This is a genomic window from Pedobacter alpinus (assembly GCF_042684645.1).
GTDB classification, from domain to species: domain Bacteria; phylum Bacteroidota; class Bacteroidia; order Sphingobacteriales; family Sphingobacteriaceae; genus Pseudopedobacter; species Pseudopedobacter alpinus.
Map to the genome: position 1 here is coordinate 1 of NZ_JBHULV010000024.1, position 57,671 is coordinate 57,671.

The 57,671-nt window shown below is 33.8% G+C and carries 47 protein-coding genes (1 of these 47 running past the window's edge); 25 read left to right on the forward strand and 22 right to left on the reverse strand.

Translation table 11 applies throughout. The features are described from left to right. Nucleotides 1–146 precede the first annotated feature (146 nt). Both ACFSSE_RS07805 and ACFSSE_RS07810 read left to right on the forward strand, forming a co-directional pair. Nucleotides 147–2,822, forward strand: coding sequence for a PAS domain S-box protein (locus tag ACFSSE_RS07805; protein ID WP_379045511.1), 2,676 nt, complete (start codon nt 147–149; stop codon nt 2,820–2,822). Next, on the forward strand, nt 2,809–3,210 hold the full coding sequence (locus ACFSSE_RS07810; protein WP_379045514.1) for a response regulator: 402 nt from the start codon (nt 2,809–2,811) through the stop codon (nt 3,208–3,210). Before ACFSSE_RS07805 ends, ACFSSE_RS07810 begins: the two co-directional genes overlap by 14 nt. A gap of 3 nt (nt 3,211–3,213) precedes the next feature. Here the strand turns inward: ACFSSE_RS07810 and ACFSSE_RS07815 are convergent, their stop codons facing one another. The 14 genes from ACFSSE_RS07815 to ACFSSE_RS07880 form a co-directional block, all read right to left on the reverse strand. After that, the gene (locus ACFSSE_RS07815) at nt 3,214–4,641 is read right to left on the reverse strand and encodes a carbon starvation CstA family protein (RefSeq protein WP_379045517.1); all 1,428 of its coding nucleotides are present in this window, start codon (nt 4,639–4,641) and stop codon (nt 3,214–3,216) included. Between the two features lie 275 nt (nt 4,642–4,916). Continuing rightward, nucleotides 4,917–5,366, reverse strand: coding sequence for a hypothetical protein (locus tag ACFSSE_RS07820; protein WP_379045520.1), 450 nt, complete (start codon nt 5,364–5,366; stop codon nt 4,917–4,919). A 131-nt stretch (nt 5,367–5,497) separates the two neighbouring features. Then, nucleotides 5,498–5,941, reverse strand: coding sequence for a GNAT family N-acetyltransferase (locus tag ACFSSE_RS07825; RefSeq protein ID WP_379045523.1), 444 nt, complete (start codon nt 5,939–5,941; stop codon nt 5,498–5,500). Between the two features lie 25 nt (nt 5,942–5,966). Then, on the reverse strand, nt 5,967–6,971 hold the full coding sequence (locus ACFSSE_RS07830; RefSeq protein WP_379045527.1) for a patatin-like phospholipase family protein: 1,005 nt from the start codon (nt 6,969–6,971) through the stop codon (nt 5,967–5,969). A gap of 148 nt (nt 6,972–7,119) precedes the next feature. Further along, nucleotides 7,120–7,464, reverse strand: a complete 345-nt coding sequence (locus ACFSSE_RS07835; RefSeq protein ID WP_379045530.1) for a cupin — start codon at nt 7,462–7,464, stop codon at nt 7,120–7,122. 37 nt (nt 7,465–7,501) lie between these two features. Further along, the gene (locus ACFSSE_RS07840; RefSeq protein ID WP_379045533.1) at nt 7,502–8,212 is read right to left on the reverse strand and encodes a hypothetical protein; all 711 of its coding nucleotides are present in this window, start codon (nt 8,210–8,212) and stop codon (nt 7,502–7,504) included. Nucleotides 8,213–8,478: 266 nt separating this feature from the next. After that, nucleotides 8,479–9,663 (reverse strand): M20 metallopeptidase family protein, encoded by a 1,185-nt coding sequence (locus ACFSSE_RS07845; RefSeq protein WP_379045536.1) that lies wholly within the window; start codon nt 9,661–9,663, stop codon nt 8,479–8,481. Next, on the reverse strand, nt 9,650–10,087 hold the full coding sequence (locus tag ACFSSE_RS07850; protein WP_379045539.1) for an SPOR domain-containing protein: 438 nt from the start codon (nt 10,085–10,087) through the stop codon (nt 9,650–9,652). Before ACFSSE_RS07850 ends, ACFSSE_RS07845 begins: the two co-directional genes overlap by 14 nt. After that, nucleotides 10,088–13,393 carry a preprotein translocase subunit SecA gene (secA, locus tag ACFSSE_RS07855; protein ID WP_379045542.1) on the reverse strand — a complete coding sequence of 1,102 codons (3,306 nt, stop codon included), beginning with the start codon at nt 13,391–13,393 and terminating at the stop codon, nt 10,088–10,090. Nucleotides 13,394–13,871: 478 nt separating this feature from the next. Beyond that, nucleotides 13,872–14,273: a response regulator gene (locus tag ACFSSE_RS07860; protein WP_379045545.1), complete on the reverse strand. Its 402-nt coding sequence runs from the start codon at nt 14,271–14,273 to the stop codon at nt 13,872–13,874. Between the two features lie 74 nt (nt 14,274–14,347). Next, on the reverse strand, nt 14,348–16,228 hold the full coding sequence (locus tag ACFSSE_RS07865; RefSeq protein WP_379045548.1) for a PAS domain-containing protein: 1,881 nt from the start codon (nt 16,226–16,228) through the stop codon (nt 14,348–14,350). A 388-nt stretch (nt 16,229–16,616) separates the two neighbouring features. Beyond that, nucleotides 16,617–17,534, reverse strand: coding sequence for a helix-turn-helix domain-containing protein (locus ACFSSE_RS07870; protein ID WP_379045551.1), 918 nt, complete (start codon nt 17,532–17,534; stop codon nt 16,617–16,619). Between the two features lie 77 nt (nt 17,535–17,611). Continuing rightward, nucleotides 17,612–17,980 carry a DoxX family protein gene (locus tag ACFSSE_RS07875; RefSeq protein ID WP_379045554.1) on the reverse strand — a complete coding sequence of 123 codons (369 nt, stop codon included), beginning with the start codon at nt 17,978–17,980 and terminating at the stop codon, nt 17,612–17,614. Between the two features lies 1 nt (nt 17,981). Beyond that, nucleotides 17,982–18,905: an oxidoreductase gene (locus ACFSSE_RS07880; RefSeq protein ID WP_379045556.1), complete on the reverse strand. Its 924-nt coding sequence runs from the start codon at nt 18,903–18,905 to the stop codon at nt 17,982–17,984. 361 nt (nt 18,906–19,266) lie between these two features. Between ACFSSE_RS07880 and thrA the strand changes: the two genes are divergently transcribed. The 10 genes from thrA (at nt 19,267) to ACFSSE_RS07930 (ending at nt 35,347) form a co-directional block, all read left to right on the forward strand. Further along, nucleotides 19,267–21,723 carry a bifunctional aspartate kinase/homoserine dehydrogenase I gene (gene thrA / locus ACFSSE_RS07885; RefSeq protein WP_379045559.1) on the forward strand — a complete coding sequence of 819 codons (2,457 nt, stop codon included), beginning with the start codon at nt 19,267–19,269 and terminating at the stop codon, nt 21,721–21,723. A 482-nt stretch (nt 21,724–22,205) separates the two neighbouring features. After that, nucleotides 22,206–23,138 carry a homoserine kinase gene (locus ACFSSE_RS07890; protein ID WP_379045562.1) on the forward strand — a complete coding sequence of 311 codons (933 nt, stop codon included), beginning with the start codon at nt 22,206–22,208 and terminating at the stop codon, nt 23,136–23,138. 61 nt (nt 23,139–23,199) lie between these two features. Next, a complete protein-coding gene (gene thrC / locus ACFSSE_RS07895; protein ID WP_379045565.1) occupies nt 23,200–24,501 on the forward strand; it encodes a threonine synthase in 1,302 nt (433 codons plus the stop codon). Between the two features lie 136 nt (nt 24,502–24,637). Continuing rightward, the gene (miaE, locus tag ACFSSE_RS07900) at nt 24,638–25,246 is read left to right on the forward strand and encodes a tRNA-(ms[2]io[6]A)-hydroxylase (protein ID WP_379045568.1); all 609 of its coding nucleotides are present in this window, start codon (nt 24,638–24,640) and stop codon (nt 25,244–25,246) included. Beyond that, the gene (locus ACFSSE_RS07905) at nt 25,239–25,442 is read left to right on the forward strand and encodes a DUF5808 domain-containing protein (RefSeq protein ID WP_379045570.1); all 204 of its coding nucleotides are present in this window, start codon (nt 25,239–25,241) and stop codon (nt 25,440–25,442) included. Before miaE ends, ACFSSE_RS07905 begins: the two co-directional genes overlap by 8 nt. An 84-nt stretch (nt 25,443–25,526) precedes the next feature. Further along, nucleotides 25,527–26,054, forward strand: a complete 528-nt coding sequence (locus ACFSSE_RS07910; protein WP_379045573.1) for a T9SS type A sorting domain-containing protein — start codon at nt 25,527–25,529, stop codon at nt 26,052–26,054. 21 nt (nt 26,055–26,075) lie between these two features. Next, nucleotides 26,076–30,581 carry a beta strand repeat-containing protein gene (locus ACFSSE_RS07915; protein ID WP_379045576.1) on the forward strand — a complete coding sequence of 1,502 codons (4,506 nt, stop codon included), beginning with the start codon at nt 26,076–26,078 and terminating at the stop codon, nt 30,579–30,581. A gap of 9 nt (nt 30,582–30,590) precedes the next feature. After that, entirely contained in the window at nt 30,591–33,671 is a 3,081-nt protein-coding gene (locus ACFSSE_RS07920) for a fibrinogen-like YCDxxxxGGGW domain-containing protein (protein ID WP_379045579.1), read from the forward strand. 585 nt (nt 33,672–34,256) lie between these two features. Further along, nucleotides 34,257–34,616: a hypothetical protein gene (locus tag ACFSSE_RS07925; protein WP_379045583.1), complete on the forward strand. Its 360-nt coding sequence runs from the start codon at nt 34,257–34,259 to the stop codon at nt 34,614–34,616. Continuing rightward, nucleotides 34,610–35,347: a hypothetical protein gene (locus tag ACFSSE_RS07930; RefSeq protein ID WP_379045586.1), complete on the forward strand. Its 738-nt coding sequence runs from the start codon at nt 34,610–34,612 to the stop codon at nt 35,345–35,347. Before ACFSSE_RS07925 ends, ACFSSE_RS07930 begins: the two co-directional genes overlap by 7 nt. Before the next feature lie 200 nt (nt 35,348–35,547). Here ACFSSE_RS07930 and xylA read toward each other — a convergent pair whose 3' ends face one another. Then, nucleotides 35,548–36,861 carry a xylose isomerase gene (xylA, locus tag ACFSSE_RS07935; RefSeq protein WP_379045588.1) on the reverse strand — a complete coding sequence of 438 codons (1,314 nt, stop codon included), beginning with the start codon at nt 36,859–36,861 and terminating at the stop codon, nt 35,548–35,550. Nucleotides 36,862–36,919: 58 nt separating this feature from the next. Continuing rightward, nucleotides 36,920–38,392: a xylulokinase gene (locus tag ACFSSE_RS07940; RefSeq protein ID WP_379045591.1), complete on the reverse strand. Its 1,473-nt coding sequence runs from the start codon at nt 38,390–38,392 to the stop codon at nt 36,920–36,922. Between the two features lie 102 nt (nt 38,393–38,494). On the opposite strand from ACFSSE_RS07940, the gene ACFSSE_RS07945 reads away from it, so the two are divergent. The 4 genes from ACFSSE_RS07945 (at nt 38,495) to ACFSSE_RS07960 (ending at nt 44,219) form a co-directional block, all read left to right on the forward strand. Next, on the forward strand, nt 38,495–39,526 hold the full coding sequence (locus tag ACFSSE_RS07945; protein ID WP_379045594.1) for a LacI family DNA-binding transcriptional regulator: 1,032 nt from the start codon (nt 38,495–38,497) through the stop codon (nt 39,524–39,526). 421 nt (nt 39,527–39,947) lie between these two features. Next, a complete protein-coding gene (locus ACFSSE_RS07950) occupies nt 39,948–43,256 on the forward strand; it encodes a vitamin B12-dependent ribonucleotide reductase (RefSeq protein ID WP_379045597.1) in 3,309 nt (1,102 codons plus the stop codon). A 180-nt stretch (nt 43,257–43,436) separates the two neighbouring features. Then, nucleotides 43,437–43,898, forward strand: coding sequence for a nucleotidyltransferase substrate binding protein (locus tag ACFSSE_RS07955; RefSeq protein WP_379045600.1), 462 nt, complete (start codon nt 43,437–43,439; stop codon nt 43,896–43,898). Between the two features lie 15 nt (nt 43,899–43,913). Further along, nucleotides 43,914–44,219, forward strand: a complete 306-nt coding sequence (locus tag ACFSSE_RS07960) for a nucleotidyltransferase domain-containing protein (RefSeq protein ID WP_379045603.1) — start codon at nt 43,914–43,916, stop codon at nt 44,217–44,219. A 78-nt stretch (nt 44,220–44,297) separates the two neighbouring features. Here ACFSSE_RS07960 and nadD read toward each other — a convergent pair whose 3' ends face one another. The 4 genes from nadD to ACFSSE_RS07980 all read right to left on the reverse strand — a co-directional run bounded on the left by nadD (nt 44,298) and on the right by ACFSSE_RS07980 (nt 48,887). After that, nucleotides 44,298–44,870, reverse strand: coding sequence for a nicotinate (nicotinamide) nucleotide adenylyltransferase (nadD, locus tag ACFSSE_RS07965; protein WP_379045606.1), 573 nt, complete (start codon nt 44,868–44,870; stop codon nt 44,298–44,300). Further along, nucleotides 44,867–47,326: a mechanosensitive ion channel family protein gene (locus ACFSSE_RS07970; RefSeq protein ID WP_379045609.1), complete on the reverse strand. Its 2,460-nt coding sequence runs from the start codon at nt 47,324–47,326 to the stop codon at nt 44,867–44,869. Before ACFSSE_RS07970 ends, nadD begins: the two co-directional genes overlap by 4 nt. Before the next feature lie 43 nt (nt 47,327–47,369). Continuing rightward, on the reverse strand, nt 47,370–47,939 hold the full coding sequence (gene gmk, locus ACFSSE_RS07975) for a guanylate kinase (protein ID WP_379045612.1): 570 nt from the start codon (nt 47,937–47,939) through the stop codon (nt 47,370–47,372). Between the two features lie 72 nt (nt 47,940–48,011). Next, a complete protein-coding gene (locus tag ACFSSE_RS07980) occupies nt 48,012–48,887 on the reverse strand; it encodes a YicC/YloC family endoribonuclease (RefSeq protein WP_379045615.1) in 876 nt (291 codons plus the stop codon). 121 nt (nt 48,888–49,008) lie between these two features. Here ACFSSE_RS07980 and ACFSSE_RS07985 point away from each other — a divergent pair, with 121 nt between their 5' ends. After that, nucleotides 49,009–49,716 (forward strand): carboxypeptidase-like regulatory domain-containing protein, encoded by a 708-nt coding sequence (locus tag ACFSSE_RS07985; protein ID WP_379045618.1) that lies wholly within the window; start codon nt 49,009–49,011, stop codon nt 49,714–49,716. 27 nt (nt 49,717–49,743) lie between these two features. On the opposite strand, the gene ACFSSE_RS07990 is transcribed toward ACFSSE_RS07985, so the two are convergent. Further along, nucleotides 49,744–50,388 (reverse strand): DUF1801 domain-containing protein, encoded by a 645-nt coding sequence (locus ACFSSE_RS07990; protein ID WP_379045621.1) that lies wholly within the window; start codon nt 50,386–50,388, stop codon nt 49,744–49,746. A gap of 208 nt (nt 50,389–50,596) precedes the next feature. On the opposite strand from ACFSSE_RS07990, the gene rimM reads away from it, so the two are divergent. The 6 genes from rimM to ACFSSE_RS08020 all read left to right on the forward strand — a co-directional run bounded on the left by rimM (nt 50,597) and on the right by ACFSSE_RS08020 (nt 54,961). Next, on the forward strand, nt 50,597–51,124 hold the full coding sequence (rimM, locus tag ACFSSE_RS07995; protein WP_379045624.1) for a ribosome maturation factor RimM: 528 nt from the start codon (nt 50,597–50,599) through the stop codon (nt 51,122–51,124). A gap of 252 nt (nt 51,125–51,376) precedes the next feature. Next, nucleotides 51,377–52,051 (forward strand): tRNA (guanosine(37)-N1)-methyltransferase TrmD, encoded by a 675-nt coding sequence (trmD, locus tag ACFSSE_RS08000; protein ID WP_379045825.1) that lies wholly within the window; start codon nt 51,377–51,379, stop codon nt 52,049–52,051. 63 nt (nt 52,052–52,114) lie between these two features. After that, complete coding sequence (locus tag ACFSSE_RS08005; protein WP_379100845.1) at nt 52,115–52,828, forward strand: glycosyltransferase family 2 protein; 714 nt, start codon at nt 52,115–52,117, stop codon at nt 52,826–52,828. A gap of 3 nt (nt 52,829–52,831) precedes the next feature. Next, on the forward strand, nt 52,832–53,194 hold the full coding sequence (locus tag ACFSSE_RS08010) for a DUF2304 domain-containing protein (protein WP_379045630.1): 363 nt from the start codon (nt 52,832–52,834) through the stop codon (nt 53,192–53,194). 189 nt (nt 53,195–53,383) lie between these two features. Beyond that, a complete protein-coding gene (gene rplS, locus ACFSSE_RS08015; RefSeq protein ID WP_379045633.1) occupies nt 53,384–53,731 on the forward strand; it encodes a 50S ribosomal protein L19 in 348 nt (115 codons plus the stop codon). An 87-nt stretch (nt 53,732–53,818) separates the two neighbouring features. After that, nucleotides 53,819–54,961 carry a mechanosensitive ion channel family protein gene (locus ACFSSE_RS08020; protein ID WP_379045636.1) on the forward strand — a complete coding sequence of 381 codons (1,143 nt, stop codon included), beginning with the start codon at nt 53,819–53,821 and terminating at the stop codon, nt 54,959–54,961. A 2-nt stretch (nt 54,962–54,963) separates the two neighbouring features. Here the strand turns inward: ACFSSE_RS08020 and ACFSSE_RS08025 are convergent, their stop codons facing one another. Then, nucleotides 54,964–55,824, reverse strand: coding sequence for a phosphodiester glycosidase family protein (locus tag ACFSSE_RS08025; protein ID WP_379045639.1), 861 nt, complete (start codon nt 55,822–55,824; stop codon nt 54,964–54,966). Between the two features lie 118 nt (nt 55,825–55,942). On the opposite strand from ACFSSE_RS08025, the gene ACFSSE_RS08030 reads away from it, so the two are divergent. Beyond that, nucleotides 55,943–56,641 (forward strand): DUF421 domain-containing protein, encoded by a 699-nt coding sequence (locus ACFSSE_RS08030; protein WP_379045642.1) that lies wholly within the window; start codon nt 55,943–55,945, stop codon nt 56,639–56,641. Nucleotides 56,642–56,881: 240 nt separating this feature from the next. Continuing rightward, a protein-coding gene (locus ACFSSE_RS08035) for an MBOAT family O-acyltransferase (RefSeq protein WP_379045645.1) crosses the window boundary here: on the forward strand, nt 56,882–57,671 show its 5' portion. The gene runs 524 nt beyond the window's last position; the window shows 790 of its 1,314 coding nt (coding positions 1–790); it begins with the start codon at nt 56,882–56,884; its stop codon lies off the right edge, out of view.

A 57,671-nucleotide genomic window follows, 5' to 3' on the forward strand; every position in this document is an offset into this window, starting at 1 on the left:
TTTCGCAACTCAAAATTAGAATTATACAGGCCTTTTTTGTATATTATTTGTTCGGACAGTTATGAATTCATTTTAAGTACTGGTTGATTTGTTACGAAATACCTTGCGTTTTTTTATATTTGTTTCTATATTTAATAATTCTCAATATGGCTACCGAACCTAAAGATAATATTCAAACTTTCTTTGAAATTAATAATCTTGGATTGTTAGTTGCAAACCATGCTCAGGCTATGTTGGCATATTGGGACAAAAATCAGTTATGCCGGTTTGCAAATCATTCCTATCTAAAGTGGTTTGGTAAAACCAGAGAGGAGATGGTAGATAAAATGAGCATGTTAGACTTATTAGGTCCTGCACTTTACCAAGAAAATCTACCCTATATCACTGAGGTGTTAAAAGGAAATCCACAGCAGTTTGAAAGGGTGATTAAAACACCATCAGGAGAAACAATAAACTCTATTGCCAATTATTATCCAGATATTTTTGAAGGAAAGGTTAGAGGCTTCTTTGTTCATGTTGCAGATATTACCCAAGTGAAAGCACTGGAGAAAGACATTGCAATTTCAGAAGCTAAATTTCGAGGAATATTAGAAAACGCACCAGATGCAACTTTGATTGTTAATCAAGCCGGCGTAATTCAATTAATTAACAGTCAAGCAGAAAACCTCTTTGGATATTTAGGTGCGGAACTGCTTAAAAACTCATTTTTCATGCTGTTGCCTAATCGTCATCGAGACGAAATAAAGTCCTCATGGTCAGAATTTGTTGAAAATATCATTTCAAATACCGGCAATACTTTGCTTAACATTAAGGGGTTAAGAAAGAATGGAGAAGAATTCCCAATTGAAATCAATGTCGCTAAGATTCAAACAGAAGATGAAATAAACATCTGTGCATCAATTAGGGATATTTCTGACCGTATGAAATCGGAGTCAGAAGTTAAAAGAAATAACGAAAGAAACAAAATATTTATAGAACAGGCACCTAATGCAATTGCGATGTTTGACCTACAAATGTGCTATCTGGCTGCTTCCGAAAGATGGATTGCTGACTATCAGTTGAAGGGGAAAGAAATAATTGGACGCTCACATTATGAGATATTTCCAGAAATTGGTGATGATTGGAAAGCAATTCATAAAGCCTGTTTAAATGGCGAAATTAATAAATGTGATGAAGCATCATTTGAGCGTAGCGATGGCTCTCTACAGTGGATAACTTGGGATGTGAGACCATGGTATATTTCGGAAGGAAATATTGGTGGAATACTAATGTACACCGCTGATATCACTAACTTAAAAGAAAAGGACCAAGAGAAAAGAAGAATTGAAGAAATACTGGATAGAACAAATGAAGTTGCCAGGATTGGCACTTGGGAGGTTGATTTAGTAAGGAATAAAGTTTCTTGGAGTAGGATAACCAAAGAAATCCATGAAGTTGACCCTGAATTTGAACCTCAACTAGAAACGGCAATTAATTTTTATAAAGAAGGAACGAGCAGAGACACCATTAATCTTGCAATTTCAGAAGCAATAGCCAATGGAACTTATTTTGATGAGGAAGTTGAACTGGTTACACGTAAAGGAAACTTATATTGGACCCGGGCCATAGGACAGGCTGAGTTTAAAAATCAAAAATGTGTAAGGTTGTATGGTGTTTTCCAAGATATTGACAATAAAAAAAGAGCTGAAGAAGCATTGCATCTATTAAATGAAGAACTACATACTATTTTTAATGCGGGTTATGTTTCAATAATAGGTACTGATTTACAAGGAAACATCACGCATTTTAATAAAGGTGCAGAGCATCTTTTGCAATACTCTGCCAAAGAGATGATTGGAATTAAAACACTGGAAATCATACATCTTAAAGAAGAGGTTTTAAAAAGAGGGGAAGAATTATCTGAATTGTTTAACCAAAAAATAGAAGAGTTCAATGTTTTTGTACAAGTACCCAAAATAGACGGGGTTGAGTCAAGAGAATGGACCTATGTAAGAAAAGACGGTACTTTTTTTCCTGTTCAACTTGTGATTACCGCCATTAAAAATTCTAAAGGTGAGGTAGTAGGTTTTCTTGGGGTAGGTACAGATATCAGCGATATAAAGAAAGCTGAAAATGAACTTAAATCAATTTTAGAGATTACCACAGATCAAAATGAGAGACTAAAAAACTTTGCTCATATTGTATCCCATAATTTACGGTCACATACCGGTAATCTTGAGATGGTTATAGACTTGTATGTTGAAGAAAACCAAGAAGTTGTTGAAAATGAGTACATTATTCTTTTACAAACGGCCCTTAAAAATCTTAAAGAAACTATATCTAATCTAAATGAGGTTGTTTTGATGAATAACTCAACCGAAAATTTGGAACCCTTAAACTTATACAAAATCATTGAATCTGCCTCTAAAAGTGTAGGCCAGATAGCCAGTTCAGCCTTAGTGGAAATTAAAAACAACGTTGATAGCGAAATGTCAATAATGGGCATTTCGGCTTATACAGAAAGTATTATTCTTAACTTTATTACCAATGGGATTAAGTACAGATCAAATGACAGACCCTCTTTTGTCTCTTTTTCAGCAGTTCAATTAAAGGAATATGTTTTGCTTACGATAGAGGATAATGGGATAGGCATTGATTTAAAAAGAAATAGAGCGAAGTTATTTGGCATGTATAAAACTTTTAATGGAAACCCAGATGCCAGAGGTATCGGACTATTTATAACGAAGAATCAAATTGAAGCAATGGGTGGGAAAATTGAAGTGGAAAGTGAACTTAATAAAGGAACAATATTTAAAGTATATCTGAAACATGAAAAAAATTGAACTAGCTTGTATTATAGATGACGACCCAATCTATGTGTTTTGCACAAAGCGAATTATGGTTTTGGCCGACTTTTGTGAAAGTTTTTTGATCTTCCACAATGGCAAAGAGGCTTTGGACAGATTATCAGTTATCATTCAAAATGATGAGCATCTACCCGAAGTGATACTACTGGATTTGAACATGCCAGTTATGGATGGATGGGAGTTTCTAGAGGAGTTCACTAAAATACCGGTGGCTAAACAAATAACAATTTACATTGTCACCTCATCTATAGATCCGGAGGATGTAGAAAAAGCAAAGCAATATGATAATATCAATAACTATATTGTAAAACCAGTTACTGTTGAGATGCTTAAAGAAATATTACTAAATTTTGGGAAAAACTAATAATTATAATTGCTTAGTTAATTTTTGGCTTATAAAAAAATATACTACGGAGCCTATAGCAACCGCTAATCCAACTAAATAAGATATATTGTTAGGTAAATTAAATCCTTCGGGTGCTATCAGTAAATAGGATGTAACAACTGCTGTCATAAAAATTGCTGGGATTAAAGTAATCCAATAGTTTTTATTCTCTTTAATTAAATACGCTGTAATTGTCCATAAAACTACAGTTGCCAATGTTTGGTTAGTCCATGCAAAATAACGCCAAATGATAGAAAAATCTAACTGAGTTAAAAAGTAAGCTATAATAAATAAAGGCACACTAATTAAAAAACGATTAAAGATTGGGCGTTGATTATGTTTAAAAATATCAGCAATAATTAGTCTTGCACTTCTGAAAGCTGTGTCGCCAGAGGTTATTGGAGCTGCAACAACACCCAATAATGCTAAAATGCCGCCAATTTTACCTAATAAGGAACTCGAAATTTCGTTTACCACAAAAGCAGCATTACCACCTTGAGCTTCCATTATTTCATTTAAACCACCTACACTTTTGTAAAAAGACATTCCAATTGCCGCCCAAATTAAAGCAACAATACCTTCTGTAACCATTGCACCAAAAAATACTGGACGGCCTTGTTTTTCATTAGTAATACATCTTGCCATTAACGGTGATTGAGTGGCATGGAAACCTGAAATTGCTCCACAAGCTATTGTTACAAATACAAATGGGAAAATCGGAAATTCATCTGGATTATTATGAAAGTTTTTAAGATTTGCAAAGGTAACCTCTGGAACTTTTATATCATTTATGAACATCATTACAAATATACCTACAGCCATAAATAGTAGAGCCACACCAAACACCGGATAAATTTTACCTATAATTTTATCAATAGGAAGAACCGTGGATAGGATATAATAAATAAAAATAAGCACTACCCAAAAGTTAATTCCGCCAAAGCCATCACTTATACCAATTAATAATTTAGCTGGGCCCATAATAAATACAGTGCCAACCATTATTAGCAGTACTACTGAAAAAACCCGCATAAATTGTTTAACACCGCTACCTAAGTAATAGCCAGATATTTCTGTAATACTTTCGCCTTTATGCTTTACAGATAGCATCCCCGAGAAGTAATCATGTACTCCGCCGGCAAACAAACTTCCTAATACGATCCACAAAAATGCAACTGGACCCCACATTGCACCAGCAACTGCTCCAAAAATTGGCCCCAAACCAGCTATGTTTAAAAACTGAATTAAGAATATTTTCCATAAAGGAGGAGCAACAAAATCTATCCCATCGGCATGTGTAATTGCAGGTGTTAAACGGTTTTCATCAATGCCAAAAATGCGTTCAGATATTTTTGATAAAACAAAATAACCAACAATCAAAACAATAATAGCGGTAATAAAAGAAATCATAATAGCTTTAAATGCCTAAATTGTCTTATTTATAGCGGCAGGTTGAGTTTATGTAAAATTTACAGAATATTAAACAAATCAAATTTTTGACCGCAATAGGTAGAATTAATATTTTTTTAACCTTTAAATTAATGATAGATAAGAACACTTTTATTTTAAAAGGTGATAACAATCTATAGATTTTTTGATAAACAATGAAAGGCTGCCTAAGCAAGCAACCTCATATTATCTAATTATATGATTGATGAAAATTAGTAACAATTGTAAAGAGTTGATTATTGACAATCTATAGGCTCATACAAAAACCCATCTTCAAACTTAATTTCAGCGTGGTTTTTAAAATAAGTTCTACCTAAATAGGTTTCAATTACACCATAACCTTGTTGTAGTTTATCACCTTTTTTAAGAAAAACTAATGGATTTTTAGAAGTGGTTCCTTCTGCTTGAAACACATAATCTACAAATAAAGTATCTCCTTTAAAAGAACCTTTAATTTCGCCGTTTGTGTCGTCTTTTTCTAAAAAGTTGAAGTTTAAAATACCTGTTACTTCTCCGTTTTTATTATCAAAAGAAATGGAAGAAGAATCTTTACCAGATGTTGCTAAATAACATTCTTTTGATGCATTAGTTTCATTTAAAACTTCGCTTGCTTCTTTAGGTTTATTTTGGTTGCAAGCAGTAAAACCAAAAGCAATTGCCGATAAAATAAGGATGTACTTTTTCATAGTTTTAATTTTTTTTATTTAAATGTAAGCAAAATATAATTCAATTTGGTTGATAATGTATTTTGGGTTTACCATTTACCTATTACACAAACTAGATTTAAAACTAAGACGAAATAAGCAGATTGTACATTTTAAAATTCTTTATAAAAACAAATACTTGTATTTAAACCTGCATATTGTCCATAATTTTCCATTACATTAAATCTACTACTTTTATAAAGATGTAAAGCTTCTGGCTGCTTATTGCCGGTTTCTAAAACAAGTTTTTTATAGCCTAATTCTTTCGCCCAATTTTCTAACTCTTTTAATATCATCCTAGCAATGCCTTTTTCTCTATTTTTAATTTCAACATACATTCTTTTTACTTCCATTGTATCAGCATTATATTCCTTTATAGCTCCACAGCCAACAGCCATTTCATTTTCATAAGCAACTATAACATATTTTATTGCTGCAATTTTATTAAATTGTGCATAAAACGAATGAATTTCGCCGTCTCTAATTGCTAAATCTTTATCAAGCTCAATTACTAAATTTTGAAAATCTAAATTTTCAGAATTGGTTCTAATTAGCATATAGATGTCATTAAGGTTTTGAAAATTATTTATTGAAATACTTTTGCGCACTTATCTCTCCACTTTTTATTAGTGATTGCTTTTGCGCTGCTGACATTTTCTTAATCCTTGGACTAATTCCAACTGATGAAACAGAAATTGTTCGTTCCCAGTCAGCAGAAATTAAAGCTGTCCTATTCAAATTCTCAAGAATTAAAACATAAAATGCCTGCAAATAATCATTCATATTATTAATTGGCATGGGAACTAAAGCTTTAGACATGGAATCATTTTTAATTTGTAAATCAGAGTCAATTCTTATACCCAATGTTTTATAATTAGGGATTCTAATTGTTTGATTTAATGAATCAACTTTTAAACTATCAAAAATAAAAATAGGGAAGTTTCCTATTATTCCGCCATCTACTACAACATCTAAATTTGCTGCTTTATTTTTATTGTAAACCTGTCCTATACTGTCTATAAAAACTGCCTCAAAATACAAGGGTATAGACATTGATATTCTTACGGCATCTTTAATCTTCATGTTTGGATATGTCTCTGCAGAAAATACTATGAGTTTTTGCCTATTTAAGCAAGTTGCTGTAATGTATAATTGTTTTAATCCTTTTTGAGTAAGTTCACTAAAAGTAATTTCCGAATCGCCTGTTTTACTAATTATAATTTTCTCTAACCACTTCTTAAATTTATCTCCCTTATACCAGCCATATTTAGAATTCATTCTTAAGAAACCTCCAATAAAAAAAAATTCACCGTCATTAAATTTCTGAAATTTGGTTGCTGATATAATATTAAAAATCTCTTCAGATGTATAGCCTAAAGAAACCATCAATGCGGTTATTGCTCCGGCAGAAGTGCCGCCAACCTTAACAATATTGTTGGTAATTTTTCTGTTTTCCAATTCGGCTAAAACACCTGAATATGCAATGCCTCTTACACCAGCACCTTCGAATACTAAATTTTCATAGGTTTGAGAATATCCAAAAACCATTAAAAAATTAGACAATAAAATTGTTATAAAAACTTTCATTTAATTTTTTTCAAGGTTTTTGTAATAGTAGTTTGCCTTAAAATAAGCTAATTTAGAACTGATTTTTAGAGTTATTTCAATAAGTGATATTAAGAATTCAAAATTATTGAATCTAAGAAGTAAATAACCAGGTTAATTTTTATCTTAATCAAGAGTTTTTAACCACCTGCTCAACCCTTTCAACCTTGTCAAATTTTGATAAAGTTAACCTTACTATACTATCTTCTTTTGCAGTTAAATCATGTTTTACGTTCCCCTCTAGCGTAATGATAGCTCCTGCTTTTAAGTGGTGAATTACCCCTTCTACACCAAAATCAATATACCCATCTAATACATGTACCAAAATAGAAAAAGGTGTTTGGTGCTCTTTCATTATTTGTCCTCGCTTCAATAAAATTCTTATTTCTTTAGTAAAAGATGTTTCTAAAATAACTTTTGTAACCACACGAGTGTCGTTAAATTCTAAACTTTCGTTAAAAGATTGTATTTGCATAATTTTTATTTTAGCTATTTTATTGTTAGGTCAAAAACTATTCCCTTATGCTCCAAATCTCATAAATTGGGTCTCCTTTACTGGAAAAACCCGAGTGATGCCATTTACCATCAATCAATTTATAATTAAATTTAATACTCATTCCTACTTTAGTATCGTCTTTTGAAAAGAATTCTATGTTCTCCACATATTCGCCATTTTCTGAGCTGTAATTACCACCTCCGGTTCCCAAAAATTGTTTGGTTTCTGTATTGTAAGCTATCCACTGAAATTTAGTTCCAGATAATATTTTCATGGTTTTTCTTGGTCCGCTTGTATCTCTTGTTTGTTCTTTACCATCAGTAACTCTGCCCGACATAAGCCATGCGCCTTGTAATGCACCGGGTTTTCCATCATCAACCCTTTTTAGCTTCATTTTGCTGCCTACAATTTGAAAACTTTGATCTGTAATAACTATTTTAAAACTAACTTCAGTACCAACACTTTTTGAATCATTGGTGTCAAACTCTTTTTTTTCTGTCATGGTATCTCCATTAAGTTTCCAAGTTCCTCCATTACAACTGATAAACTTCCCGGTAGTTAAGTTATAAATACTAAGTACTTGATAACCATCGGTAAAAATTACCACGGTCTTTAGCTCATCTCCATTTTGGGCTTTAGAAATTGCTTCCCATGCCCCTATTGGACTTTGAGCTATGGTTGTAAATGATAAAAAAGTAAAAATAAGTGAAACAAATAATTTTGTCATGACCTTGTTTTTAATTAATGGAAGTTCTCAGATTTTGAATAAAATTAAGGGAGATTATTTTATTTAAACCAAAATACTAAATAAAAAGCTTAAAACAGTACTTTAGGTATAGTTTCCTCCTAGTTATCCCTTAGTCATCTTACGTTGACATTGTAGAAAACTTTAATCAATAAATAGAAGTGAAGATGGTGTTTTTTAAAAATAAGAATTTGCATTCAGAAAGAAAATCTAAATGCAAAATTCTTAAATGTACTTAAAATTAGAGCTTAGTTCCCTAATTCTTTAACAGCCATATAAGCCATTAAGCCCGTACTTAAACCTAAGGCCTTTTCATCAATATCAAAAGTTGGGGTATGTACAGAAGAGGTAATTCCTTTTTCTTCATTTCTTGTACCTAAGCGGTAAAAGCAAGCATCACTAACTTGAGAGAAATAAGCAAAATCTTCGGCTGCCATCCAAATGTCTAAATCTAACACATTTTCTGCTCCCAAATAATCTATCGCAGCGTCTTTAACTCTTGCGGTCAGTTTTTCCTCGTTAATTAAAAAAGGATAACCATGTTCTATTCTAAAATCACAGCTTCCGCCCATGCCTTCGGCAATGCTTTCTGCCATTTTTTTCATTTTTAGGTGCGCTTCTGCTCGCCATTTTTCGTTAAGCGTTCTAAAAGTACCTTCCAAATAAACCTCATTAGGAATTACATTGGTTGCACCATTTGCTATCACTTTACCAAAAGACAAAACAGAAGGAGAGCGAGGGTCTGAACTTCTGCTAATGATGGTTTGTAACGCAGTAATAATTTGCGCCATAATAACTACTGGGTCTATATTTTGTTGTGGTTGTGCACCATGCCCACCTTTACCTTTAATGGTTACATAAAGTTCATCTGTAGAGGCCATGTATTTACCAGAACGAAGACCTATTTTACCAGCATCAATTAAAGGCATTACATGTTGCCCCATAACCGCAGTTGGTTTTGGATTTTCTAAAACGCCTTCCTTAATCATTAAATTAGCACCGCCGGGCAAACGTTCTTCTGCCGGCTGAAAAATAAATTTTACCGTACCAGCAAAATCATCTTTTATTTGAGACAAAATTTTTGCCGTTCCTAGTAAAGAAGAAGTGTGCACATCATGCCCGCAAGCATGCATTACCCCTACATTTTTAGATTTATAATCCACTTCATTAGCCTCTGTTATTGGCAAAGCATCCATATCTGCCCTTAAAGCAATTACTTTATCTGATGTTTTCCCCCCTGTTAAAATACCCACCACACCGGTATTAGCCATTTCTTGATAAGGAATGCCTAACTTATCTAACTCGGCTTTTACAAAAGCAGCGGTTTTATATTCTTCAAAAGAAAGTTCGGGATTGGCGTGTAAATGTCTTCTATTTGTGGTTACATCGGCATGAATTTCTTCTGCTAATTTTTTAATTCTATCTATCAACATTGTATTCGTCGGCTTTAAGAGGATTAATGCGCTCGTTAAAAATAAAAAGTGTTGGAAATTGCGGTCTTAACTCATTTAATAATTTTTGGGCTTCGGCCTTGGTTCTAAAATCGCCTACCTTAACCCTGTAATTGGGCTGGGTATAAGATATGTAAGTTGCAAGCTCTGGATACAAAGAATTGAAACGAGATTGCTCATTATATGCTTCTTTTCTATCGTTACCAAAAAAAACTTGTACCCTGTAGCCGTAAACAATAATAGGTGTACCATCTCTATTAACACCTTTGTTAAGTGCAATTCTTCTAGCTATCAAACTATCAATTAATGGATCTTTTATTACTGTTACCTTTGCAGCTTCTTGCGAAAAAGCACCGGCGGCTAAAAGGCTAATTAATAATGTAAATAAGCTTCTTTTAATATTCATTTATAATTGTCCGTGGCAGCTTTTGTATTTTTTACCGCTACCACAAGGGCAAGGGTCGTTTCTACCAATTTTAACTTCAGCTCTTATTGGCTGTGTTTTTTGTAATTCTCTGGTATCTTCAATAGGTACGCCGTTATTTTCGTTAACATTATCTGCTTTAGATGTTTTTAGCTTGCTCATGTCCGTTTTAGGCTGTGGCGCAGCTTCTCTTAAAGGTGCGTTACCTTGTACCGGAATGATGCCTTTAAACAAAAAGCTTACTACATCTTTATTTACAACAGAAAGCATTTGTTTAAACAAATTGAAAGCTTCCATTTTGTAAACTACCAATGGGTCTTTTTGCTCATAAACTGCGTTTTGTACAGATTGTTTTAAATCATCCATTTCACGCAAATGCTCTTTCCAAGTATCATCAATCAGCGAAAGCGTAATGGTTTTTTCAAAAGCTTTTACTACTTCTTTACCTTTGTTTTCTACCGATTTTTTTAATGGAGCTGCAACTTGAATGCCATGTGAACCATCAGTAAACGGAACTATGATGCTTTCAATATTTTCGCCTCTGGTTTCAAAAACGTCTTTTAATACTGGGTAAGCTTGTGCTGCAACATCAGCAGATTTATTTTTGTAATAAGTGCTTGCTTCTACAAAAACCCTATCGGCAAGTTTATCAATATTAGATGAAGCAAACTCATCTGCAGTTATTGTGGTGTCTAAAACAAAAAGTCTTAACAATTCTAATTTTAAACCTTCATAATTGTTACTTTCTTTATACTCGATAACAATATCATCAACAACATCTAAAATCATGTTTTCGATATCTACATCTAAACGTTCGCCAAATAATGCGTTTTTACGTTTGGTGTAAATTACGTTACGTTGCGAGTTCATCACATCATCATACTCTAACAAACGCTTACGAATACCAAAGTTGTTTTCTTCTACTTTCTTTTGCGCTCTTTCAATAGAGTTGGTAATCATTGAATGCTGAATTACTTCGCCATCCTCTAATCCCATACGTACCATTAAACCAGCAATACGTTCAGAGCCAAAAAGACGCATCAAATTATCTTCTAAAGACACAAAGAACTGTGTAGAACCTGGGTCTCCCTGACGGCCAGAACGACCTCTTAACTGCCTATCTACACGACGAGACTCATGACGCTCTGTACCTACAATGGCCAAACCACCTGATGCTTTTACGCCTTCGCCCAATTTAATATCTGTACCACGGCCAGCCATATTGGTTGCAATGGTAACCTGACCAGCTTTACCTGCTTCGGCAACAATATCTGCCTCGCGTTGGTGTAATTTTGCGTTTAATACATTATGTTTAATTCCTTTCATTTTAAGCATACGGCTTAATAATTCTGAAATTTCTACAGATGTTGTACCCACTAACACAGGGCGACCGGCTTCTGTTAATTCTACAATTTCTTCTGCAACGGCATTGTATTTTTCTCGCATGGTACGGTAAACTTTATCTTGTCTATCGTCTCGTACTATTGGGCGGTTTGTTGGAATTTCAACTACGTCCAATTTATAAATTTGCCAAAGTTCACCTGCTTCTGTAACCGCAGTACCCGTCATACCGGCTAACTTGTGGTACATTCTAAAGTAATTTTGAAGCGTTATGGTTGCGTAAGTTTGGGTAGCATCTTCTACTTTTACATTTTCTTTGGCTTCTATTGCCTGGTGCAAACCGTCAGAGTAACGGCGGCCATCCATAATACGACCTGTTTGCTCATCAACAATTTTAACTTTTCCTTCGTCAATAATATATTCTGTATCTTTTTCGAATAAAGTATAAGCTTTTAAAAGTTGATTAACAGAGTGAATACGCTCAGATTTGATAGAGAAATCTCTGATTAATTCTTCTTTTTTAACCACTTTATCTTCTGTAGCTAAATTAGATTTTTCAATATCAGCAATTTCGGTACCTACATCTGGCATCACAAAAAAGTGTGCATCTTCACCAGAAGCAGTAATTAATTCAATTCCCTTTTCAGATAATTCAACTTGGTTATTTTTTTCGTCAATCACAAAGAAAAGCTCTTGATCTGCTTTTGGCATTTCTTTATTTTGATCTTGCATGTAATAATTTTCAGTTTTGTTAAGGATGGTTCTCATCCCGCTCTCACTTAAAAATTTAATTAATGCTTTATTTTTTGGTAAACCACGGTAAGCTCTAAATAAAGCTAAACCACCTTCACCTTCTTCGGGGCCAGTTTTACCATCTGCAATTAATTTTTTTGCTTCGTTTAACGCACCTTGAACGTAGTTTTTTTGTGCATTTACTAAACGTTCAATTCTGGGTTTTAAATCGTAAAATTCATGCTCATCACCTCTTGGTATTGGGCCAGATATAATTAATGGCGTACGAGCATCATCAATTAAAACCGAATCTACCTCATCTACAATGGCAAAGTGTAACTTACCTTGTACCAATTCTTCTGGCGAGCGTGTCATATTGTCACGCAGGTAATCAAAACCAAATTCGTTATTGGTTCCGTAAACCACATCTGCTTGGTAAGCTTTTCTTCTTTGTGGCGAGTTTGGTTGGTGCTTATCAATACAATCAACAGCTAAACCATGAAACTCGAAAATTGGACCATTCCACTCACTATCACGTCGGGCTAAATAATCATTCACAGTTACTACGTGAATACCTTCGCCAGATAACGCATTTAAATAAATTGGTAAAGTACCTACTAAGGTTTTACCCTCACCAGTTGCCATCTCTGCAATTTTACCTTCATGCAAAACAATACCACCAATAAGCTGTACATCGTAATGTACCATGTTCCACTTTACTTCTGTACCTGCTGCTAACCATGAGTTATGGTGCACAGCTTTTTCGCCTTTAATTAATACGTTTGGCTTGCGGGTAGCTAATTCTCTATCAAAATCAGTTGCGGTTACTTCTATTTTCTCGTTTTCTGTAAATCGGCGAGCAGTATCTTTCATTACCGCAAAAGCTTCTGGCAATATTTCTAATAAAGTAGCTTCAAGCGTTTTGTTACTTTCTTTACCTAAGCGGTCAATCTCATCGTAAAAATCGGTTTTCTCATGCAAAGGCATGTCCGGATTATCTAAAACATTGGTTTTAATTTCCTGAATTTTAGCATCAATATCAGCTAACGATGTTTTAATACGTTGCTTAAAATCTAAAGTTTTTGCCCTTAACTCGTCATGAGAAAGCGTACTTAATTTTTCGTATTCACCTTTAATTTTTTCTACTAATGGTCTTGCAGCTTTAACATCACGATCAGACTTGCTACCAAATATTTTATTTATAAAACTTAACATCTTCTTTTTGTATTCTTTTTTCTTGTAAAATCAACAATTAAGCCATGGCGCTATTTAAGCCATTTTGGCAATGCTGGGCTGTAAAAATAAGATTTTATTTAAGTGTTTAAAGTTTAATTACATTATGATTTTGGTTTTTTAATGTTTTGTGCTGATAATTTAAATGATAACGAGGTTTTTGGAGTTTAGATGAACTGTTATTGGATATAAAGTTTAGGGAATTTATTGCAGCTTGTTTATAAATAGAATTAGATTTTCTAAATGGGAGAGAATTTCTGTGCTTATAGTTGTAAAGATGGCGTCCGTAAAAGTTTTTTCTGATGGCTTTGTATTCGACGTAAGCATTATACGTAATGGTTTCTGGACATTAAACTATCAAATAACAGTGAAATGAATAGAAGCACAAAGCACTGCATGTAAGTCCGCCTGACGCAAAACCCGTGTGAGTAAACGTTTTGAATGCTCATTGATTAAAAAGTTAACTACAAACTAATTCCGATAAAACTGTCTTCATTTGCTCATGACTTATTGGCTTTACTAAATAGTTGCTTGTTAAACTGTATGTTTCTGCTCTATTTATGTCATCTTGGTAAACTGAGCTGGTTAAAATATAAATTGTAATTTTTTGTTTAACTGGTATTTTTGTGAATTCGTCTAAAAACTGCCAACCATCCCACACAGGCATATTCAAGTCTAAAAAAATTATTTGCGGCAATTTTTCACTATTTACAAACAATGCTTTTATTGTCTCATATGCATCTTTTCCGTTTTTACAAACCAATATTTTTTCAACAAGACCGGTAAGCTCAATGTATTTTTTTGTTAAAAATAAATGCATCGGATCGTCTTCAATAATACAGGCTAGCTCAATTTTTCTCATTTTTGATATGGTTTATTAAATAATTACTTTATGGTGGTTAAGATTTTTCTGATAAATAAATGCCTTTTGTAACTTCATACCGGCAAGGTAACTGAAAACGTAGTTCCAACATTCTCCTCGCTGCTAACTTTTATTTTGCCGCCCATACTCTCAATTTGATTTTTGGTTATAAATAGTCCCACACCTCTTGAGTCTTGGTGTTGATGAAAGGTTTTATACATACCAAACACTTTATCGCCATTTCGTTTAAGGTCAATACCAAGTCCATTGTCTTCAAATAGAACAGTTACCTTAGATTCTGTAATTTTCACATCAATATTCAGGTAACTTTTTCTTTCTTCACTTCGGTATTTAATTGCATTTGTTATTAAATTGAGTACAATACTATCAACATACGCTGGTACGCCTTTAATATAAATTTGCTTATTTACTTTGTTATTTACATCAATCCCAGCTTGTGTTATTTGCATATTGAGGCTTTCAATATTTTTTTGGATAACATCAAATAAATTAATACTGGAAGCCTTTGCCTCGTTTAAATTAATCTGAACTACCTCGGTTAAATCATTCACGGTTTGCACTAAATTTATGGCACCCCGAGTGGCTAACATAACCAATTCGTTGTTTGCTATATCTGGATATTCAAGTTTAAGTAATTCTAATATGCCAGAGATTCCGCTACTGTGTGATCTTAAATTGTGAGATACAATGTGCGCAAAATTCCGCAGCCTTGCATTTTGCTCATTGGTAATAGTTAGCAATGATTTAATTTCATTCTCTATCTTTTTTAATGCCGAAATATCAATAATTTGTGAAATAAAATAGAGCACCTCACCCTCATTATTTTTTACCATTGATACCGCCAGAAAAATGTGTACAATATGGCCCAGTTTGTGGTAGTATCGCTTCTCTAAATGATAATGGCTTCTTTTCTCCTGCACTAATTCTTGCAAAAGGCTTAAGTCTTTGTCCAAATCTTCGGGGTGAGTAATATCCTGAAAAGTGAGTTTTAATAACTCCTCTTCAGAATAGCCTACAATGTCGCTCAGTTTTTTGTTTATTTTTAGCCATTTGCCATTTGGATCTAATAGGGCCATGCCTATGGCAGCATTCTCAAAATTCCCTCTAAATGCCTCCTCGCTAATGCTAAGTTCTTCTTCTTTTTTCTTTCGTTCGTTAATATCCTGGTGGGTTCCATACATCATCAATGGCTTGCCATCTTCTGTCCATTCAAATACTTTTCCTCGGTCAAATACCCAAACCCATTGCCCGTTTTTGTGTCTCATACGAGCTTCAAACTCGTAATACTCAGCTTTTTTTTCGAAGCACTCATTTAATCGCCTGCCCGATTCCTCTAAATCATCTGGGTGAGCCAATTTCATCCAGGTTTCTATACTTATTGGTGCCAACTCGTCAAGCGTAAATCCTACTATGTTTGCCCAGCGCTCGTTAAATACCGTTTGCCCGGTTTGCACATTCCATTCCCAAGTACCAACATTGGTACCTTCTATTAAAGACTTGTAACGTATTTCTTTATTCTTAAAATCTGTTATGTCGTTATGTACACCTAACATTCGAGTAGGTTTGCCTTGTTGGTCTCGTATGGCTTTGCCTTTGCATCTAATCCAAACGGTGTGTCCTTCTTTGTGCCGGTACCTAACAATTTGGACGTAAGGATGGTTTTCGTTTGCCAAATGCTTTTGCAAATTATCTATGGCAACTTGTAAATCGTTTTGATTAATAATGTGTTGCCAGGCACTTGGCGAATGAAGCATTTCATTCGGGTTGTAACCTAAGATGTGCCAAAATCGAGGGTTCATCCACTCGTTCTCGGGTTTTTCTAAATCCCAATACCAGAGCCCATCCAAGCAATTATCTTGAATAAAATCAAAAATTTGTTCATCGTTTTTAATGGAACTATAGAGCTCAGACTTTAAATAATTGTCATTCATCATTAGAATCTTTTTTCTGTTTTTATCGATGCGTTTTGTAAAGTTTACTAACGCAAGTTTGTCTAAAAACCCAAAATGATTAAAAAAACCCACTCGATCATAAAGTAAATATAAGCGATTTACAAGGATAAAAAATCAATGAATTTCCTGAAAAGCGCAATTTATCAGAAAAAAATGGAATTGTATAATGGTTTAAAACAAGTCCTCACGAGGGAAGATTGTGCCTGTTTACCTGAAATTGAAAGGAAATGTGTTGATTGCTTTAATAGAAATCTAACAACGATAAGTCCCTAACAGAAGTGATATGTCCGGTTCCTTTCAACCACGGTTTCATTGTTGGTTCTTCAAACTCAACGAAACCTTAGCCGTTAGCTATTCGCCCCTTTCTTTGTTAGTTAAATGAAGCTCTAAATTCAATGGGTGTCAAATTTGTTTTGCTCTTAAATAATTTACTAAACGATTGCGGATGCTCAAAGCCTAGCTGGTACGCAATCTCACTTACTGATAAATTGGTTGTTGTCAATGTTTCTTTTGCCTTTTCTATTAATTTGTTGTGAATATGCTGTTGTGTGCTTTGTCCTGTGAGTGTTCTCAACATATCACTTAAATAATTGGAAGAAACGTTCATTATTTCTGCAAAATATTGAACTGTGGGAAGTCCTGATTCTATAAGTTTATCGTTTTTAAAATATTCATCAAGCAATTCTTCCATTTTACTCAACAGGTCATTTCCTGCTTTTTTTCTCGTCAGAAATTGTCTGTTGTAGAAACGATTACAATAGTTCAAAAATAATTCAAGATGCGAAACCATTACATCTTGACTAAACTGATCTATTGATGTCTGATATTCTTGCTCTATATTCTTAAATATTCCTTCGAGCATTTTTTCTTCTTTGTCAGAAAGGTGCAAGGCTTCATTTACTGTATACGAAAAAAAACCGTAGTCTTTTATAACTTTTCCTAATGGATAATTTAATATAAAGTCAGAATGAAAAACTAACCAATATCCTGATACTTTGTAATTTTCTTCGCTGCCTACAGATAAAATTTGTTTGGGTGCTGTCATAGCCAATACACCTTCATCAAAGTCGTAGTAGTTCTGTCCGTATTTTAATTTGCCACTTATATTTTTTTTCAGAGAAACTCCATAAAAATTAAGCAAAAAATGTAGTTCTTCTGTTTTTTCAGATGATTGTACTTCATCCATATTAATCAAACTGATTAATGGATGAAGTGGTTTAGGCAATCCCATTAGGCGATGTAGCTCTGAAATGGAATTGATAGCGATATGATTTACATTTTTTGCCATTGGTCAAATTTAATAAAAATCAACAACGCTTGATTTGAACTTACATTGTTGACTTTTTAGGTTTCCATTTTAGAAGATTATTTTTTTGCAAACATCCAAGCCCACGCAATAAAAAGAAACTGAATAGGTAGCCTTATGATGCTAGCAACAAACTTCTCGTTACCTGTCTTGTAGTAGCCTATGCTTTCAGGAATATGAATTGCAAAGAAAAATACCACCAACATAGCTATAATTAACTTTGCAGCAATTGCTCTTGTTTTAATTGGTATTAAAAGTACTGCTAAAATAATTTCTACAATTCCACTCAAAATGATTAAAACCTTTTGTGCTGGTAACCACGAAGGCATCATTGCAAAATACTGTTCGGGTTGTATAAAGTGCATTGACCCCATAAAAAGGTAAAATACAACCAACAGGCAGATTAATACGATTTTTACTGTTTTCATATTAAAATTCGTATTTTAGGTTAGTTAATTTTTCGGACACTTCCCATAGTTTTTTAGCCAAATCTTTGTCATAAGATTTATCACTTGATTTTACCAACTCAGGATATCCTTTCATTTCCATCATCTTAGTCGGTCCAAAATACTCGGAACCCTTTGCATTTTCATCAGTTGCTGCCCTTAAAATGGGTAGAGTTCCAATTTTTACATTTTGGGCAAGAATGTTATTCAAAATAACCGACATTAAAAATCCTGAATTTGTTTGCAGGTTTGTTTTTGTATAACCAGGATGAGCCGCAGTTACAATAGTGTTGATATTGTTGGCTTTCAAACGTCTGTCTAATTCATATGCAAAAAGCAAGTTAGCCAATTTGCTTTGGGCATAAGCTTGGTCTCTGTTATATGATTTTTCAAAGTTCAAATCATCAAAATGAATATCAGGCTTCATACTTTCTGTTTTATGAACGATGCTGCTTTGAACCGAAATTCTTGAATTCGATGTGTTTTTAAGTATATCCAAAAGCAAGCCAGTGAGTAAGAAATGGCCTAAATGATTGGTGCCAAATTGAACTTCAAAATTCTGTTTTGTCACTTCTCTTTTGGGTGGGTTCATCACACCCGCATTATTTACCAAAACATCAAGTTTTGAATACTTTGAATGAAATTCATCTGAAAATTTTCGGATTGAGTGCAAGTCAGCCAAATCCAATTGCATTAAGTCTAACTTTGCATTTGGATTTTCTTTCTTGATAGCTTCTAAAGCTTCATTGCCTTTCCGTAAGTTTCGAGCAGTCATAATGATGTGAGCACCTTTTTTACTCAACACTTTTGTTGCTTCAAAACCAAGTCCGCTGTTTGCACCTGTGATTAAGATGGTTTTTCCTTGTTGTGAAGGAATGTTGTCCGCTGTCCAATTTAATGTTGCCATTTTTTTATGTTTTTAATAATGGCACAAATGTCAGTCAACAATTATTGGTCTGTGTAGTCAAATCTCTGTTTGTTGTGTTCAAATCAGGAATAGTTTGAAATTCTTTGTCAATTTTCAGGATGTTGAATGTTTGTAGGGTCTTTTTAGGGTGATGTGATTGTATTAAATAATTTACATAAAAGTTGGCAAATAAAATTTGAAACATTAGATTTGGCAAATAAATTCAAAAAATGAAATTAACAAATACATACACTACAACAACCACTACGCTTTGCGTATAGGAAGGTAGTTTATGCTTAAATAATAACATATACAGCGCCTTCCAATTAAACGGAAGGCGCTTTTTTTATAATATATTAAAATGAAAATTCTAAAATTCGGGGGGACATCCGTAGGTTCCGTAGAAGCATTAAAAGCCCTAATGGGTATTGTGAAATCAAATATTGATGAACAAGAAGAAATAGTTATTGCCGTATCTGCAATGGGTGGCGTAACTAACCAATTGTTAAATATGGCAAACGAGGCCGTTGCTGGAAATGATTTTACACCTTATTTAACAGATTTAGAAAAAAGACATTTTGCAGTTGTTAAAGAATTAGTAGGCTTGCAACAGCAAAATCAGGTAATTACCAAGCTTAAGCTTTATTTTCAGGAGTTAGAAGATATTTTGCAAGGTGTTGCTGCTTTAAAAGAGTTAAGCCCAAAAACAAAAGACACTGTAGTTAGTTTTGGCGAAAGAAGTTCGGCTTTTATGATTAGCCGCATTTTAAGGATTATAAAACCAGAAACTGAGTTTTTAGACGCTACCACAATTATAAAAACGGACAGCAGTTTTGGAAATGCAAAAGTAGATTTTGACCAAACCAATATGTTAGTTCAAAATTACTTCTCATTAAACACTAATAACTTAGTAGTTGTAACTGGCTTTATTGCAAGTAATAACTTAAATCAAATTACCACTTTAGGCCGTGGTGGTAGTGATTATACCGCAGCTATTTTAGGTGCTGCTTTAAATGTTTCGCAAATTGAAGTTTGGACAGATGTTAACGGAATGATGACTGCCGACCCTAGAAGAGTGAAAAAAGCTTTTTCTATGGAAGAACTTTCATATACCGAAGCTATGGAACTTTCTTTCTTTGGTGCAAAGGTGATTTATCCGCCCACTATGATTCCGGCTTTTTTAAAGAAAATCCCTATTGTTATTAAAAACACCTTTGAACCAAGTTTTGAAGGCACTTTTATTAAACATGATTTAAAACCATCAAACACCACTATCAGAGGGATTTCTTCTGTTGACCATATTAGTATTATCAATATTGAAGGTAGCGGGATGATTGGTAAAGCAGGTTTTAGCGGTCGTTTGTTTTCATTACTATCAAGAGAACAAGTAAACGTAATTTTAATTACACAATCATCATCAGAACATTCTATCACTTTTGCAGTTAACCCAGATGATGCTTTAAAAGCGAAAGAATTAATAGCAAATGAGTTTGAGTTAGAATTATTGGCTGGCAAATTAGAGCCAGTTAAAATTGAAACTAACCTTTCTATTTTGGCTATTGTTGGCGAAAACATGAAAAAAACTCCAGGCATTTCTGGAAAACTTTTTAATGCTTTAGGCCGTAATGGCGTAAATGTGGTAGCCATTGCGCAAGGTTCGTCAGAGTACAATATTTCGGTTATTATCTATAACGATGATTTATCAAAGGCATTAAACGCAGTGCATGATGCCTTTTTTGCCGAATTACAGAAAACATTGAATGTTTTTGTAGTTGGTGTGGGCAATATTGGTAAAGAATTGTTGAGTCAAATTAACGGACATGCAGCGTTTTTAGCTAAAAACAACCTCCTTAACATTAAAGTATTAGGTTTAATTAACACCAAAAAAATGTTGATTGATACCAATGGAATAAATTTAGATAGCTATCAGGCTGATTTAGCAAATGCTCCAGAAATAGCAGATTTACCCTCTTTTGTGGCTAAAATGAAAGCCTTAAATTTGCCCAACTGTGTGTTTATAGACAATACAGCTAGCCCGCTTCCATCTAAATTTTACAAAGAAGCTTTTGAAGCAAATATATCTGTAGTTACTTGTAATAAAATTGCCAACTCTGGCGAGTATGCTCAATTTGCCGATTTAAAAAATACCGCTCAAAAACATGGTGTAGATTTTTATTACGAAACCAATGTAGGTGCTGGCTTGCCAATTATCAAAACTTTAAATGATTTAATTGTAAGTGGCGATAAAATTTCGAAAATTGAAGCTATACTTTCGGGTACAATTTCTTTCATTTTCAATAATTTTAAAGGCGAAGCTAATTTTCATGATGTGGTTAAAATGGCTCAAGAGAAAGGCTATACAGAACCAGATCCTCGTGATGATTTGGGCGGAATTGATTTTATGCGTAAGATGTTGATTTTAGCTCGTAACGCTGGCTTAGCTTTAGATGCGAAAGACGTAGAGCTAGGAGAAATTATTCCGGAAAGTTGTAGTAAAGCACCGTCTGTTGCCGATTTTTATCAAGAGTTAAAAAATTCAAATACTCATTTTGAGCAAATGAAAAATGATGCTGCAGAAGCAGGAAAAGTTTTGCGTTACATAGGCAAGTTAGAAAACGGAAAAGTGGAAATTAGTATGCAAGCTGTAGGAGCATATCATCCTTTTTACGCTTTATCTGGTAGTGATAATATTATCGCTTTTACCACAGACAGGTATAACGAAACCCAAATGGTTGTTAAAGGCCCAGGTGCTGGCGCTGCTGTTACCGCTGCAGGTGTTTTTGCTGATTTGGTGAAAGTGGGGGCTTCGAAAGCTTAAGACGGAAGGCTTTAAGGTTTAGGAATTTTATAAGTTTGAAATAAATAATGGTCTGTGAGGACACAGACCATGGAATAATATAATGGTCTGTGAGGACATAGACCATGGAATAATAATAAAATTTCGCCTCGGTCTGTGTCCTCACAGACCGAAACTTGATAACATTATCTTGAGGAATGAAGGTCTTAAAAACAAAGATTTGCACATTGAATTTAATATATATTTGTGAGATGTATCTCTGATGAACTTACTTTTTTCGAATGTTCAACATGATGAAATCTTTAATAAATTTGAAAAGTTGCATTAGGGATTGAAGCGGCATCCTTTTTTGTCCCTCTTAACGCCTGACTGTCTAGTAGGTAGGGAGGCGAAGAGTAGTCAAAAAAGATATATCCGCCAGCAGGCGGACCGCTAAAACGCCCAAATAAAAATAAACACGATAAGAATTCCTTCTTTTATAAGAAGGATATAGGATGAGGCTAATGAAAAAATCAATAAAAGTTTTTGCACCAGCAACTGTGGCTAACGTGGTTTGTGGTTTCGATATTTTAGGTTTTGCCGTAAACGAACCAGGCGATGAGTTGGTTATGGAATTAACGGATAAACGGGGCGTAAAAATTATATCTATAGAAGGAGATGAAGGAAAATTGCCTTTAGATCCGCAAAAAAACACGGTTAGCGCTTCGGTAATTAGCTTGCTAAAAAAACTGGAACGAGAAGATTTAGGGATAAATATCCAACTTAAAAAGAAAATGCCCATGGGCAGCGGCTTAGGCTCAAGCTCTGCAAGTGCTGTAGCAGGTTTATTTGCTGCAAACGAATTGTTAGGCCAACCTTTAAGTAAAATGGAATTATTGCCATTTGCCATGGAAGGCGAAGCTTTAGCTTGCGGACATGGACATGCTGATAACGTAGCGCCAGCTTTATTTGGTGGTTTTACGCTAATAAAAAGTTACGATCCGTTAGAAGTAATTGCTTTGCCAGTTCCAAAATTGTATTGTGCTTTACTATATCCTCATGTTGATGTTCCTACTCGTGATGCTCGTCAAATTATACGTTCAAAAGTATTGTTAAAAGATGCAGTTACGCAATGGGGAAATATTGCCGGTTTAATTAGCTCTTTATACACTCATGATTACGATTTATTAGGCAGATGTTTAAAAGATGTTATTGTGGAGCCAATTCGCTCTATTTTAATTCCAGAATTTGATTTTATGAAAGCTTACGCAATGGAAAATGGTGCTTTAGGCTTTGGTATTTCAGGCTCTGGGCCTACGGTATTCTCTTTGTATAAATCTCCAGATGACGGACAAAAAGTAATTACAAATTTGCAAAGAATGCTAGCAGATAAAGGCATTAAAAGCAATATTTATTTATCAGAAATTAACGAAACAGGACCAGTTATTTTAGCTTAAGGCTTAATGCCGAAAGCTAAAAGCGTCTCAATTCTCACATCTCATTACTCATATCTAATTAATGAAATTATACTCCACCAAAAACCATGACTTATCAGTTGATTTAGAAACAGCTGTTTTTAATAGCCTTCCGGCTGATAAGGGATTATATATGCCTACCATTTTGCCTCAAATAGATAAAATTTTGATGGAAAATTGGGATAAAAAAACTTTACCAGAAATTGCTTTTGACATAGCTTATACCTTATTAAAAGATGATATTTCTGCCGAAGATTTAAAGGCAATAGTTGATGAAGCAGCAAATTTTGAAGCGCCATTATATCCTTTGCAGGATGATACTTTTGTGTTGGAATTATTTCATGGCCCTTCTTTAGCTTTTAAAGATTTTGGAGGCCGTTTTATGAGCCGTATGATGGCTCATTTTCTTAAAAAAGAACAAAAGGAAATACAAATTTTAGTAGCCACATCTGGTGATACTGGTGGTGCGGTAGCTTTAGGCTTTTTAAATGTTCCGGGTATTAAAGTAACCATTTTATACCCTAAAGGAAAAGTAAGCTTGATACAAGAATTGCAGTTAACCACAAATGGAAATAACATTGAAGCCATAGCTATCGATGGTACTTTTGACGATTGCCAAGCATTGGTTAAAAGAGCTTTCCATGATGAAGATTTGAATGCTAAGCTAAATTTAACATCGGCTAACTCTATAAATATTAGTAGGTTAATTCCACAAATGTTTTATTATGCTAATACTTACGCCAAACTTAAAAACGATTTTGAAGATTTAGTTTTTGTAACGCCAAGCGGAAATTTCGGGAACATTGCTGCCGGAATGATAGCTTATAAAATGGGTTTACCAGTAAAGAAATTTATTGCGGCCACAAATAGCAATGATATTGTTCCACAGTATTTAGAAAGTGGTGTTTATAATGCTCGCCCATCTGTGCAAACATTAGCAAACGCAATGGACGTTGGCGACCCAAGTAATTTTGTACGCATTTTGGATATGTTTAACAACGACATTGAAAAACTAAAAGAAATGTTGAGCGCTTGTGCTTATAATGATGAGCAAATTAAAGAAGCGATTTTAGAAGTTCACAAGGCAAAAAATTATGTAGTTTGCCCGCATACTGCAACAGGTTATTTAGCAGTAAAAGATTTGAAAGAAAATACTGCTGTTACAGAAAAAACGGCTTATATTATTTTAGCAACTGCGCATCCTTGTAAATTTCCAGATGTTTTTGAGGAGTTGGGTATTAAGTATGAAGAGCCAGAACAAGTCGCTGAACTTTATAAAAAAGATAAACACCAAGTAGAAATGAATAATAGCTTTGAAGATTTTAAAGCGTTTTTAATGAAGTAGGATTTTAAATGAATATTTAAAGGCTCAAATGTTTGATAGCATTTGAGCCTTTTTTGTGAAGAGCGCATTTCATCTTAATTATGCCATAAAGCATATAAATATTTAAACTAAACCCAACATTGTTTATTTTTGCAACATGAGCGAAAAAACCATGTTCAAGCTACAGTTACCAACCGACCCATTTTGGGTTAAAAATGTAGTTGAGAGTAATATTGAAGAGATTTTAACAGACCATGCTTATTGCGAGCAAAAAGCTGCTACTAATGCCATTACTTTGATTATTCAAAATCCACAAATTCCGGAATTAGTTTCAGAAATGGCGGAGTTGGTAAAAGAAGAAATGGATCACTTTAAAAGGGTGCATGATATTATAATTGAGCGTGGTTATAGCTTAGGGTTAGAACGTAAGGATAATTATGTAAATGAACTTATCAAATTTTTGAAACGTGGTGGTGGCGAAGCAAAAAGAACTGAAAGCATGGTAGATAGGTTGCTGCTTGCCGCAATGATTGAAGCTAGAAGTTGTGAGCGTTTTAAGACATTATCAGAACATGTAGATGATAAACAACTATCAGAATTTTACCACGAATTAATGATTTCTGAAGCTACTCATTATACTTTATTTATAGGTTTAGCTCGTAAATACGGTACTGGTATTGATGTAGAAAAACGCTGGCAAGAATGGTTGGATTATGAAGGTGACGTAATTAAACGTTACGGAAAATCGGAAACTATACATGGCTAATTTTCCAGAAAAGAATACTCATCCTCATAATTTTATATGGGGAATATTTTACTTTAACACTAAAAATGAAAAATTGTGGGTTAGAAAAGCAAGACCTGGTTTAGGTTGGACATTAAATTTTGCCAATCCTTTGGCTTACATTTTTGTTTTTATATTTTTTTTAATCATAAATCTATTGATTAGGATGGTTCCATAATCCTAAACTTAAAATCTTAATCTTTTAAGTAAAAATTGAAACTTTTTATTTCATGGATAGTATAAAACCAACAAATACTATTTCATGAAGAAAGTTTATTTTATCCTATTATTTATTTTTTTTAATCAGCTAAGTTTTTCTCAAACCCTAGCTATTTCTACTATTAACGTAGGAGGCAATACAACCACCATAAGAACGCATCAATTTGATTGGAGCATTGGAGAATCTTGCTCTATTGCAAGTTTCAGCAATCCTAATAATTTATTGGTAACATCTGGTGTTTTACAACCCATCTATGTTGAAAAAATTATTGCTAACAATTTCGGCAATGTTTGGACAAATGATGAAGTGTCTTTATATCCTATCCCCACAAAAGATTTCTTTACCGTTGCTCTTAAAACAACTCAAAAAGGAACTATCAACTTTACTTTATTAAACCTTTCGGGTATTGTGCTTGAAACTAGATCTGTTAATCATATTTATAGTGATGAATTAGAAAAGTTTGATTTAAGCAAATTAAGTCCGGGCATCTATTACCTAGAAGTTGTAATGGCTGTAAGTCCTACAGTTTTTAAACCAAAAAGAGGCACCTTTAAAATCGTTAAAATTTAAAAAATATAACACCTAATAAATATGAAAAAACTAATAATTCTTTTTGGTATAATATTCATTGCTACACAATATTCGGCCTTGGCACAAGCGCCTTTACAACTAAACTTTCAGGGTGTAGCCCGAAATGCCAAAGGAGATGCTTTGGCAAATCAAAATATTCATGTTAGAATATCAATACATGACAATACACCAACTGGAGTTATTGTTTATTCTGAAAGTAGGGTAACTACCACCAATCCTGTAGGTGTTTTTAATATTATTATCGGCAGTCAGGGTGTTACAAGTTCTTCTGGTTCTATGGAAGTGATTAACTGGGCACAAGGCAATAAATATTTACAATTAGAATTTGACGTAAATGGGACAAACAACTTTGTTGATTTAGGCACCACACAATTTCAATCTGTTCCTTATGCTTTCAATGCATTTACTGCAAACCCAATTGGAAATGCGTCAGGCGATTTAACTGGTGTTTATCCTAAGCCTTCAATTGCAAATAGTGCTGTAACTACCTCTAAAATTGCCGACTTAAATGTTACTGATATAAAAATACAAAGTATAAGTGGCTCTAAGGTTATTGGAGATATTGCTGGTAAGGCCTCAAATGTTACTGGAATAGTAAGCATTGAGCATGGCGGTACAGGAACAAATAATTTAGATGGCATAAAAGCTTCTTTTGGATTGTCAAACGTTGATAACACTAAGGATTTAGATAAACCAGTTTCAAAATTAACTTTAGCTGGTTTAAATACTAAAGTAAACACCGCTGATACTGCCGCAATGTTGAATCCTTATGCGAAAGCTGCTTCAACAATAGCTGGTTTAAATACTAAAGTAAATACCGCTGATACTGCCGCAATGTTGAATCCTTATGCGAAAGCTGCTGCAATGACTGCTGGTTTAAATACCAAAGTAAACACCGCTGATACTGCTGCAATGTTGAATCCTTATGCAAAAGCTGCTTCAACTGTTGCTGGTTTAAACACTAAAGTGAATACCGCTGATACTGCTGCAATGTTGAATCCTTATGCGAAATCGGTTGCAATGACTGTTGGATTAAATGCTAAAGTAAACACCGCTGATACTGCTGCAATGTTGAATCCTTATGCGAAATCGGTTGCAATGACTGTTGGATTAAATACTAAAGTAAACACCGCTGATACTGCTGCAATGTTGAATCCTTATGCTAAAGCTATGGCGATGACTACTGGTTTAAATACTAAAGTAAACACCGCCGATACTGCTGCCATGTTGAATCCTTATGCGAAAGCTGCTTCAACAATAGCTGGTTTAAACACTAAAGTAAACACCGCTGATACCGCTACAATGTTGAATCCTTATGCGAAAGCTGTGGCGATGACTGCTGGTTTAAATACCAAAGTGAATACTGCTGACACTGCTGCAATGTTGAATCCTTATGCAAAAGCTGTGGCGATGACTGCTGGTTTAAATACCAAAGTAAACACCGCTGATACTGCCGCAATGTTGAATCCTTATGCAAAAGCAGCTTCAACTACTGCTGGATTAAATACTAAAGTGAATACAGCCGATACCGCAACAATGTTAAATCCGTATGCTAAAGCAGCTGCAACTCTAGCAGGTTTAATTAGTAAAGTAAACATTACTGATACCGCTACAATGTTGATTCCGTATGCTAAAGCAGCTTCAACTCTAGCAGGTTTAAATAGTAAAGTAAACATTACTGATACCGCTACAATGTTGAATCCTTATGCGAAAGCTGCTTCAACAATAGCTGGATTAAATACTAAAGTAAACACCGCCGATACTGCTGCAATGTTGAATCCTTATGCGAAAGCTGTGGCGATGACTACTGGATTAAATACTAAAGTAAACACCGCCGATACTGCTGCAATGTTGAATCCTTATGCGAAAGCTGTGGCGATGACTACTGGATTAAATACTAAAGTGAATACAGCTGATACCGCAACAATGTTGAATCCTTATGCGAAATCGGTTGCAATGACTGCTGGGTTAAACACTAAAGTAAACACCGCTGACACTGCTGCAATGTTGAATCCTTATGCGAAAGCTGCTTCAACAATAGCTGGTTTAAATACTAAAGTAAATACCGCTGACACTGCTGCAATGTTGAATCCTTATGCGAAAGCTGCTTCAACTACTGCTGGATTAAATACCAAAGTGAATACCGCTGATACTGCTGCCATGTTAAATCCTTATGCGAAAGCTGTGGCGATGACTACTGGATTAAATACCAAAGTAAACACCGCTGATACTGCTGCAATGTTGAATCCTTATGCTAAAGCTATGGCGATGACTACTGGTTTAAATACTAAAGTAAACACCGCCGATACTGCTGCAATGTTGAATCCTTATGCGAAAGCTGTGGCGATGACTACTGGATTAAATACCAAAGTGAATACTGCTGACACTGCTACCATGTTGAATCCTTATGCGAAAGCGGCTGCAATGACTGTTGGTTTAAACACTAAAGTGAATACTGCTGACACTGCTGCAATGTTGAATCCTTATGCGAAAGCTGTGGCGATGACTACTGGTTTAAATACTAAAGTAAATACCGCTGACACTGCTGCAATGTTGAATCCTTATGCGAAAGCTGCTTCAACAATAGCTGGTTTAAATACTAAAGTAAATACCGCTGATACTGCTGCCATGTTGAATCCTTATGCTAAAGCTGTGGCGATGACTACTGGTTTAAATACTAAAGTAAACACCGCCGATACTGCTGCCATGTTAAATCCTTATGCGAAAGCTGCTTCAACAATAGCTGGTTTAAACACTAAAGTAAACACCGCTGATACTGCTGCAATGTTGAATCCTTATGCTAAAGCTGTGGCGATGACTACTGGTTTAAATACTAAAGTAAACACCGCCGATACTGCTGCCATGTTGAATCCTTACGCGAAAGCCGCTTCAACAATAGCTGGTTTAAATACTAAAGTAAATACCGCTGACACTGCTGCAATGTTGAATCCTTATGCAAAAGCTGTGGCAATGACTACTGGATTAAATACTAAAGTAAACACCGCTGATACTGCTGCAATGTTAAATCCTTATGCAAAAGCTGTGGCGATGACTACTGGATTAAATACTAAAGTAAACACCGCTGATACCGCAACAATGTTGAATCCTTATGCAAAAGCTGTGGCGATGACTACTGGATTAAATACTAAAGTAAACACCGCCGATACTGCTGCAATGTTGAATCCTTATGCGAAAGCTGTGGCGATGACTACTGGATTAAATACTAAAGTGAATACAGCTGATACCGCAACAATGTTGAATCCTTATGCGAAATCGGTTGCAATGACTGCTGGGTTAAACACTAAAGTAAACACCGCTGATACTGCTGCAATGTTGAATCCTTATGCAAAAATTAAAGCAATGCAAACCTTAATACCTTACTCTGGAGCCACAAACGCAGTAAATTTAGGAGCACATGATTTAACCGTAAACGGGATTACAGCAGGTATGGGAAATGGGGCTATTTCTACAAACACAACTTTTGGTTCTCAGGCATTAAAATCAAATACTACAGGCTTTTTAAATACTGCGTTTGGTTTGAATACGCTTCGAACTAATTCTGTTGGTGCAAGAAATACTGCTTTTGGAAGTCAAGCTTTGTATTTTAACAACGCTTACGATAATACGGCTGTGGGCTATTTAACACTACAAAATAATGCTACTGGTAGTTATAATGTAGGTTTAGGTTCTGAAACCATGGTAGGCAATACTACAGGAGGTTATAATACAGCAGTAGGATCTATGGCTTTAAGAGCAAATATAGGAGGAAATAATAATACAGCTAATGGCTATAATTCTTTAGCTTCTAATACAACTGGTGGTGGTAATACAGCTTCTGGAAGCATGTCTCTTCCTAGCAATACAACTGGTACCTATAATACTGGATATGGTGTTCAATCGTTAGAACAATCTACCACTGGAAATTGGAATACTGCAATTGGAGTAGCTGCCATCGACAGAAATACAACTGGTAGCAATAATGCTGTTTTAGGTGCCTTTGCTGGTAGATTTATTAGTGATGGATCTACTCATAATACATTAATTAACAACTCGATATTAATTGGTGTAAATACTAAACCCAATGCAAATAATGAATCTAACCAAATTGTTATTGGCTTCAATGCTATAGGAAATGGATCAAATACCATTCAATTAGGAAACACTCTTATTACTGCAGTGAAAACTAGCGGAACTATTACTGCTGCTGGTTATAAAACTCCAAGTGGTACATCATCTCAATATTTAATGGCAGATGGTACAGTATCCTTAGGAACTGCTCCGGTTAGAGAAGTAGCAGATGAGTTTTCGGCAACAGCAGCTCAAACTAGCTTTACCTTAACCCAAACTCCTTCGGGAAATAGTAAAGTAAAAATGTATATTAACGGTATTAGAATTAGCAATACTGCATACAGCGTTACTGGAAACACATTAACATATAATTCGGCAAATAATGGTGCTTATGCATTATCATTAAGTGATAGAATTCAATTTGATTATTACTATTAGAAATTAACAATGAAAAAATTCGCTCTATTTTTGTTGATTTTATTTGGTTTTAAATCAGCATACACTCAAAATACCTTAAATAATTTAGGTCTAACAAGCGCTGAACCAGCTGCTGTTGCTTATTCTTTAAGACAGCTCTCTTCTAATTATACGGGAAACGCCATACAAATAAGAAGAAGTAGTGATAATACAACGCAAGATATTGGTTTTTTAGCAAGTGGCAATTTAGATACCCTGGCTGTAAAAACATTTGCTGGTTCTGGAAATGCCTTTGTTTCAATTTGGTATGATCAAAGTGGAAATATTAGAAATATGGTTAAAGCCGATGCTAACCAGCAGCCACAAATATTATTTAGCGGGGATTTTAAATATATCGGTACAAAAGTAAGTATAGATTTTTCAGGAAATAAAGGTCTGGTTTACTCCGGATCTTTAAACTTAGCAAGTATATCTTCTGTAATTAAATCCCCATCTGCTACTTTGCCACACTATCATTCTATTTTAGACGCTACTCCTAGAATTGGTGGGTTATTAGAAATCAACAATACAAGATTTCATAGCAATGTGTTTCCGCTTGCTATATGGAAAAATGGGATTTCTAAAACAACCTCCGAATCTTTAGCTCCGGTTAACGAGGCTATGGTTTTAGCTATTAGTTCTAAAACAGATAATTTAAGTAAAATTTTTGTTGGTAATTACGATGGTGGATCAACTGGTGGTTCTATATTACAAAGTGAGGTTATTGGTTTTTCTACTTTGAATGCCAGTAATATCAGACAAAATGTTGAATGCAACCAAGGCACATACTACGGTATCCCAATGACATTATGTCAACTAGCAATAATGAGCGGACCATCTGCATCCTCACAAAGTATTTGTATTGGAACTACATCTCCTAGTTTGTCTGTTGCAGCATCTGGACAAAACATTACTTATCAATGGTTTAGTAATACAAGTACTAGTAATACTGGAGGCACTTTAATTCCCGACGCTACAAATGCTTCTTTTATTCCACCAAGTACTAATTTAGGAACCACTTATTATTATGTTGTAGTATCTGATTCTGTAGCCCCCCCTATAACTAGTACTGTTTCAGGACCAATAAATATTGTAAATCTTCCTACTCTTAGTATTTCCCCTTCATCTACTACCATAAATAGGGGTGATTCAGTTATACTTACTGCTTCGGGGTCGAACTCATATTCTTGGGGTTTTAATCATGCAACACCGTTAAATAATGTATCTAATAGTAAATTAGCAGTGGGTTTAAGGTTGTTAAAATCTGCTTATACAGGTGCTGCAATTCGTTTGCGTAGAGCTAACGATAATGCTGAAGCTGATTTTGGATTTACTGGAACTCACTTAAATACTGCAGCTATTGAAACTTGGTTAAATGGTTCTGCTGGTTTTTGCGTAGTACTTTACGATCAATCTGGAAACGGAAACAACATGACTCCATCTGCAACCAACGCACAACCACTATACGTTGCTAACGGATTAAACAATAAACCAATTTTAAGGTTTACTAATTCTCAAAACATTAAAAATAATGTAAACTTTACTCCTCCATATACTGTAATTTATGGCGCCAAACAAACCGCAGGAACCAGAGGAAGGGTTTTAAACGCTACTAACAATTGGTTGTTAGGGTGGTGGAATGGTAATAAAAGCCAAGCTCATTTTGATGGATGGGTTTCGCAAGCAGGTGGAACAGCGTCCGATAATAATGCTTACGTATATTCTGGAACTGGAACTGGTAGTGCTTCGGCAATATATGAAAACGGAATCTCTAAAACAGTAAATCAAAACGGAGGAACTACCGGACCAAACGGTTTAAGGGTTAATCAGAGTGAATCCTCTACTGCTGATGTTGCAGAAATATTCGCATTCAATGCCGTGTTATCAAACAACGATAGATTAAAAGTTGAAAACAGTACGGCTTCTTATTACGGAATTTATGGTGCACTGCCATTAGGAAATACAGCTTCAATCATAGTTACTCCTACAGAAACCTCTTCTTACTCTGTTAGAGGTTTTTCAGAAGGTGGAAGTTGTTTTATTGATGGTGAAGTTACTGTTACAGTGTTACAAAACCCTAACCTAAGTAACTTTATAGATCTCACAAAAACAAATTTTGATGATCCTTATACTATAGTTGCACCTGTTTCGCTTAGTAATGCTGCCATTACTTACACAAGCAGCAATACTAACGTTGCAACAATTAGCGGCACAACAGTTACCATAACTGGTGGAGGAACAACTACCATTACCGCTACTCAAACAGCAAACGGTCTTTATTATGGTAATGCTATTACAAGTACTTTAACCGTTAATAATGTATCGGCATTAACTAAAAGCGGACAAGTTTCTACTACTGATTTAAATTATATTAATAAAAATGGAGCTTTAACAAGCAATAATTCTTTAACTAAATATGGGCAGGCAATTAACACCAAATCTGCTGGAGACGGATTATCGCAAGCTAGTGCCGGAAACAGCGCTTATCAAATTAAAACAGATTACCCAGCATCTACTGATGGTTTATATTGGATAAAAAATGATAATATTAATAGTGGTACTCCTTTTCAGATATACGCAGACATGACTACTGATGGCGGTGGATGGACTTTAATCATGTGTAATAATAGTATTACGGGCTGGACAGGTACTAACGCCATTTTAAGAAATCCATCAAATCCAACAATTAACGGGCAATATTCTATTATCGCTTACGCGGATTATCTTAAAAAGAGTGTCAGTGGATTCCAATATATGATTGACGCAACCGCCAGAGGGCGTTGGGGTGGTATTTGGACGGCAAACCAAGCTTATAGTTTTGTAAATACTAACAACACACAAACAGATATAACCCTAAATACTAAATTTGATTCTTGGTCTTATAGTAATGACGGAATTGAGAAAATAATGCCTTGGTACGCTAATGGTTTATCAGGAGCAATTACGACAAGTAGCAGTGCTAATAGTAATTGGTGGGGTACTTTGGTATCAGTATCTGGCTATAGTCCTGCACCATGGTTAGGATGTTGTGGTAATCCTAATCCCGGAATTATTTGGTATTGGGTGAGGTAGGTTTATAAAGTTTTTAAAAATAAAATTAAGGCCAATAACTGAAATAGGGCTTTCTGAGATTATTTTTTGCAAAATATTTTATCCTATATATTTAATATGAGTTTCATTTATGAAATTTTATTTCCTCTAGATAGCGTATTTTATTTTTAAAAATAAATCAACAACGCTTTTTATAATTTTTAATTAAAACGTAATTACAACTACTATAAAAAATATATTTCTCCGTTTTTAAATTTATTTAGTTATTTTTAATTATTGTTGCTTTTAATTTACAAAATTAATTTATTTATAAAAACAGTATTATGAGATTAAAAATTTACGCTATTATATTGCTTTATTAAGCAATCACTTCAAGTTGTCGAAAAAGCTCGGACCAAATTAAAAGAGTTGAAAATGTAACTTTTAAGGCGAGCCAAGCTATAAAACTATATAAAGATTTTAAATCAAACATAGAAAATATATGTAACCTTAGACATTGAAAATCTCCTATCAACAAATTCAAATTCAACGAATACAGTTTCAACAAATACTGGCAATAGCATTTGTAAAAGAAGTGAGAGATACGCTCTACCAAATGCTTCCCAAATGTACGACAATAATATTAGGAGTGCGAAATTTGTTGCTGCGTTTAATGGAACTTATCTAGGTCTATTTACAAGAATTGTAGCGAAAACTAAAAATTTTAAAAAGAAAAGTAATGGTAATTGGAAGAAGTTTGCAACGATATGTAGCTCTAAAATTTACGGAACAGTGGTTGATGTTAATTGCGGCGACCCACAATTGTTTGGAACACCTTTTAAAGTCGAGAAAAGACGTAGAAGCTACAAAAGTGTAATAATTGAATTTCTTAATTCCAGTAAAATCATTTCTGGTCAAATGATGGGTGTACACTCAGTAGGCCCTAATGGTAATAAATTATATCTTAGCAAACTTTTAACATGGTAAAATCATCTGTAATTTACATATTTTGCGTATTGGCAACTTTTAACGTGTACGCTCAAAAAGAAAAAAAGGCAATCTTTTCTTATGTTGCTATTAATGCAGGTACATTTTTAGCTACTCAAACTAAAATTGAAAGTAATGAAACTGGCAAACTTTTAGAAAAGTATAATAGTCCAGGAGTTTCTTTTGGGCTTACTTATACTGCAGAAAAATCACATTTTTTTATGTCGGGAGGTTTAAATGCTAGGATATTACCAGTTGGATATCAAATTTTGATAAAAAATAAAGATTTAACGGGTAATCCTGCCAATATAGGCTCAGATGATTTGCATATAAAAAGTTCTGAATATTTTTTCCAGATTTTAAGTGTTCCTTTTAAAATTGGTTATCAAACCTTAGAGAATAATGCAAAACAAAAATTTTGGGTTAATGCAGGGGTAGAAGCCAATTTTACATCCGGTCAAGGGCTTGACGCAGGGTACATGCGTACAGAAACTCACCCAACCACTTATCCAACTTTTATTTTGGGTGGTGGTGTTTCAAAAGTTCAAAAAAACGGCGACCAGCTAAGATTTGGCCTCGAGTACAACATATCTAACACCACTATTATTAACGGAACTTATGATGTGACCTTAAAAAACAGCTCGGCTAATGGTACATTTAGTGATACTGGTACATACATTGGGTTTAATTTCGCTTATGCCTTTAAATTAAAAAAACATAATCACAACTAGAAAATCCCAAATACCAGTTTTAAATGGCCCGCGATTATAATGCCTTTTGTGGTTCGGTGATAACACCGACCACAGGAAAAATCCCGGTATTATTTGGTATTGGGTGAGGTAGATTTTTTGCAAAAACATAATAAATAAAAAAGAGCTGTCTCAAATTAATGAGGCAGCTCTTTTTGCTTATTAAAAATAATAAAAGAAACTTAAATATATCTGTTAATTAAATTCTCTAAAAACTCTTGTTGTCCGCTAATGGTTTTTGGCTCACCATTTTCAGCAGCATAATTTCTTAAATCTTCTAAACTTAATTTACCAGCTTCAAATTCCGCTCCTTTTCCGCTATCAAAAGAAGCATACCTATCAGATCTGATTTTTTTGTAGTCAGATTTTTGAAGAATGTTATCAGCAGTAACCAAAGCTCTTGCAAATAAATCCATTCCGCCAACATGGGCGTAAAATAAATCTTTCGGGTCTGTAGAGTTTCTTCTAATTTTAGCATCAAAGTTAATTCCACCACCTTGAATACCTTCGCTATCTAAAATAATTAACATAGCTTCCGTTAATTCATTAATGTCATTCGGAAACTGGTCAGTATCCCAACCATTTTGGTAATCTCCACGGTTTGCATCTATAGAACCTAACATTCCGGCATCAACAGCAACTTGCAATTCGTGTTGGAAAGTATGGCCAGCTAAAGTAGCATGGTTAACCTCTAAATTCAATTTAAAATCAGCAGATAAATTATGTTTTTCTAAGAAACCTAAAACAGTTGCAGCATCATAATCATATTGGTGTTTAGATGGCTCACAAGGTTTTGGCTCAATAAAGAAAGTTCCTTTAAATCCATTTTTACGAGCGTAATCTTTAGAAGCATGTAAAAATTGAGCAAAATGCTCTTGCTCACGTTTCATGTCGGTATTTAACAAAGTCATGTAACCTTCTCTACCACCCCAAAAAGTGTAATTTTCTCCGCCTAATTCAATAGTAGCATCCAAAGCAAATTTAACTTGTGCAGCACCATGTGCCAATACGTGAAAATCTGGATTGGTAGAAGCGCCATTCATGTAACGGCTGTGCGAGAATAAGTTAGCCGTTCCCCACAATAATTTTATGCCGGTATCAGCTTGTTTTTGTTTTGCATAAGCAGTAAGCGCTTGCAATCTTCTTTCGTTTTCAGCAATGTCATTGCCATAATCAACCACATCCACATCATGAAAACAGTAGTAAGGCAAGTTCATTTTTGTTAAAAATTCAAAAGCCGCATCCATTTTGTCTTTTGCTCTTTCAATTACATCACTTTTTGCATCCCAAGGAAAGATATGTGTTGGTCCACCAAATGGGTCAGCACCGTTTCCGTTAAATGAATGCCAATAAGCACCCGCAAAACGTAAATGATCTTTCATTGTTTTACCAGCAATAACGCGTTCTGCATCATACCATCTAAACGCTAAGGGATTATCACTTTCTAATCCTTCAAACTTAATTTGTTCAATTCCTTTAAAAAATTCTGTTGCCATTGTTATTTGTTTTATAAATCTTTAAATATGCTTTTTGTTTTCTCTTTCGGTTCTAAGCCTACAGCTTTTGGCTTAATAGATGCGCCCACTTTTGATAAGCTTCTTCCAAATTGTTAGTTTTTGGTTCAATTAATTGCATTACTTTACTATTTGCAAATGCCTCACTTGCCGAAGCAAAAATTCCAGCTCCAATTCCGGCTCCAATAGCAGCACCATGACTGCCATCATTATCATATAATTCTACAGGTACACCGGTAATATTCACAAAACTCTGTGCAAAAACATCGCTTAAAAACAAGTTTGCTTTACCTGCTCTAATTACTGAGGCCTGCATTCCGTTTTCTTTCAAAATATCAAAACCGTAACGGAAAGCGAAAGCAATACCTTCTTGCACTGCTCTAAAAATATGCGCTTGCGAATGTATATTTAGGTCTATATTTAGTAGCGAAGCACCAACAATTTTATTATTCAGCATTCGCTCTGCACCATTGCCAAAAGGTAAAACTGATAAACCATCAGCACCTTCTTTAACAGTTGCAGAAAGTTCATTCATGGTTTTATAATCCATATCTGCAGAACCAATATTTTTAATCCATCTATTTAAACTTCCGGTTCCATTTATACAAAGTAAAACACCCAGTCTGCTATCTGTTTTGGTGTGGCTTACATGTGCAAAAGTATTTACCCTAGATTGTTGGTCAAAAAGTAGTTTATCAGTTACGCCATAAATAACGCCAGATGTTCCTGCGGTTGCGGCTACTTCGCCTGGTTCGGTTACGTTTAAAGACAATGCATTATTTGGCTGATCGCCGGCTTTATAACTTACCCAAACGCCAGTTTTTAATCCCAAAACCTCTGAAATTTCTTTACTTAATGTGCCATGTGTAGAAAAAACTGGTTTTATTTCTGGTATTAAATCTTTAGAAAAACCGTAGTAATCCATTAATTCGGTAGCCAAACTATCGGCTTCAAAATCCCAAAAAACACCTTCAGAAAGCGCAGATACCGAGGTAGTAGCCTCGCCAGTTAATTTTAAAGCGATATAATCGCCAGGCAACATGATCTTATCAATTTTCGCATAAATCTCTGGCTCGTTTTGCTTTACCCAAGCCAATTTTGATGCTGTAAAATTTCCTGGAGAATTTAAATAGTGAGATAGGCAAAAGTCCTCCCCTAAATCAGCGAAAGCTTTATTTCCAATTTCTACTGCTCGGCTATCGCACCAAATTATGCTGTTTCTTAAACTGTTTCCATTTTTATCTACCAAAACCAAACCATGCATTTGGTAAGCAATACCTATTGAAACAATATTTTTTGGATCATATTTTCCGCTGGCGTTACACTTTAAAATTGCTTGTTGCACATTGCTCCACCACATTTCTGGCGACTGCTCTGCCCAACCATTTTTTACCGCAATAATTTCGGTTTCTTTTTCTGGATAGCTTGCACTGGCAATATTTTTACCTGTTGCTGAATCTACAACAGAAACTTTTATGGACGATGTACCTACATCAATACCTAGTAATAGCATATTATTGTTTAGTAATTGGTAATACTTTAACCCAAAAATAAATAAATAATCTGTAAAAGCAATCGATTGCGTTAAAATCTTTTCATATTATTGTAAAAGGTTATGGAAAAACAAAAACGTACCACCATTTACGATATTGCAAAAAAGCTGAATTTAAATGCATCTTCCGTGTCTAGAGCGCTAAGTGGCAATAGTAATGTGAGCGAAACTACTAAAGCCTTAATTTTAAAAACCGCAAAAGAATTAAACTATCGTCAAAATAGCATGGCCTCCAACCTTCGTAAGGGAGAAAACCAAACTATCGGAATTGTTGTTCCTCGTATAAACCAAAATTTTTTTGCTAACGCTATTGCAGGTATTGAAGAAGTTACGTATCAAAAAGGTTATAACTTAATTATTTGCCAATCTAACGAATCAGCTGAAAGAGAAATAAAATGTATTGATACATTGATTAACCAACATGTAAGTTGCATTATTTTATCTACCAGTGCAGATTTTGAAGATAATAGCCATCTAAAATCTTTAGCAGAACATGATATTAAACTTATTCAGTTTGATAGGGTTGATGAAACTTTAGATACCTATAAAGTATTAAGTGGCAATGAAGAAGCCGCATTTGAAGCAGTTTCTCATTTGATTGAGCAAGGATATAAACGCATTGCACTATTAGAAGGACCTCAAAATTTAAGTATATTTCGTGAGCGAAAAGCAGGATATTTAGCTGCTTTGAAAAAAAATGGTTTTCCAGTTATTAAAGAATTAATTAGAGAAAACGCTTGGACACGCGAGCTTGGCGCAATAGCTACTGAAAATCTTTTGGCATTACCCGAGCCACCAGACGCTATATTTGCTTCCACATCTGATTTTGCTGCATTGGGTGTTTTAGATGTTGCGCAAAGTAAAGGCATAAATGTGCCTCAACAATTGGGTATTTGTGGTTTTTCTAATGAAGACTTTACAGAAATTACCCAACCTTCTATCACTACTATTGATCAGTTTAGTAAAGAAATTGGGAAAAGTATAGCTAATCTATACTTCCAAAAAATAAAAAAAGGCACCGTTGCAGATCTTATCAAAGTTGTAAATATCAAACCAAAATTAGTAGTCCGCAACTCCACGCTCAAGAATGGATGATCATATTTTTAGCTCATACATTTATACAATAAGTCTAGTAAATTCTAAAGTGAAAGGAAAATAGCAACGTGTTTTTACTTATAAATATTAAGCTAAACTTAAGTAAAAGAAACTCTACATTAAACAATAAGAGGTTTCACAAAAATTAATGATTTTAAGATAAAATCAGGTAAAAATATTGCGAATATCATCTGTGCAAATTATGATGAAATTTACCAAAAAAAGTTCTAATTTTTAGTTTTCCACACTTATAATTACCTATTAATAAGGCTTATATAAGTGTTGATGTTACACAAAGCAATTTTATCATTTCTCTTGTGGAAAACTGAAATTCATTTATACATATAATGAGATTAAATTTGATGAAAAACCCCATAAGTTTTTTACTCGTTCAGTCTTTAACTACAAAATTTAATCAGTAATGGCAAAAGCTTCTACAAACAAAACTGCAAAAGGTCTCAAATTTGAGCGTTATTTTAGCAAAGAAGGAAAAAGTGTTTACGACCTTTTTAATTACGATAAAAGATCATCGGTTATCAGAAATCCTTCTGGCGATGCAGTTTTTGAAATGCATGATGTTGAAGTGCCAAACACTTGGTCTCAGGTTGCTACTGATATTTTAGCTCAAAAATATTTCAGAAAAGCAGGTGTTCCTCAGCCAGACGGAACAACAGGTTCTGAAAACAGCATTAAACAAGTTGCACACCGTTTAGCAAATTGCTGGAAAATGTGGGGCGAACGCTACGGTTATTTTGCTACAACAAAAGACGCTGAGATTTTTTACGACGAATTAGTTTACACTATAGTTGGTCAGTTAGCTGCACCAAACTCTCCACAATGGTTTAATACAGGTTTACATTCTTCTTACGGAATTACTGGTGGCCCACAAGGTCATTATTTCGTGAATCCAACAACAGAAGAGTTAGAGAAATCAACATCTGCTTATGAGCGCCCACAACCACACGCTTGTTTCATTTTATCTGTTGCGGATGATTTAGTAAACGAAGGTGGAATTATGGATCTTTGGGTTCGTGAAGCTCGTATTTTCAAATACGGTTCTGGTGTAGGAACAAACTTTTCAAGAATTAGAGGCGAAAGCGAAAAATTAAGCGGTGGAGGTTATTCTTCTGGCTTAATGTCTTTCTTAAAAATTGGAGATAGAGCAGCTGGAGCAATTAAATCTGGTGGTACAACAAGAAGAGCAGCCAAAATGGTTTGTTTAGACTTAGATCACCCAGAAATTGAAAGTTTTGTAAACTGGAAAGTAGAAGAAGAGAAAAAAGTAGCTGCTTTAATTGCTGCGGGTTACGCCTCAGATTATGAAGGTGAAGCTTACAGAACTGTATCTGGTCAAAACTCAAACAACTCGGTACGTATTCCAAATACTTTCTTTAAAGCATTAGAAGAAGGTAAAACTTGGGATTTAACAGCTAGATCTGATGGCCGCAGAATGAAAAGCATTGATGCCAATAAACTTTGGGATGATATCGCTTTTGCTGCTTGGGCTTGTGCAGATCCTGGAGTACAATATGACACTACTATAAACGAATGGCATACATGCCCTGCAGGTGGAAGAATTAATGCTTCTAACCCATGTAGCGAGTACATGTTCTTAGATAATACAGCTTGTAATTTAGCTTCCATTAACTTACGTCATTTCTTCGATTTAAAAACTTTGATTTTTGATGTTAGAGGTTTTGAACATACTTCTCGTATTTGGACAACCGTATTGGAAATTTCTGTTTTGATGGCTCAATTCCCATCTAAAGAAGTTGCACAACTATCTTACGATTACAGAACATTAGGTTTGGGTTATGCCAACTTAGGTTCTATGTTAATGGTTGCTGGTATTCCTTACGATAGCGATAAAGCTAGAGCAATTGGTGGTGCAATTACTGCAATTATGACGGGTACTTCTTACGCTACCTCTGCTGAAATGGCAAGAGAGTTAGGTACTTTTAAACGTTACAACGATAATAAAGATAACATGTTGAGAGTAATGCGTAACCACCGTTATGCAGCTTACAACGCAACAGATAATTACGAAGGTTTAGAAATAGCGCCTCCAGGAATTGACCAAAAAATGTGCCCTGATTATTTATTATCAGCAGCTTGTAATGCTTGGGATAAAGCAGTAGAAATGGGCGAAAAATACGGTTACCGTAACGCACAAACCACTGTAATTGCACCAACCGGCACTATTGGTTTGGTAATGGATTGCGATACAACTGGTATTGAGCCTGATTTTGCCTTAGTGAAATTCAAGAAATTAAGTGGTGGTGGTTACTTCAAAATCATTAACCAAGCAGTACCTGCGGCTTTAAGAAATTTAAAGTATAACGAGGATGAAATTGAAACCATTGTTAATTACGCAAAAGGTTCTGCTACCATTAAAAATGCACCTCATGTTAATCCTGATAGCTTAAGAGCTAAAGGTTTTACTGAAGCTGATTTAGAAAAATTAGATAAAGCAATTGTTTCTGCTTTTGAAATTGGTTTCGCTTTTAACGTATGGACTTTAGGCGAAGATTGTTTAAAACGTTTAGGCTTTAAAGCCGAACAATACAATGCGCCAGACTTTAATGTCTTAAAATCATTAGGTTTCTCTCGTACACAAATTGCAGAAGCAAATGAATTTATTTGCGGAACAATGACCATTGAAGGTGCGCCTTTCTTAAAAGAAGAGCATTACCCAATATTTGATTGTGCAAACAAAAACGGAGCAAAAGGAGTGAGATATATCCATGCTCATGGTCACATTAAAATGATGTCGGCAGCACAACCTTTCCTTTCTGGAGCAATTTCTAAAACGATTAACTTACCAAACGAAGCTAAAGTTGAAGAAATTAAAGAAAGCTACGAGTTATCTTGGAGCTTAGGTTTAAAAGCAAATGCACTTTACCGTGATGGTTGTAAATTATCTCAACCTTTATCTACAAAATCTGACACTAAAGAAGACAAATTAGATAGCGTTGAAGAAGTTTTAGGCGAAGCAGCAAATTTAAAATTAAGTGATTTAACACCAGAACAAGTTTTAGAAGCAGCAAACGCCATTTTACAACGTTCAGAAGATACAAGCTTTATGCGTCAGCTTTCTAGAGTAGTACAAAAGAAAGTAATGCCAGCTAAACGCAGAGGTTACACTCAAAAAGCAAGCATTGACGGACAAACTGTTTTTGTTAGAACAGGAGAATACGGAGATGGTACTTTAGGAGAAATTTTTGTGGATATGCACAAAGAAGGTGCAACATTCCGTTCGTTAATGAACTGTTTTGCAATTGCAGTATCAGTTGGTTTACAGTACGGTGTGCCTTTAGAAGAATATGTAGAGAAATTTACTTTCACTCGTTTTGAGCCAGCAGGAATGGTTGCAGGTCATGCAAACATCAAATCTGCAACTTCTATTATAGATTATATTTTTAGAATGTTAGGTTACGATTACCTAAACCGTACAGATTTGGTACATGTAATTACAGAACAAAATGTTATTACTGACAACCCAACAATGCAAGATAGCGATGTGAATACTGATGCTACAAACATTTACACTCCAGCGCCAGTTAAAGAAACCGCTACAACTGCAAAAGCAACAGTAAAAGGTCAATCATTTGATTTATCAATGGGTGCACAATCAGACGCTCCTGCTTGTAGCAGCTGCGGACATACAACTATCCGTTCTGGTACTTGTTACAAATGTTTAAATTGTGGAACTTCTATGGGATGTTCTTAAGATAAAATAGATTTATATTAAAAAAGCCTTGTATTTTTATAAAGTACGAGGCTTTTTTGTTTTTAAGCAATTTTAATCATATAAGCTTACGTTAACAAAATGTGAGTGATGTAAACTGTCTATATTATAAATAACAATTTTGAAAACTTAACTTTACAATTAATAAAAATAGAAGTTAAAATGGAACAAGATATTAGATGGGAACAACGGTACTCTAATTTTGTAAAAGCTTTAGATAAGTTAAGCCAAGCAATTACCTACATAGAATCTAATTTTTTAAATGAAGATAAACCAATTGATGGTGGACAAACAGGTTTTGTTTTAGATGAAATGATTAAAGAGGGATTGATACAGCGTTTTGAATACACGCATGAACTAGCTTGGAATGTGATGAAAGATTACTCCGTTTATCAAGGTAATACAACTGTAGGAGGAAGTAGGGATGCTACCAGAGAAGCTTTTGAACTTCAACTAATTCATAATGGAAAAATATGGATGGATATGATTGGAAGTAGAAATAAAACCTCACATACTTACAACGAGGAAACGGCAGAAGAGATCTATTTAAAAATTTTAAATGAATATTATACCGAATTTTTAATCTTCCAAAAAAACATGGAAAAAAAAAGAAGCGAGCTTTAGAATATTTAACATAAAATGAAAAATACCGGATTAGATGTTTCTGATATTAATAGAATTAAAGATGTGTTTTTTCATTACCCAGAAGTTGAAAAAGTGATTCTTTATGGTTCTAGGGCAAAAGGGAATTATAAACCTGCCTCAGATATTGATTTAACTTTAATTGGCGATGGTATTGATTTAACGCTACTGCAATCTATAGAATTTGAATTGGACGATTTACTCCTCCCCTACAAATTCGATGTTTCTATCTATAAAAAAATAAGTAACAATAAGTTATTAGAACATATTGACAGGATTGGGTTAGATTTTTTTAGTAGATAAATACTCCATTTTTAATGTTTCAATTAACTTTAAGCAGCTTTCCTTCCTCCAAACAGTAGTGTTTGAAAGCAAAAATTATCACTTATACAACCCCTTACTATCAATAAACTCAATTACCTTATCCGGCAAAAAGTACCTCACACTTTTATCATTAGAAATTGCTCTCCTAATAAAAGTTGAAGAAATCTCCATTAATGGAGTATTAGTAACAGTTACCGACGGGTGACTTGCTAATTCGGCCTCATCATAACCTGGACGTGGATAAACGTAAATGCTGTAATCCCTTAAAATAATCTCGTAGTTCTTCCACTTTTTCAATGATTTTAAATTATCTGCACCCATAATCAATACAAAATCATGGTCAGGATATAATGCTTTTAAATGCGTTAGCGTATCAATAGTATAGGAAGGTTGCGGTAGTTTAAGCTCAATATCACTCACTATAATATTATCAGCTTCCTCAGTAGCTAATTTTGCCATTTCAAGCCTATCGTAAACTTGTATTAGATCTTTTTTTTCTTTTAGAGGATTATGAGGCGAAACCACTAACCAAACTTTATCCAATTCGGTATGATTTGCCATATAATTAGCGATAATTAAATGCCCAGTATGAATTGGGTTAAAAGAGCCAAAAAACAATCCTATTTTCATTCCTCTTTGTCTGGTTTAGAAATTATTTTTTTTAATTGCTCTTCTTCACTAAAATGAATGTGTAAATCTCGTTGTGGAAACGGAATTTTGATATCTTGCTTATAAAATTCTTCAAAAACACTACTCATTAACATACTTTTTATTCTAAGCCAATTATCTATGTCAGATACCCAACAAAAAACTTTAAAATTTACAGAATTATCTCCAAAACTATCTAAAATAATTGCCGGTGCGGGTACTTTTATGATTTTCTCGTTAGCATCAATAATGTTCTGAAATATTTCTTTTACCTTATCAATATCGGTACCATAAGCCACCCCAACTTCTAAAGTAACTCTTTTGTTTGTGTTGCTAAGTGTCCAGTTTATTAAGTTTTTCGATAATAAATCTCCGTTAGGAATAATAACTTCAGACCCCTCCAACGTTAAAATTTTACTCGCTCTAATACCCATGGACCTTACTGTACCGGTTTCGTTCTCTACTTGAATTAAATCGCCAACTTGTATTGGTTTTTCAAATACCATTACAATACCAGACACCACATTGTTCACAATATTTTGCAAACCAAAACCGATACCAACACCCAATGCACCTAAAATGATTGTTAATTTATCTAATGGAATGCCCGATGCGGCAATACCGATTAAGAAACCTATAATCCAAATTGATAAACGAACTAATAAAATAGATGAGCTATATTTTGCTCTACGCGATGTACTTTCAGCATGTTGATCGGCAAATTCGAGAAAGTAGCTAATGACTTTTGATATTACCGTAGAAATGTAAATGATAAATATAAAGAGGAAAAAGCCTAGAAAGGTGTAGGTATTATTACCAATTTCTCTTTTAAGTACTAAAAAATCTTTGATTTGTGTATAAATGGAATCAAAAACGTTAAGGTTTTGTGTAAAGTAAATTAACATTAAAAACACTGAAATTACACGAAGCAATTTCCCAATACGGTTTTTAAGATTTTTAAAATCGAGGTAGGAAGATATTCTGTTGATATGTATTTTCCCCACTTCCATTTGCAGAAAAATACCTTCGGTTATTATTTTAACGCATAATATTAAACAGATGGTTTCTACTAGGGTGAATAAACCAGTTGTTCCTGCTATTTTCGCCACGTTGTATCTACCAAAAATATTTCCTAAAAATGCAGTAGCTAATAAAGCAAAATAAGAGTAGGCAATTATTAATGCCCAAGATTTATAGCGTACCGGAACTAATTTAAAGTACTTTTTAAATAGCCGTAAAGAAGCTAGAATAACTAAAATTGTTACTCCAAAATATACAATTCGTTCGCTACTAAAAACCTGAAAATAAAGGTTTCCGAAACTAAATAGTACCACGAATACTAAAAATAAAAACCAATATTTAATAGCCCATTTTGGATAAACTCCGGGCATCAAAGCACCTACGCAAATCATCAGAACGATTAAATAAATTTGATTGAGAATGATTGGCGGATGATAATAAAAAAACGGCCCTAAAGTGCAGGTTACGGCTAATGCCGCAATAGTAGGATATTTTGAGACTAAATTTGCATGCTCAAAAGCAGGGTTATCTTTATCATAGGCTTTTAAAAGTATGTTCCGGTTTTTATTGAGCCAAACGGCTAACAGTACAAAAAGTAATAGATTAATAATGTGAACTTTGTAACTGTAAATAATGTAACTAGTTAATACTCGAGAATTAATTCTTATTGTTGTTTTAATGCCCTTGATCAAATCACTGAAAAAGGAATCAAAGTTAACATCCCACAAATAATCGTACTCTTTGGTGAAAGTTTTTTCATTTAAGCGTTTTAAACTTAAAATCACCTCCTCATTAAAATCATCAACTTTAGCCTGTGCAACCGAAATTCGGGTTTGTAAAAAACTAATTTCTAACGCGGCTTTGTTACTTATGGAATCTATTTTTTGCCATTTGCCGCCTAAAGCATTTAGTCGGATAAAAAAGCGTTCTCTCAATACGCTGTCTTCCGGAAATTTTTGAAAAGTAGAATCGGTGGTTAAACCAGTTATCAATTCTCTCATTTTAATTAGAGAACCGTTGTATAAACTCAGCCTTTCATCCCATTTAGTGAGTTGTTTTTGTGCGGTAGCAAAATAATCTTGTGAAGTATTTATTGAGCGATAAGTGAGGAGTTTATACTTATTGGCTTGTTCTAATCTTTCTTCAATTAAGGGTAAACCTTCGCTTATATCTAAAGTATCAAACCCATCATTTAATACTTTGGTAATATCATTAAATGATGTTGTGTAAAAATCAATTCGATTAATTAAAGTATTATATGTACTATCAACAACAACGTTTGCTTTGTTAGCTTCTGTAGTGTCTGTACCATTAATACGATTAATTAGGCTATCTGCAATACTTTGTCCGTAGCATAAGGAGTTAAACCCAAGGCATAAAACAACTAATAAGAGGTGCTTGTATAATTTTTTATGCATTAATATTTTTGATTTATAACCATAAATTTGGTTAAGCAATTTACTAACTATTTAATAAGTTTAAGAGCAATTGTTCGGCTTCTTTACAGGCTGTTTCTAAATCGTAATTTTTCAAAATAACATCAAACTTTGGTGCGTAAGCCAGTTCTTTTGCGGCCTTATTAATCCGTTCTTTAACTTTAAATTCTGTTTCGGTACCCCGGCCTTTTAATCTTTCAATTAAAACTTCTAAAGACGGTGGCTGTACAAAAATAGCCAAAGCGTTTTCTTCATATTTCTTTTTTAAACGTAAACCACCTTCTACATCTAAATCAAAAATTACTGTTTTCCCACTATCCCAAATGCGCTGTATTTCACTTTTTAAAGTGCCATAAAAAGTGCCAGAATAAACTTCTTCAAACTCTACAAATTCGTGTTTTGCTACCTTATGTAAAAACTCTTCTTTGCCAATAAAGTAATAGTCCCTTTCATGTTGCTCTTCTCCCCTAGCCTCACGAGTGGTGGCAGAAATAGAGAAAGCAATTTTATCAGGAAATGTTTTTAATAAATGTTGTACTATAGTTGTTTTTCCGGCACCAGATGGCGCAGAAAATATAATGAGTTTACCTTGCATTCTTTCTTAAGCTGAAAGCCTAAAGCAAAATGCCGAAAGCTTTTAGCTTTTAGCTTATTGCTTTTAGCTTATTTACAAAACGTTTAACAATTGTTCTTTTATTTTCTCTAATTCTTCTTTCATGCCTACAACATAGCGTTGTAAGTTTGCATCATTGGCTTTAGAACCCATGGTATTAATTTCTCTACCAATTTCTTGCGATATAAAACCTAATTTTTTACCATTAGCATCTTTATCTTTCAATGTTTCTAAAAAATAATCGCAATGGCTTTTTAGGCGTACTTTTTCTTCGGTAATATCTAATTTATCTATATAATAAATTAACTCTTGCTCTAGCCTGTTTTGGTCAATATTTTCTTTACCCACAGCGTCAGCAAGCATATTGTTTAGTTTTTCTTTAATAGCAGGGATACGATTTGGCTCTTCGTGTACCACCAAATTCATAAAATTAAGAATACTAGTAATTCTGTTGCTCAAATCTTGCTCAAGCACTGCACCTTCATCTTTTCTAAATTGCTGAAAATTAGCTTCTGCCTTATAAAAAGTTTGAATCATCAATTTCCACTCTTCCTCAGAAACAGAATTTTCATCAAATTTTACTACTTCTGGAAGGTTTAAGGCTAATGGCATTAAATCTTTAGTATCATCGCCTAAAAGGGTTGCTACATCTTTTAATTCTGTATAATAATGCTTTAATAAATCTTTATTAATTGTTGCTGCTTTTGAGCCTGCATCGGTAACATCGGCACTTATGCTTAACATTACTTTACCACGTTCTAATAGCTTGCTGCACTCGTTTCTTAAAAAAAACTCTTTATCGGAAAAAGCTTTAGGCAGTTTTATGTTAAGTTCTAAAAACTTGCTGTTTAGTGATTTTATTTCTACGGTATATTTTCCGTTAGCCAAATCGGTAACGCTGGCACCGTAACCAGTCATAGATTTAATCATCTGCAAAGATAAAATTTATAGGCATATAAATTAGTGCATAATAATTGTAGGGAGATTAAATGTTAAAATAGCCTAAAATTTTAGATAGTTAAGTATTTTTAATCATCTTTAGGGATATAATATGACGTACAAAACTGCCTTACTTATATTTTGCTTTATAGCTTTTAATCTATTGAGTTTTGCCCAACAAGTAGTTGTAAAAGGATTAGTTTTTGAAAAAGGTAAATCGAACAGGATTGAAAATGCTGTTGTAACTAATAAAGCAACAAAACAATATACCACTACAGATGAATGGGGGAATTTTGAAATTGCAACAAATATTGGCGATACTTTACTTTTTTCTAAACCTAATTTTGATGATGTAAGTAAAGCAATTTTGGTTAAACAAAACCTAATTATTTATTTAACTAAGGCAATTGCATTGCAAGAAGTTGTAGTAAAAGAACAAAGTAAAAAAGCACAACAACAAGAAATTTTAGACGGTTTTAGAAGTAAAGGCGTTTTTTACAATGGTAACCCTCCTATTTTAGCCTATATATTTAGTCCGTTAACGGCGTTAAATGAACTTATTGGTAAAGATGCCAATAATGCCCAAAGATTTGGGAATTACATACAAAGAGAAAATGCAGAAAGCAATGTTGATAGGCATTTTAATACCATTGTAATTAAAAAAGCTATTGATATACCAGATAAAGACATAGTAGAGTTTATGTATTTATACCGCCCAAAACCTGCTGATGTGCAATATTGGAACTATTATGATGACATGAATTACATTAAAAAATCTTATGCTGAGTTTTTGAAACGTAAGAAAGATTTTAAAGATTAAAAACATTTAGCTTTAATGATTAAGTATTTATACTACAAACTTATGCGAACCATCGCAATAAGGAAGTTTTTTTGACATTCCGCAAGTGCAACCATTTATTCCTTGTCCGTTTAAAATTTGAGTAATGTATTTGTTAATTCTTGTATGTCGGGTTTTAACTTGTTTGGCCGACTCAAAAAACATATTGTAGGCTCTTTGCCTTCCTGGCGTTAGTGCTTCAAAAGCGATTTTCAATTTAGCATTTGCGTTTAAGTACTCTTGAAATTCTTTTACCAATACTAGTTCAGCAGGTTTTTTCTTTTCAATCTTTAAACCTAGTTTTTCTATTTCAATGGCTTCATATAGGTAAGCTTTTAGAACAGGTTCTAATTTTAATATTTCTTTTATACTGGTAAATTTAACAAACCTTACAGATTGAGAATTTTCTCCCGGAGAAATTAAAATTTGGTCTGCATCATTTAAAAGTACACCTTTTAAAAAACTAATGGCACAATGCGCTTTAAAATTTGCCAGAATAATAACATTGGTATTATTAGATGTATAACAAGGTTGTCCCCATTTTAACTCTTCTATTAATTGGCAATCTAAAACAATGGCTCTTAGTTTCTCCAATTCTGGCTTCCATTGGCTAAGCTTATCAAAAAATTCGTCAACTTTTGGATTTGTATTCATATTTACCTTGTTTTATGTTTTAATTTAGAACATATTATTAGCCGCTCTCAAAACCTAATTTCTTAAACTCCTAAATTATTGCTTGTTTATATAATTTTAAAGCTAATAAATTTTGTACCAATTCCATTCATAACAGTTTCAAGCATCATTTAAAAAATCTATATCTTCGCAAAATAAATGTTTAGTAAAAACTAAGCAAACACAAAGAATGAAAATAGAAGATTGCTTTGAAATAGGATACATTAGTAAAACCAGAGGTTTAAAAGGCGAAGTGCAAGTGGCATTTACATTTGATGAGCCAGAAAAACTTAAAATTAAATCAGTTTTTATTGAAATTAACAATAAGTTGATCCCTTTTTTTGTAGAAAATTATAAAATACCTATGCCAATGGTAGGTTATTTTAATTTTGAAGATATTGACCATATTGACAAAGCCAACCACATTACTAAAAAGAAAATTTACCTACTGAACAGGCTAAAACCCAAACGTAAAAAAGGAGAGTTTTTATTTACAGATTTAATTGGCTTTAACGCCGAGGATTTGCAAAAAGGTAATTTGGGAGAGATATTAGAAGTTAGAGAATACCCACAACAATTTTTAGCTACTGTGAATTACAAAGAAACAGAAGTTTTAATTCCGTTAAATGAAGCTTTTATTTTAGAGATTGATATGGACAAAAAACTGGTTAAATTTGATTTGCCTGAAGGGTTGTTGGAGTTGTATTTGGAAGGATAGTTTTTTGATTGTTTAATTTAAATAAATTTTCCTTTTAACCACAAAGAACACGGAGGTTTTCACAAAGAGTACAAAGTAAATGTTTTTTTAAACACGGAGGACTCGGAGAACACAGAGCTAGAGGGAATTATAGGATTTTTTAGTCCTTTTGCAAAGTGCGTTAGGGATTGAAGCGGCAGCTCCGCCAGCTGGCGGATTATAGCGTAAAGCCCGCTCGAACGCCCAAAATAATATTCTTAATTTAAAAAAATGATGCGTTTTGATATTATTACAGTTTTACCAGGCTTATTAGAAAGTCCGTTTGCGCATTCTATTTTACAAAGAGCGCAAAATAAAGGTAAAGCAGAAATTATTGTCCATAATTTAAGGGAATACGCACACAACAAGCAAAAAAGTGTTGACGATTATCCTTACGGTGGTGGTAGTGGTATGGTAATGCAAATTGAGCCTTTTGCTAAATGTATTGAAAAACTAAAAGCTGAGCGAGATTATGATGAAATTATTTTCATGACTCCGGACGGTGTTACGCTAAACCAAAGCGCTGCAAATGAACTTTCTAGCAAAAAAAATATCATGATTTTGTGTGGGCATTATAAAGGTATTGACCAACGTATCCGAGATATTTTTGTAACCAGAGAAATATCTGTTGGAGATTATGTTTTATCGGGCGGAGAATTGCCCGCAGCGATTGTAGTTGATGCAGTTGTGCGTTTAATTCCTGGTGTTTTAAATGATGAAACTTCAGCTTTATCAGACTCTTTTCAAGGTGAGTTATTAGACGCTCCTGTTTACTCACGCCCGGCAGATTGGAATGGACATAAAGTACCTGCTATTTTACTTAGCGGAGACCAAACCAAAATTGAAAACTGGCGACATGATGAGGCTTTGAAAAGAACCCAAGAAAGACGGCCAGATTTATTAGAATAATGTTAAAATCTTTTTAAGTTTTTAACAACAGCATTTTTTATTATTGCTTGTTTAAAAAAATAAATGGTGAAAAAATTACTTGTAATTATACCTTGTTATAATGAAGAAGATTCTATTGAAGCATTACTTAAGCAATTACAAGCATTAAATTTAAGTCCAAAATGGCATTTAGAAATTGCTGTAGTTAATGATTGCTCTAAAGATAAAACACTTGAAAAAGTAGCGCCATTTAACATCCATTTAATTGATTTACCTATTAATTTAGGAATTGGTGGTGCCGTACAAAGTGGTTTAAAATTTGCCTATGCAAACAATTTTGATTTTGCAGTACAAATGGATGGTGATGGGCAACACCCACCACAAGAGCTTATTAAACTATTAAATGCCAGTGAAACAACCGCTGCAAATTTGATAATTGGCTCTAGATTTATAGAAAAAACCGGTTTTCAATCTTCCTTTATCAGACGAATTGGCATCAATTATTTCCACATACTTAACAAAATATTTACCGGGAAAAGTATTTACGATAGCACATCGGGCTTTAGGTTGTTTGATAAAAAAGCAATTGCTTTAACGGTAAAAAATTACCCAGATGAGTACCCAGAGCCAGAAACACTGGTACTTTTTGCAAAAGCTGGTTTAAAAATTCACGAAACTCCTGTAATTATGGCAGCAAGAATGGCTGGCGAATCTTCTATAAATAGCACCGCATCTGTTTACTACTGTTTTAAGGTTACTTTGGCAATGTTTTTCACTTTTATACGTAAAATCCAATAAGGCATGATAAGAATTCAAGTAATAACTTTAGTGGTAAGTATATTGTTTTTAGTTTACATATCTAAACTGATTATCAGAGGAAAACTAAGAGAAGAATATGCTATTGTTTGGTGCGCATCTACTTTAATGTTGGTAGTGTTTTCTTTTTGGAAAGATGGTTTATACATTTTGGCAGATTTATTTGGAGTTTTTGTGCCTGCAAATTTGGTTTTTACAGCCTGTATTTTTGTTATTTTAATTTACCTGCTTCACCTAAGCGTGGTTTCTTCTAAGTTACATTTACAAAACAAAGCAATGGCGCAAGAAATTGCTTTGTTAAAGAAAATTTCGAAAGACAGAGATGATTTAAAGAAAGACAAAGTGTAAATTTTAAATGCGATCTTTAACTAATCAATTGGTAATAAGGTTTATTAATCTCCTTTTTTAATAAAGAAAAAAATAATTAAGCTTAATTTTTAAAATTCACTTTTAATTATAAAAAATAATACCTAATATTGCACTCCGAAATTTAGGGGGCGATAATAATTTTTTTTATCGTTTAAATCGCAAAAAATCATGGATTTAGTAAAATTTGTAGAAGAGCAGGCCATAGTAAGAACAACTTTCCCTGCATTTAAGGCTGGAGATACAGTAAGTGTTCACTATAAAATTCGCGAGGGAAACAAAGAACGTATTCAGGTTTACCAAGGTGTAGTAATTCAAAGAAACAGTACAAACTCTACTGAAACTTTCACTGTACGTAAAATGTCTAACGGTATTGGCGTTGAGCGTATTTTCCCTGTAAATTCTCCTAATATTGATAAAGTAGAAGTTAACAGTCACGGTAAAGTACGTAGAGCTAAAATCTACTACATACGTGAGCTTACTGGTAAAGCAGCTCGTATTAAAACTAGAAGAGTTTAATTACGAAAAATATAAAATGAGCCTTCCGATTTATTTCGGGAGGTTTTTTTGTTTAATACCATTTTAGCAACAATAAAATTATTGGATATGGATTTATCTTTTTTAAACCAAATAGTATTTGGCAATACATTAAAAAGTTATGTGCTTTTTTTTTGCATCTTAATTATAGGGCTTATTTTAAAGAAATTAATTTCTAAGTATCTAAGCAAATTAATATTTTCATTTTTCAAAAAGCATTCTAGTGAAATTAAGGTTGATAAATTTTTAGAGCTACTACTTAAACCCATTGAATTTCTAATTACTATTGTTTTAATATACGTTGCAATTAACCAACTAACTTACCCTTTAGATGTTGTGGTTTTTAAGCGTGTTATAAACAAGGCGGCTTATACTGTAACAATTATTGAGGTTTTAGATAAAATATTTCTACTGCTAATTATCATATCTACCTTTAAAATTTTATTACGCTTAGTAGATTTTGTATCGCATATTTTTGCCTACAGAGCAAGTTTAACAGAATCGAAAACTGACGATCAATTGGTTCCTTTTATGAGGGAATTGAGTAAAATTTTGATGATTATTTTTGGTGTTTTTGTAGTGATGGGCGCTGTGTTTGATATGAATGTTGCTACAATTATTGCTGGTTTAGGTATTGGTGGTTTAGCTATTGCACTCGCAGCCCAAGACACTTTACAAAATCTTTTAGGCTCTTTTACTATTTTTGCTGATAAACCATTTGTTGTAGGAGATTTGGTACATGTAGCTGGTTATGATGCAGTTGTAGAAAAAGTGGGTTTTAGAAGTACAGTAGTGCGTACGTTAGATAAAACCTTGGTGATTATCCCAAACAAATCAATGATTGATAGTCCGTTAGAAAACCTAACGCTTAGAAATTTAAGAAGAGTGAAATTTAATGTTGGTGTTGTATATGGTACCCCCGCCAGTACAATTAAAAAAATATGTGATGATATTCAAGCTTATATAGACAAGCATCACGAGACCAGTATGGATACATTAGTTACCTTCGATAGCTTCGGAGAATCATCTTTAAACATTCAAGTATTATACTATATAGAAATAGTTGACTACAATATTTATATGAAAATTAAGCAAGAAATAAACTTTAAAGTGATGGAAATTGTGCTTAATAACGGAGCTGATTTTGCCTTTCCATCTCGTACTATTTACCACGAGTTTGGAGAGAAAGGTATTCCAACTAGCAACAGCTAAAATTATTTTATCAATAAAATAGCATTAGCTACTTTTCTTTGGCCTGCGTTGTCAAATATCTTATTATCAGACGGGTGATTAATAATTTGCCCGTTTTTTTTATGTTTCACATACAAAGTAGTAGAACCACCTCCATCTAAATTTATAGCATTGCTACATCCTAACCATTTCATTATTTGCTGAAGCTCTATAATTGTTACGCCTTCTGCCTCTATCATTCTACCGTCTATAGCTACCATCAGCACAGTGCCGTCCTCCTTTATTCCTATTGCACTCCTAGGTGCTCTTGCTAAATTAAAAGCGTCATTTGCTATCACAACATTTTCTTGGTTAATTATTAAGACCGGCCCAGTAACCATTACATCTGTAGCTTCAAATTTTTGTTCCCAATTTTCTGTTTTGTCCCACTGGGCTATACTTAACTTATAATTATTAAATAATATTGCTCCTTTTTGATGCTCAGCCCTAACATTATTTTTACCTAACCTACTCTGGTTAATAACCGTATCATTAGATTCTATATAATCAACAGATCCTCCATTTTTAATATCGAAAAAGGTGCCGTTTATAGCTGCTAAAGCTTGTTTTCTTTTGGCAATAGTATCTAAAATTAATAACTCGCTGGGTTGATAAGCTAAATCGAATTTTGAATTTGATTTTGGCGAAACCTCTATTATACTGATGTGCTGTTTTGCTTTAAAAAAATTGCAATCATTAAAATGAATGGTTTTTGATTTTACTCCTTTTGTAATTCTTTTGGTTTGCCAGTTTTTAAAATTATTGATAGTTAATGAATCATTTTGTGGTTTAGCTGATAATGTAAAGACAGATAAACACAAAATAAGGATGGTTATTTGTTTCATAGTTATTCTTTGAAAAATGTTTCAATACTATACAAATAAGAAAAAATATTTAACTAATCACGAATATAATTTATACCAAATTGTGGTTTGATAATTGATTAGGTTGATAAAAAACCAAATGAAAGAAATTTTTGAATGGAATAGACTTTTAATGAATGATTTACCTTACAGTTTTCTTTTAGAAGTATTGTTTAGGTGTGTGGTGATGTACTTGGTTGCAATGCTTGTTTTAAAGCTGGCAGGACGCAGAGGGGTAAAACAGCTTTCAGTTTTTGAGTTGGTTATTATTCTAACATTAGGTTCTGCTGCTGGAGACCCATTATTTTATCAAGATGTTGGCTTAATACCTGCAATTTGCGTTTTTATAATCATTTTACTTTTATACAGAGGTACTACTTTTTTAATTTCAAGATCAAAAAAAATCGAAACTTGGCTAGAAGGTAAACCTATTTATTTAATTGAAGATGGAGAATTTTCGATTGATAATTTTTCGAAAGAAGCCTTAGCACAAGATGAATTTTTTACAGAACTAAGGTTAAAAAATATCACTCATTTAGGACAAGTTGATTTGGCTATTTTAGAAACCAATGGGCAAATAAGTATTTTCTTTTATGATGAAAAAAACATTAAAATGGGTTTACCTATATTACCTCATGCTTTCAATAAAACATCAAACAGTTTTAAAAATGGATTTCAATATGCTTGTAAATTCTGTGGAAACATTCAAGAGGCTACAAATGATACAACAGAACACGTTTGCGATAGATGCGGTAAAGACAAATGGGTATCTGCAATTAATGAAAAACGCATTACTTAAATTATTTTTTTGAAATAAATGATATTTCATCCCGCTGCAAACAGCTACTTTAAATTAATAAAATTAAGACTTAAATCATTTTATTTTCGGTAATTGCTATATTTAGAAAATATTAGTGGTTAAATGCTCTTCAACTCATTCCATTTTGTATTTTTTTTTATTGTAGTAACCTCTTTTTACTTTGTTATTCCGCATAAGTGGAGATGGCTTTTACTGTTGCTATGCAGTTGCTATTTCTACATGGCATTTGTTCCTATTTATATTTTAATACTAGGGGTAACCATTGTTGTTGATTATTTTGCCGGAATATTTATAGAACATGCAAAAGGAAGACGTCGCAAAACACTGCTTATAGTAAGTTTGGTAGCCAATATTGCAGTTCTTTGTGTATTTAAATACTTTAATTTTTTAAATGATAATTTTGCTTTTTTAATGCATGGTTTTGGTTTAGCAAATCCAATTCCTTACCTCCCTATTTTACTTCCTATAGGCCTTTCTTTCCATACCTTTCAGGCTATGAGTTATACCATAGAAGTGTACAGAGGAAACCAAAAAGCCGAAAAACATTTTGGTATTTATGCGCTTTATGTAATGTTTTACCCTCAATTGGTTGCCGGTCCTATTGAACGTCCTCAAAATTTATTACACCAATTTAGAGAAAAACATGAAGTAGATTACTCAAGAATTGTTGAGGGGTTAAAACTAATTTTATGGGGGTTTTTTAAAAAATTAGTCATAGCCGATAGGTTAGCTATCTATGTAAATGCAGTTTATAACAATACAGATCATCACTCAGGCTTCAGTTTTTTTGTAGCCACCATCTTTTTTGCCTTCCAAATTTATTGCGATTTTTCTGCTTACTCTGATATCGCAATTGGCGTATCCAAAGTAATGGGCTTCCATTTAATGACTAATTTTAATAGACCATATTTTGCCCGCAACGTAGCAGAGTTTTGGAAACGTTGGCACATTTCCTTATCAACCTGGTTTAAAGATTATTTATACTTTTCTATAGGTGGCAATAAGGTTT

Bases quoted from the DNA above. Each gene is read 5' to 3' on its own strand.
- ACFSSE_RS07930 (WP_379045586.1), top strand. From the start codon at position 34,610: ATGGTAAAATCATCTGTAATTTACATATTTTGCGTATTGGCAACTTTT.
- ACFSSE_RS07910 (WP_379045573.1), top strand. From the start codon at position 25,527: ATGAAGAAAGTTTATTTTATCCTATTATTTATTTTTTTTAATCAGCTA.
- ACFSSE_RS07850 (WP_379045539.1), bottom strand. From the start codon at position 10,087: ATGAATATTAAAAGAAGCTTATTTACATTATTAATTAGCCTTTTAGCC.
- ACFSSE_RS07875 (WP_379045554.1), bottom strand. From the start codon at position 17,980: ATGAAAACAGTAAAAATCGTATTAATCTGCCTGTTGGTTGTATTTTAC.
- ACFSSE_RS07835 (WP_379045530.1), bottom strand. From the start codon at position 7,464: ATGCAAATACAATCTTTTAACGAAAGTTTAGAATTTAACGACACTCGT.
- trmD (WP_379045825.1), top strand. From the start codon at position 51,377: ATGCGTTTTGATATTATTACAGTTTTACCAGGCTTATTAGAAAGTCCG.
- ACFSSE_RS07845 (WP_379045536.1), bottom strand. From the start codon at position 9,663: ATGTTGATAGATAGAATTAAAAAATTAGCAGAAGAAATTCATGCCGAT.
- miaE (WP_379045568.1), top strand. From the start codon at position 24,638: ATGAGCGAAAAAACCATGTTCAAGCTACAGTTACCAACCGACCCATTT.
- ACFSSE_RS07950 (WP_379045597.1), top strand. From the start codon at position 39,948: ATGGCAAAAGCTTCTACAAACAAAACTGCAAAAGGTCTCAAATTTGAG.
- ACFSSE_RS07820 (WP_379045520.1), bottom strand. From the start codon at position 5,366: ATGAAAAAGTACATCCTTATTTTATCGGCAATTGCTTTTGGTTTTACT.
- rplS (WP_379045633.1), top strand. From the start codon at position 53,384: ATGGATTTAGTAAAATTTGTAGAAGAGCAGGCCATAGTAAGAACAACT.
- ACFSSE_RS07960 (WP_379045603.1), top strand. From the start codon at position 43,914: ATGAAAAATACCGGATTAGATGTTTCTGATATTAATAGAATTAAAGAT.
- ACFSSE_RS08020 (WP_379045636.1), top strand. From the start codon at position 53,819: ATGGATTTATCTTTTTTAAACCAAATAGTATTTGGCAATACATTAAAA.
- xylA (WP_379045588.1), bottom strand. From the start codon at position 36,861: ATGGCAACAGAATTTTTTAAAGGAATTGAACAAATTAAGTTTGAAGGA.
- ACFSSE_RS07970 (WP_379045609.1), bottom strand. From the start codon at position 47,326: ATGCATAAAAAATTATACAAGCACCTCTTATTAGTTGTTTTATGCCTT.
- ACFSSE_RS07870 (WP_379045551.1), bottom strand. From the start codon at position 17,534: ATGGCAAAAAATGTAAATCATATCGCTATCAATTCCATTTCAGAGCTA.
- ACFSSE_RS07825 (WP_379045523.1), bottom strand. From the start codon at position 5,941: ATGCTAATTAGAACCAATTCTGAAAATTTAGATTTTCAAAATTTAGTA.
- ACFSSE_RS07865 (WP_379045548.1), bottom strand. From the start codon at position 16,228: ATGATGAATGACAATTATTTAAAGTCTGAGCTCTATAGTTCCATTAAA.
- ACFSSE_RS07915 (WP_379045576.1), top strand. From the start codon at position 26,076: ATGAAAAAACTAATAATTCTTTTTGGTATAATATTCATTGCTACACAA.
- thrA (WP_379045559.1), top strand. From the start codon at position 19,267: ATGAAAATTCTAAAATTCGGGGGGACATCCGTAGGTTCCGTAGAAGCA.
- gmk (WP_379045612.1), bottom strand. From the start codon at position 47,939: ATGCAAGGTAAACTCATTATATTTTCTGCGCCATCTGGTGCCGGAAAA.
- ACFSSE_RS07955 (WP_379045600.1), top strand. From the start codon at position 43,437: ATGGAACAAGATATTAGATGGGAACAACGGTACTCTAATTTTGTAAAA.
- rimM (WP_379045624.1), top strand. From the start codon at position 50,597: ATGAAAATAGAAGATTGCTTTGAAATAGGATACATTAGTAAAACCAGA.
- ACFSSE_RS07810 (WP_379045514.1), top strand. From the start codon at position 2,809: ATGAAAAAAATTGAACTAGCTTGTATTATAGATGACGACCCAATCTAT.
- ACFSSE_RS07840 (WP_379045533.1), bottom strand. From the start codon at position 8,212: ATGACAAAATTATTTGTTTCACTTATTTTTACTTTTTTATCATTTACA.
- ACFSSE_RS07890 (WP_379045562.1), top strand. From the start codon at position 22,206: ATGAAAAAATCAATAAAAGTTTTTGCACCAGCAACTGTGGCTAACGTG.
- ACFSSE_RS07805 (WP_379045511.1), top strand. From the start codon at position 147: ATGGCTACCGAACCTAAAGATAATATTCAAACTTTCTTTGAAATTAAT.
- ACFSSE_RS08030 (WP_379045642.1), top strand. From the start codon at position 55,943: ATGAAAGAAATTTTTGAATGGAATAGACTTTTAATGAATGATTTACCT.
- ACFSSE_RS07925 (WP_379045583.1), top strand. From the start codon at position 34,257: ATGTACGACAATAATATTAGGAGTGCGAAATTTGTTGCTGCGTTTAAT.
- ACFSSE_RS08025 (WP_379045639.1), bottom strand. From the start codon at position 55,824: ATGAAACAAATAACCATCCTTATTTTGTGTTTATCTGTCTTTACATTA.
- secA (WP_379045542.1), bottom strand. From the start codon at position 13,393: ATGTTAAGTTTTATAAATAAAATATTTGGTAGCAAGTCTGATCGTGAT.
- ACFSSE_RS08010 (WP_379045630.1), top strand. From the start codon at position 52,832: ATGATAAGAATTCAAGTAATAACTTTAGTGGTAAGTATATTGTTTTTA.
- ACFSSE_RS07990 (WP_379045621.1), bottom strand. From the start codon at position 50,388: ATGAATACAAATCCAAAAGTTGACGAATTTTTTGATAAGCTTAGCCAA.
- ACFSSE_RS07905 (WP_379045570.1), top strand. From the start codon at position 25,239: ATGGCTAATTTTCCAGAAAAGAATACTCATCCTCATAATTTTATATGG.
- nadD (WP_379045606.1), bottom strand. From the start codon at position 44,870: ATGAAAATAGGATTGTTTTTTGGCTCTTTTAACCCAATTCATACTGGG.
- ACFSSE_RS08005 (WP_379100845.1), top strand. From the start codon at position 52,115: ATGGTGAAAAAATTACTTGTAATTATACCTTGTTATAATGAAGAAGAT.
- ACFSSE_RS07830 (WP_379045527.1), bottom strand. From the start codon at position 6,971: ATGAAAGTTTTTATAACAATTTTATTGTCTAATTTTTTAATGGTTTTT.
- ACFSSE_RS07880 (WP_379045556.1), bottom strand. From the start codon at position 18,905: ATGGCAACATTAAATTGGACAGCGGACAACATTCCTTCACAACAAGGA.
- ACFSSE_RS07860 (WP_379045545.1), bottom strand. From the start codon at position 14,273: ATGAGAAAAATTGAGCTAGCCTGTATTATTGAAGACGATCCGATGCAT.
- ACFSSE_RS07985 (WP_379045618.1), top strand. From the start codon at position 49,009: ATGACGTACAAAACTGCCTTACTTATATTTTGCTTTATAGCTTTTAAT.
- ACFSSE_RS07980 (WP_379045615.1), bottom strand. From the start codon at position 48,887: ATGATTAAATCTATGACTGGTTACGGTGCCAGCGTTACCGATTTGGCT.
- ACFSSE_RS07920 (WP_379045579.1), top strand. From the start codon at position 30,591: ATGAAAAAATTCGCTCTATTTTTGTTGATTTTATTTGGTTTTAAATCA.
- ACFSSE_RS07945 (WP_379045594.1), top strand. From the start codon at position 38,495: ATGGAAAAACAAAAACGTACCACCATTTACGATATTGCAAAAAAGCTG.
- ACFSSE_RS07815 (WP_379045517.1), bottom strand. From the start codon at position 4,641: ATGATTTCTTTTATTACCGCTATTATTGTTTTGATTGTTGGTTATTTT.
- ACFSSE_RS07940 (WP_379045591.1), bottom strand. From the start codon at position 38,392: ATGCTATTACTAGGTATTGATGTAGGTACATCGTCCATAAAAGTTTCT.
- thrC (WP_379045565.1), top strand. From the start codon at position 23,200: ATGAAATTATACTCCACCAAAAACCATGACTTATCAGTTGATTTAGAA.